Below are 57,485 nucleotides of genomic sequence, written 5' to 3'. Positions count from 1 at the left end.
GCGAGCAAAAGCTGGCAGTAAAGGGCAACACGTCGTTCAAGCAGCGCGATGACCTGGCCGGCAAGCGCATCAGCACCATCAAGGGTTCCAGCACACAGAACTTCCTGCAGAAGACTTTGCCGACCGCGCAACTGGTGAGCTACGACGACGCACCTTCGGCATTCATGGCGCTGGTCCAGAACAAGGTTGATGGCTTTGGCCTGTCCGAAACCATGCTGCGCCGCTTCATCGCGAAGGCCGGTCCCTCGGGCAACATCCAGGTTATTACTCCGGCCTTGGGGCAGGAAGCCTGGGGCCTGGGCATCAAGAAGGGCGAACCCGCCCTTGAGAAGGCTGTCAATGCCGCGCTGGAGAACATGGAAAAGTCAGGTGAAGCCCAGCAGATTTTTGACAAGTGGCTGGGTAGCAAGACGATGTATCAAATGAAGCGGGAATTCCGAGTGCAGCCTATCAACAAGGGCTAACACGAACGTTGGGGCCCAACGGCCCCAACTCCAGGAGTGCATCATGCTTTCCCATTTCAATCTTGGCCCCCTCTTCGCAGCACCCTACGGTGAACAGTTGCTCAAAGGCCTGGAGTTCACAACTTGGCTTACCGTCTGTAGCTGGATCCTGGCGCTGGTACTTGGCACGGCGCTGGTAACGATCCGCGTATCTGGAAGCCGCATCGCCGAGCGCTTCGTTGCCGGGTATGTTGCGTATCACCAGAATGTTCCGATGCTGGTCCACATCCTCCTGTGGTACTTCGGCATCCCGACCTTGCTGCCGGAAAGCATCCAGACCTGGGCTAACGCCAACAACGGCGAGCTCATCTTTGCCGGCATCGCAATTGGCATGTGCATGGCCGCTTATTTCTCGGAAGACATCCGAAGCGGGCTGCGTTCAATCCCGGTAGGTCAGCACGAGGCTTCGCGTTCGTTGGGTCTCAGTTACCTCGGTTCGATGCGGTACGTCATCCTGCCTCAGGCTTTCCGCATTGCGTTGCCGCCCTTTATCAACCACACGGTGCTGCTGTTCAAGAACACCAGTCTGGCGATGGCAGTGGGCGCAGCCGAAATGACCTATGCAGTCCGTGAAGTCGAGAACCACACGTTCCGCACCTTCGAAGCTTACCTCCTGGCAACGGCCTTCTACCTGGCGATTTCGCTGGCCCTGATGGCAATCGGTGCGCTGGTAGCACAAAGAACCCGAATTCCCGCGAGGTAAGTCATGTTCGATATTCTCCGCGATAACTGGCAACTCCTGCTGCTGGGGCAATACCCCCAAGGGCCGTTGGGCGGGCTGGCGCTGACGCTGATTCTCTCGGTGTTGGGGTTGGTCATCTCCTTCCCCATCAGCATCCTGCTCGCAGTCGCACGTGTTTCTCCGTGGAAGGTGTTCCGAGTACCCGCAACGATTGTCGTGTACATCGTGCGCGGCGTGCCGCTCGTGATGCTGATCTTCTGGAGCTACTTTCTGGTCCCGGTGCTGGTGGGCCATAGCGTCACCGGTTTTACGACATTGCTCTGCACGCTGGTCATCTACGAAGCGGCATATCTCTCCGAAGTGATCCGTGCCGGTATCGAAGCGCTCCCTACTGGCCAGACCGAAGCTGCGCGAGCGCTAGGACTGAGCTACATGCAGACGTTGCGGCAAATCATCCTGCCGCAAGCCATCTACAACATGGTGCCGAGCATCGTTAGCCAGTTTGTTTCCACCATCAAAGAGACATCGCTGGGCTATGTCATCAGTGTGCAAGAGCTGACGTTCTCGGCCAACCAGATCAATACCAACCTGCTGACGCGACCATTCGAAGTCTTCCTGATTCTCGCGTTGACCTACTTTGCCGTTTGCTTCTGTCTGACACAGTTCGCCCACTCGCTTGAACGTCGTGTTACCCGCAGGAGAAGTGGTGTGGCTGCATCCAACCGGAGCTATGAAAATGATTCAGTTCTCCAAAGTCAATAAGTGGTACGGCGACTATCACGCACTCGTGGACGTGACTGCGGAAGTCAAGCGCGGCCAGGTCGTGGTGGTGTGCGGACCTTCCGGCTCCGGTAAGTCGACGCTTATTCGCACAGTGAACCGTCTGGAGGAAATCCAGAAAGGAAGCATCGTCCTCGACAACCAGGATATCCATGCACCTTCACTGAACCTGAACAAGTTTCGCAGTCACGTTGGCTTCGTGTTCCAGCAGTTCAACCTGTTTCCGCATCTTTCCGTCGTCGATAACGTGTGCCTCGCACCGTTGAAGGTTGCGGCAAAGAGCAAGAGCGAGGCGAAGAGCAAGGCCATGTCGCTACTCGAACGCGTGGGCCTGGCGCACAAGGCAGAGGCGTACCCGCAACAGCTTTCGGGCGGTCAGCAGCAGCGCGTTGCCATCGCGCGTGCTTTGGCAATGGACCCGCCCGTCATGTTGTTCGATGAGCCGACCAGTGCCCTGGACCCCGAAATGGTCGGCGAAGTGCTCAACGTGATGAAGGGCTTGGCGAAGGACGGTATGACGATGGTCTGCGTCACGCATGAAATGAACTTCGCACGTGAAGTCGCCGATCGGGTGTGGTTCATGGACAAGGGCACGCTCCTGGAGGAGGCCGCGCCAAACGACTTCTTCGCATCGCCGCAGCATCCACGTGCCCAAGCTTTCCTGTCTGACCTTCGCTCGCACTGACCTTCGCTCGCACCGTAGACCATCATGGACCGCCCACGCAACCCCGAATCCGCCATTGTTGTCGGTGCCGGCATCATCGGACTCTCCATCGCACTGAGGCTGCGGATGGAGGGTTTCAAGGTTACCGTTATCGACAAACAAGCGCCGATGCACGGGGTTTCATTTGGCAACGCCGGGTATCTGTCGGAGGCGAACATCTTCCCTCCTGCTACGCCTGACCTGGTACGCCAGTTGCCCAAGCTGATGCTGGACAAGGACGGGCCGCTGGTTATTCAACCCACCTACGCATGCCGGCTGGTACCTTGGGCGGTCCGAGCCATGGCAACGCTAAAGCCCGAGCCATATCAGCGCGTCCTGGCGAGCATGGCATCGTTGACGAACGCCGCCATTGCCGAGCTCGACGCGCTGACAAGGGAAGCCTCGGCAGCGCATCTTGTCACTCGCCAAGGTGGTTTGGTCGTGTTCAAGACCGAAGCCGCCCTCGAAGCGAAATCCCGCACGCTGCCGGTATGGAACAGCTTTGGCCTCGCGGCCGAGCGCGTCTCCGCGGCCTGTGTGCGTGAGTTGGAACCAGCGCTTAGTCAGGACGTAGTCGGGGGCATCTATTTTCCCAACGCGGGACGCTGCAGCAACCCTCGTGGGCTGGGTGAGCACTATGCAAAGCGGCTCATCGATTCCGGATCTCGGATTCTTCGGGAAGAGGTGCGAACCGTCAACCTTTGCGCGTCGGGCAAGGCAGAGGTTGTCACGGCCGAATCGGCGTACCAGGCCGATAGAGTGGTCGTGGCCGCAGGCTACCTTTCCAAAGACCTGCTCACGCCGTTTGGGCTCAACGTGCCGTTGGCTGCCGAGCGTGGATACCACCTGATGCTGCCGAGTTCCCAAATTGCGCTGCGGCGGCCGGTCGTGTTTGGCGAGCCGTTCTTCGCTGCCACGCCCATGGATGAAGGGTTGCGCCTGGCCGGCACGGCGGAGTTCGCTTTCGCCGATTCGAAGCCAAACATGAAGCGGGCAAGCATGCTCCTGGGGTTGGCAAGACCTTATCTGCCTGGCATCAGCGGGACGGATGCGAAGCCGTGGATGGGTGTTCGCCCGACTTTTCCTGATGGGATGCCGGCGATTGGCAAAGTCCCAGGCACCGAGAGCGTCTTCTATGCCTTCGGCCACTCACACAGCGGACTGACGACTTCGGCCATTACTGCCAAATGCGTGGCGGCGATGGTGCGGGGTGCCGGCCCCCCCATCGACGTTAGCGCCTTTAGTCTCGCGCGCTTCCACTAACTAACCCGACTGCCTTCTTTCGCACCCCTCCGTGGAGAGGGATAGGCCTTCTATTCTCTGGAGTTTGCCATGACGGACATTAATCAATCGCAGCTCGACACGCTCAAGCGTCTCGGCGCTGCCACCATCCATGAAGCGCAGGGCCAGAGAGGCGCCGTTGACCCGCGGATTGCGGCGCTTGACCCCGCGATGCGCGTAGTCGGACCTGCGCTGACTGTGGACATCCGACCCAGCGACAACCTGATGATTCACTACGCGCTGACCAAGGCGAAACCCGGTGATGTTCTGGTTATCGATGCAAAAGGATTTGTCGATGCGGGTCCCTGGGGCGACATCCTGACGCTGGCCGCCAAGAAGCTTGGCCTGGCCGGCCTGGTCATCGACGGCGCGGTTCGTGACGCGAGCGCGATTGTCGAAATGAGCTTCCCCGTCTTTTGTCGCGGCCTCTGCATCAAAGGTACGAACAAACAGCAGCCAGGCAAGGTGAATGTCCCAGTGACCGTAGGTGGCGTTGTGGTACGTCCCGGCGACATCGTCATGGGCGACCGTGATGGCCTGGTGGTCGTTGCAAGGGAAGAGGTCGCTCAGGTCATCGAGGCCAGCGAGGAGCGGGAGCGCAAGGAAGAGATCATGCGCCGCCGCCTGGAAGAAGGCGCAACGATGGTGGAGCTCCTGGGGCTGCAGGAAACCCTGAACCGCCATGGTCTCGTTTGACCGCAGCGCCGATCCAAACCATTCCCAATAGAGGTAGACAAATGAGCAACAGCATCGTCAGCAGCCGCATGGGCCTGATCAAGCCATCCCCCAGCATTGCTGCCAAAGCCCTGGTAGATGACCTGCGAGCCAACGGTCACAACATCCTCGACTTCACCATTGGTGAGCCGGACCTGGCCACCCCTGCTCATATCTGCCAGGCGGCCAACGACGCCATCGCGCGAGGCGAGACGAAGTACACAAGTACGCTCGGCACCCCGGCGCTGCGGCGAGCCATTGCCAACAAGCTTCAGCGAAGCCTTGGCGTGGAATACGGCAGCGATGAGATCGTGGTGGGCTGTGGCGCCAAGCAGATCATCTTCAGCGCGCTGACGGCATCGCTCGAAGAAGGCGATGAGGTCATCATCAGCGCGCCTTACTGGGTCTCGTACCCCGACATGGTCACCATGAACGGCGGGAAGCCAGTCATCGTGACATGCGGCGCAGACGTTGGCTTCAAGCTCACCGCACAGGCCTTGGAAGCTGCCATCACGCCAAAGACGCGCTGGATCATTCTGAACAGCCCCAATAATCCGACTGGCGCGGTCTACACGGCGGAGGAACTCGACGAAATCTGTGCGGTGCTTGAACGCCATCCCGACGTTTGGGTCCTGAGCGACGAAATCTACGAGCCATATGTCTATGACGGTGGCATCGCAGTATCGCCTCTCCAACTGATGCCATCGCTAAAGCAACGCTCGTTGCTTATCAACGGCATGTCGAAGGCATACGCCATGACTGGCTGGCGCGTGGGGTACGGCGCGGGTCCGCGGGAACTGGTGAAGGCAATCGGTACCATCCTCTCGCAGAGCTCGACCTGCACAAGCTCTGTATCGCAAGCCGCGGCAGTAGTGGCGTTGGACGGTGACCAATCCTGCGTGCAAGAGATGGTCGGGATCTTCGAGAAGCGCCGCGACCGCATGGCTGCACTGCTCAACGACATTCCCGGCATCGAATGCACGCCGTCCGCAGGGGCATTCTATATCTATGCCTCAGTCAAGGGGTTGCTCGGCAAGCAGACCGATACCGGAACGATGCTCGAATCGGACCTCGATGTGGTGATGTTCTTCCTGAACAAGGCCGGAGTCGCGGTGCTGGACGGCACGGCATACGGGCTGTCTCCGTATCTCCGGTTCTCGTTCGCCACATCGCTGGAAGTCATCGAGGAAGGCTGCGCGCGATTGAAACAGGCGGTGGAATCGCTGCGTTGAGGGAAAGTACCCAGGAAGGGCTGGCAAGTTGTGCCGTCAGCTACTTCGCTGGGTGTTCTGCTTTACGCAAAATGTGGAGCACTACCTGACAATGTCCGGATTCAAAAGAACACATTTTACGTTTTATGAAAAGGTTTAAACACACTTTTTATAGATATGTAACTGGCTCATAGTTCTCCTGCACCCGCATGAAATTGCGAACCAAAGGAGACTGTCCGTGCCAATCATCAAATCTATCGAAGTCTGTGCAGCCCGCGTTCCGCTGGATAACGTAACTTCCCTTTCGAGCCGTACCGTGTATGACCGCCACTATGGACTGGTCAAGGTACGTACTGCCGATGGTCTTGAAGGCATCGGCTTCTGCTATGTGGGAAGTGCGGCGGGCGAAATCTTCCGCGTCGCTGTGGAACAACTTCTCGCGCCAGTGCTACTTGGGCGCGAGTCGCTCGCAGTTGAAGGTCTGTGGAAGGACATGTACCAGGAGGCTCTCTTGCAGGGCCGCATGGGTACCGTAATGCGGGCCATCAGCGCATTGGACATCGCGTTGTGGGACTTGAACGCCAAGAGTGTCGGACTGCCGCTCCACAAGTTCCTTGGTGCAGTCGAGACCGATACGGTTGCAGCCTACGCTAGCGGCGGATACTACGTCGAGGGCAAAACGGCCGAGATGGTTGGTGAAGAAATGGCCAGCTACGTTGCCAAGGGTTTCAAGGCCGTCAAGATGAAGACTGGTCGCTGGTCGCCGCAAGGAGAGGAATCCCGCGTACGGGCCGCGCGGGAAGCCATTGGTCCCGACGTGGAATTGATGCTGGATTGCAACAATGGCTGGACAGATACCGTCCAGGCGATGCAGTACCTTCGCCGCATTGAACAGTACGACCCGTACTTCATCGAAGAGCCCTTTAGCCCCGACGACATCGAAAGCCATGCTCGACTGGCCAAGCTGACCCGTATTCCGGTCGCCACGGCAGAGATTGGCTACGGCCGTTGGTACCACAAGCAACTGCTGGATATGGGTGGCGCCGCCATCCTGCAGACGGATGCTGCCGTGTGCGGTGGCATCACGGAGTGGAAGCGAATCGCCGCAATGGCGGCGGGCTATGGCATTCAAGTGTGCCCGCACTGGTTCCACGACGTCCATGCACCGCTGGTCGCTGCTACGCCGAATGCACGGTATGTCGAGTTCTTCTGGGATGACCAGGTGCTGAACTTCCGTCGCCTGGTCGACCGCCAGCTGGACCACAAGAAAGGACGCGTCGTTCTTCATCAGACACCGGGCCTGGGCTTCGGCTTCGATGAGAAGGAAGTCGCAAAGTACGGCAAGTGGTCCACTGTGTCGTAATTCGTAGCGCCCAGAACTACTTGCTGCGACGCATTCTCTTTCGTCCTTCGTCCAGGTGAGTTTCGGCCATCTGGACGAAAGCCTCGGCCAATTGCGCTCGAACGGACGCGCGCAACCAGCACATGCCGACGCGGCGGGAAGGGCATGGAGAGGGAAGGCGCCAACGATGTAGTGCCGGGTCAGGACTGCCTATCACTGGCCAGTCGGGTAGCACCGAAACTCCGAACCCTTCGGCGACGAGCTTGGCAATGTGTTCAATACCGTCCAACTCGAAATGGACTTTCGGTCGTACGCCATGCGCGCGCAAATAATCGTCCGCCATTCTGCCAGCAACCACATTCCGGTCATACCGAATGAACGGCTCGCGCGCCGCCGTGGCAAGCGGGTCTGTAACCTCCATGCCGCTGGGCGTCAAGAGAATCAACGGTTCTTCGCGCAATTGCCGCCATGCGCAGGTCTTTGGCAGTTCGAACGTCGGATGTACGAGGATTGCTGCGTCCAGGTCCCCCGATAGCACGCGGTCAAGTAGTCGAGCCGAGGTGCCTGGCTCGATGAACACCGGGATATTCGGATGCGCGTTCATCCATTGCCGCAACAACGGCGGCAGCAACCCCATCAATGCCGTAGGCGTAGCACCTAGTCGAAGCGGTCCCGCGGGTAACCCTGTGTCCGATGCCGCAGAAAGCAGGTCGCGAACATCGCGCAGCAAGTCTCTAGCGCGTTCAAGAATTCGTGTCCCGACGACTGTGGGCTTGACGGTACGGCCCGAGCGCGTGAGCAACTGAGCCCCGATATCCGTTTCTAGCGCACGAATCTGCTGAGCGACGGTGGTCGGCGCGAGGTCAAGCCTTCGCGCAGCCTCGGCAATGGAGCCCATGTCGACGACCGTCACGAACGTCTGAAGAAATCGCGTATCCATAACGACAGATTTTACGTGTTCTGACGACGGTTATAGCCGCTTTTTTTGAAGTCCGGTTGGAGGCACAGTGTCTCAAAGGCATTCAAGCTCATTCAAGCCACCGCACTACAAAAACCAGGAGACAAGACTTTATGGAACGCCGCCGCTTTCTCTCCATCCTTGCCGCTTCGTCCGCAGGATGCGCCTTACCAGCTTTGGCCAATAGCGGCCCTCTGCCAACGGGACCAGTACGCGTTATCGTTGGCTTCCCCGCAGGCGGTGGTACAGACGTCCTGGCACGTATCGTCGCCAACAAACTGAGTGCCCTGTGGGGAGTCTCCGTTCTAGTGGACAACAAGGTCGGTGCCGCTGGTCGAATTGCCGCAACTGAAGTAGCGAAGGCCGCGCCGGATGGCAACACCTTGCTCATGGGGCATATCAACGCACTCGGCATTGCGCCGGGCTTGTACCCCAAGCTGCCGTTCAACGCGGAGCATGACTTTGCTGCCATCGCCCTTGTTGGGCAGACTCCTCAAGTCCTGGTTTCGAATGACGCGCAGATGTCGAAGACGCTGGCAGCGGTTGTCGAGAAGTGCAAAAGGAATCCCGGGAAAATCTCGTTCGGTTCCTCCGGAGCGGGCTCGGCCCAGCATCTGGCGCTGGCACTGTTCGAAAAGACCGCGGGCATCTCGGCACTGCACGTGCCTTACAAGGGCGCCGCACCCGTGATGAATGACTTGATTGGCGCCCAGGTCGAATATGCATTCGAAGGCATGACCACTACTGCGCCGTTCATCAAGAGCGGAAAGCTGAAGGCCATCGCACAAACGGGGTTGAAGCGAGCCAAGTCGTTTCCCGACGTGCCGACGGTCGCCGAATCGGGGTATCCCGGCTTCAACGCAAGTATCTGGTTCGGCCTTGTTGGACCGGCAAAAATGCCTGCGGCGATGGTCAACAGAATGAACAGCGACGTGAACAAGGTCCTTGCGATGCCTGAAGTTATTGCGCGCCTTGACGAATTCGGCGCGGAGGACGGCGGAGGAACGCCGGAGCGGTTCGCGGCGTTCTTGCGCTCAGAGCGGACCAAATGGGCGCAACTCATCAAGGAAAAGAGTATTACGCCTGAGGCGTAGTCCATCTCGCGCTGACCTCTGCGAGATGGACTTGCTCTCTTAGTACAACACCGCAAGGGCGTTCCGGTCGAACCCGACCAGTTCTTCGTAACGCTGCTGCATTATCTTGCTTGCCCATTCGGGGTCCGAAATCAACGCGCGGCCCACCGCAACCAGGTCAAACTCGCCGCGTTCCAGGCGCTCCAACAGGTCGTCGAGCGCCGCAACGCCGGCGCTCTCACCTTTGAACGCACCGAAAAAATCACCAGACAATCCCACTGACCCGACTGTGATGGTTGGCTTCCCCGTGAGCTTCTTGGCCCAGCCTGCGAAGTTCAGGCTCGAGCCTTCAAATTCGGGTTCCCAGAAACGGCGCTGAGAGCAGTGAAAGACGTCGGCGCCGGCGTCGGCAAGCGGCGTGAGCCACTCTTCCATGCCAATGGGGTCGTTAGCGATCCGGCTGCGATAGTCCTGCTGTTTCCATTGGCTCAGACGGATGATGAGCGGCCGGTCGGGGCCGATGGCACGCCGGACCTCGCGCACGATTTCAGCGGCAAAGCGTGTGCGCTGCGCTATCGCATTTCCGCCCCAGCCATCTTGCCGCGCATTGGTACCGTCCCAGAAGAATTGGTCGATGAGATATCCATGCGCCCCATGCAATTCCACGGCGTCGAAGCCAAGCTGTCCGGCTGAGGCCGCGGCGCGACCGAAGGCGGCAATCGTATCGGCTATCGCCTCTTCAGACATCGGTGAGTAGCGCAGCTCCCCAGGTCTGGCGAGTCCGGAAGGTGAATCGACGAGTGCCGGGTCTACCTGCTCCTTCGGGTGCCGCGCCGCGCCGACATGCCAGAGTTGCGGAGCGATCGCTGCCCCGCGACTATGGACTGCTTCCACCACGCCTTTCCAGGCGGGCAATGCTGGCCCAAAGAAGTTGGGCACGTTGGGATCATTCTTGGCAGTGTCGCGCTCAACGACTGTGCCTTCAGTGATGATGAGCCCAACATCGGCTGCAGCTCGGCGCTCGTAGTATTCAGCAACAGCAGGCGTAGGGATGCCATCTGGTGAGAATGACCTCGTCATTGGCGCCATGACGATGCGATTTTTCAGCTCCAGCGAACGGAGCTTGAGGGGTTCGAAGAGTTTTGCGTGGCTCATGCTATTCCTTGATCAAGACCAGCTATGAAAGCTGGGAAACGACTTGCGGTTGCTGGAGAAACTCAATCAACAACCGCGATGTCTCGTCGGGTTTTTCCTGCTGTACCCAGTGACCTGCGTCGGGAATCAACGTCTTCTTCCACAGCTTCGGCACGTTGATTTCCAGGGTTTCGTATTCCATCTTCGCCATGCGGATGACCCCATCCAACTCGCCTGCGGCAAACAGTGTTGGTTGCTCGATCCGCGCGCCGTCGAGGAACGCCGTCAGCGACCAGTTTCTGTCGATGTTCCGGTACCAGTTGATTGGGCCAGCGAAGCCGCCGCGCGTGAACTGGTCGACAAAAACATCGAGATCCTCGGCGCTGAGCCATGTCGGGAGGGTTTCGGGAAGTGCGAGGTTGTCAACGAAGCGAGTCGACTTCTCGAAGGTAATGAATCCTTTGCGACGGTGTTCCGGATGCTGCCGGGATGCGGCACTGCCGGTGTAGAGAATGCCCAGAAGAGCGTGCCGCATATCGGCTTCGACTTCTGCTTCGACACGCCCGATTACCTGGAAATAGTCCTGGTAGAAGTGCCGTTCCTGCGTGAGTGTGTGGAATTGCGCCGCAGGTCGGATTCTCCGGCGGGGCATGTAAGGAACGCTCAGCAGTGCCAAGGCTCGAAACATGTCGGGTCGCAGAAGGCTCGCTGTCGCTGCGAGCATCGAACCCCAGTCGTGCCCAACAAGGATGGCGTGCTCTTCCCCGAGTGCATTGACCAGGCCAACCAGGTCGGCAGTCAGGGTGAGGATGTCATAAGCCTCGATCTCCAACGGCTTCTCGGTGTCTCCATAGCCTCGGAGGTCTGGTGCGACAACGCGGAACCCAGCGCTCGCCAGCGCGGGGATTTGGTGCCGCCAGGAATACCAGGACTCCGGCCATCCATGGCAAAGCAAGACAAGGGGACCTTCCCCTTGCTCAACGTAATGCATCCGAATGCCGTTGGTGAATGTGTAGCTGTGCGTCCACTCCCCAGCCATCGTGTCGTCTCCCTATCCTCATATTGACTAGACTATATGGTCTAGTGATGGCGGCTGCAAACAGGCATGCCATCAGCGGATACCCTCGAATATGAAAGCTTTTCATGGATGGTATTACCCAGGAGTTGAGAGCGAACATCCATTCGATCGATCGACTGCGAACCGCTAGACGTAACGGTCTAGTATGGCTAAGCTTGACCTCCTTATTGCTTAGAGAACTGGGAGACGAAATGCTGGGTGTCGTTGCACAAATCACCGTGAAGCCGGGAAGCGAAGCGCAGTTCGAAGAACTCGCGAATCAGATGGTCCAGGCGTCGCGCCAGGAAGAGGGATGCCTTGAGTACGGCCTCTGGCGCACAGAGACCGCAGGGCAGTACGCCTTTGTGGAACGTTATAAAGACGCGGCTGCCGTGGAGGCGCACCGGAAGTCTGACCACTTTCGTCAGATTGGTCGCGCGATGGGTGCTTTCATGGAAGTTGCGCCGACGGTCCTGCGCCTGACGGCAGTCTGAGGACTATTTTTGTGAGGCCCGCTTCGTGCGGGTTTCAGTCGCAGCCGGCCGAAGCAGCGCTGACATTACGGCCGAGATACTGTGCATCGCCTGCACGCGCCGATGCGTGAGGTCCAGGATTAGGGCACCCTGGATTGTGGCGAGGAGTGTGTCGGCAAGTTGGCTGGCCGGGAGATCGTCGCGAACAGTGCCGGCATGCTGCCCGCGTTCGATAATCTGCTCAACCGAGGTATGCCAATTGCCAAGCATGGTGCTTAGCAGTGAGCCGAATGCTTCGGAAGTGTTTGCGAGCTCAAGTGAGAGCTTGCCAATCAGGCATCCACGCTTGGCTCCAGTCCGCGTGAAGTCGCTGACCAGCTCGTCCAGGTATCCGGTCAGCATTTCATACTCATCCAGGTCCGGTGCACCGAACCACTTCTTGCGTCGCTGCTGTTGCTTCTCGGAATAGAGCTGCAGCACGGACAAGGCAAACGCTTCTTTCGAGCCGAAGTGGTGGTAGAACGAACCCTTTGGTACCCCCGCTTCGACGAGGACTGTTTCCAGGCTCGTACCGGCGAAACCATGCGCGTAGAACTGCTTGAACCCCTGTTTTAGAAGGCGCTCTTTATGGGTGGGTGCGCGCGGAGCTGGACGGTTTGACATGGCGCTCAAGGATGCGGATTCTGGCGAGGGCAGTCTAGCACAGGGGTGTCGCCAGGCGGGCTATCCGCTCGCGGAGATGGCACAGCCTGCATGCCGATCTACGCTCCTGTGTCAGATTTTTCCTTATCTGTGGGCACCTGCTCTGCGACGTAGCAACGTTCGCTATATTCGGAATCAGTCGAGTTGTATATCGAAGGATAATCCGATGCCAAAGGCATGCGACCAGGAAAGCAGGGTCTTCTCGCTGACCAGGACTGGGACCGGAAGGTACGCCGGGGAAGTTGCGGACGAAGGCAATGGGACTGCGCCATGTGCCATGGCGGCCGCCATGCTGTCGGCTGCGCTCGACCTCAGTGGACCGAACGTCTCGCCAGTATCGATAACCACGTACTTGATGGCTGACCTGTGTTCGGGTCCTTGCGAGGTAATCGTCAAATGGGTTCGTGGTAATGGGAGTCTCCAGTGCTGGCGGGCAGAGCTTCGGCAGGAGTTCGCCGTGGCATCAAGCCAGATCTTGTTGACGGGTGACTTGCCGTCGTCCTCTTACCTACCGTTTGCTTCCGACGGCGGGAACGCGGGGAGATGCGATACACAGGTGGCCGTAAGCTCGCCATACTCAGGTGTGGCGAGAGCCCTCGCCGTTTCATCTCGTGACTTGATGGGAGAAGACTGCGAGTCTTGTTCGGTGGCGATTCGCTTTCACGAAGACAGCGGGGACATCGAGAAGATATCCTCACTCGCGGTCGAATACGATGTGCCGCGTTCATGCGGTGAGGTTATGAGCTGCGATGTTCGCCTGGTCGGTCCGTCAGGACTCGCAGCGGCTGCGACCTATGCCTTCCTCCGGAGCCAGCGATGAGCAGCCTGATGGAAGGCTGCTCCGTCTGTGGGCACAACTAGTCAATCAGTCTGTGGCGCAGGGCATACTGCACCAGCTCCGCGTTTGTCGCCACGCCGATTTTCTTGAGGATCCGGGAGCGATACGTGCTGACCGTTTTGACGCTGAGGAAGAACTGCTTGCCGATCTCAGTAAGACGGACCCCTTGCACGATCAGGCGCATGATCTCGTACTCGCGGGAAGAAAGGTCCCGGTGCGGTAACTGTCCGTTCACACGGTCCAGGTTATCCATGACCCGTTCGGCCACCTGCGGCGAAAAGTAGCGCTTGCCCTGTACCACTTTTCGGATGGACGCCACGAGCTCGACAGCGTCCATGTCCTTCGTGACATAGCCGCTCGCACCCGCCTCGAAGGCCCGGACGGCATACTGTTCGGCAGGGTACATGCTCAGCACCACGATGGGCAGCAGGGGCTTCTCGCTGCGAATGGAAGGGATGAGGTCCAGCCCGCTGCGGCCGGGCATGCTGATGTCAAGCACCAGAACGTCGAATTCATGCGTACGAATTGCGGTTAGCGCATCCGGACCATTGCACGCTTCCGCGACCACTGAGAAATCGCCTTCGTCCAGGAGGAGTCGCTTGAGGCCCTCGCGAAAAATGGTGTGGTCATCGACCAGGACAATCCGAATCATGGCATCTCCGCCGGGGTGTTGTCTTCGATGGTCGGGATGCGAACGGAAACGCATACGCCACCGGCGCGGCCAGGGCCAATCTCCGCCGTACCGCGAAGGTCGCGGGCCCTCTCTCTCATTCCAAGTAGCCCAAGATGGGCGCCCTTGGCCGGGACCGATGCAATCCCGACGCCGTTGTCCACCACGTTTAGGGCGATGAAGCTGGCGTCCCACGTCAGCGTCACGTCCACGGCGGAAGCATTGGCATGGCGGGCGATGTTCGTCATGGCTTCCTGGAAGATTCGATACAGTCCGAGCTCGCGGGACTCGCTCAAGGGCAGTGGTGCGCGGTTGCAGTCAAACGTGCATGCGATGCCATAGCGGGCTTCGAACTGTTGCAAGTCCTGAGCCAACGCGTCCTGTAGCCCCAGATGGTCCAGGGCGCCGGGCCGCAGCCCTTCGGCGATGCGCCGTACCGCTTCAATGGAGTCCTGGACCAGCTCCAACAGCTGCTGTGTCGTCTCTTTCGCAGTACCCGCGCCAGTGGACAGTGGCCTCTCACCGTTCTCTTGCCGCTCCAGGCGTCGGCCAAGACGTGAGATGTCGAACTTGATCGTGGTGAGCATCCCACCCACAACGTCATGGAGTTCCTGGGCGACGGTTGAACGTTCGTGCTCCCGCACCGAATTGAGCCTCATCATTAGCTCGCGCAGCTGGGTACGTGACCTGCTTAGCGCTTCCTGCTTCTGGATACGGTCGGTGACGTCCAGGCCCACACCAACGATGGCGGGCTTTCCCCGGTACTGGACGGTATTGCCGTGGATTTCCACATAGCCACGCGACCCATCGGGGCGCTTCGTGTGCAAGACAAATGGACCAGGTCGCTCACCGCGAATGCGCTTGTGATACTGCTTCATCAGCGCATCGACCTGATGCGGCGCAGCAAGGTTCGCCACCAGTTCGCCTGTCATGCGGCTGCGGGGAACGTTGCACATTGCGGCGAACGTTTCGTTCACGTACTGCAGTCTTCCATCCTGAAGGATGTAGATGCCAGCTACGGACTGCTCGACGATTCCCTTGAAAGGAATCTCGTAGTCGTTCAAGAACTCTTCGGCCTCATCCATCTCGCTTCACCTGCTGTCTCCTGTGCATCGCATCGGCACTTGCATGGATTACAGCAGAACGCTTGCCGGGACACAACGCCATATCGGAAAACGCTGACAAGCTGCGCGGGGATTTCTGACAAGCCCCGGTAGAGCCCGCGTGCCAGACTCCATTCACCCAATTCACACAAGCATTGATGGAGACGACATGAGTGGCAACTACGTTCCGCCGCTACGCGATATGCAGTTTGTGCTGCACGAGTTGCTCGACATGGAGGGCGCGCTCGCGGGCATTTGCGCCGACAAGGCTATCGATCGGGAAACGGCCGACCAGGTACTGGACGGTGCCGGCCGGTTTTGCGCGGACGTACTGGCGCCGCTCAATCCGGTAGGCGACCAGCATGGTTGCGAATACAGCGCCGGGGATGTCAAAACGGCGCCCGGCTTCCGCGAGGCATTCAGCCGCTACGCGTCCGACGGATGGAGCGGCTTGGTGTGTGACGTCGAGGACGGTGGCCAGGGACTGCCCCAGATCATGGGTACCGCCGTCAGCGAGATGCTGGCTTCGAGCAATTCCGCGTGGTCCCTGTATCCGAAGCTCTCGGAGGGCGCATACCGGTGCATCCGGGCGAATGGTTCCGACTGGCAGAAGGATACGTTCCTCCAGCCGTTGGCGACTGGGGAGTGGACTGGGACGATGTGTCTGACCGAGCCTCATTGCGGCACTGACCTTGGTCTGCTGCGGACCCGTGCGGTACCTAACGCCGATGGTTCGTTCGCGATTACCGGAACCAAGATTTTCATCTCGTCCGGCGAGCATGACTTGGCGCCGAACATCATTCATCTGGTCCTGGCTCGCTTGCCAGATGCACCTGCTGGAGTGCGAGGTATCTCCCTGTTCATCGTTCCCAAGTTTCTGCTCGATAAAGACCGTAAGCCTGCAGCGCGGAACGGTGTCCAGTGTGGTTCTCTGGAACGAAAGATGGGTATCCATGGGAACGCCACCTGCGTGATGAATTTCGAGGCGGCCACGGGATACCTGATCGGAGAGGCGGGCAAGGGCCTGCCGGCGATGTTCGTCATGATGAATGGCGCACGGCTGGGAACCGGCACGCAGGCGCTGGGCCTGTCGGAGACGGCCTACCAGCGCGCGCTCCGCTACTCGCAAGAACGCTTGCAAAGTCGGTCCCCTGCGAGCCCGGCAGGTTCATCCGGCCCAGACCCTATCCTGTCATTGCCCGATGTACGTCGCATGCTGTTGACGCAGCGCGCGCTCGTGGAGGGCGGCCGCGCATTCGCATACTGGCTGGCGCTGCAGATCGACATCCATCACCACAGCGCCGATGCACAAGCCTCGCAGGATGCAGAAAGCCTGCTTGCGCTCCTGACGCCCGTAGCCAAGGCGTTTCTCTCCGACAACGGGGTGGATGTCACCAGTCTGGGCATGCAAGTGCATGGCGGCGCGGGGTTCATCACGGAAACCGGTGCGGAACAATTGCTGCGCGATGCCCGCATCCTCCCAATCTACGAGGGGACCAACGGCGTACAGGCGAACGACCTGGTCGGCCGAAAGGTTCTGGCAGATAACGGGGCACAGATTCGCAAGCTCCTCACGCTTGTACGCGAGACCGCAAACGCGTGTCTTGCTCGGGAAGCTGATGCGGAGAGCAAGGTCGATGACATGGGGCGCGCTATTGCGGAGCTCTGTGATGACGTTGAGGCTGCCACGCAGTTCATTCTCGACTCGGCCCGCATTGACCCGTGCCAACCCGGGGCATCGTCCGCCGCCTACCTGCGCTTGATTGGTCACCTGATGTTCGCGCACTTCTGGGCCAGAGCCGCCATGGTGGCGTCGACCAAGACCGCGAATAGCTTCTATGCGGGCAAATTGGCCGCGGCGCAGTTCTACTTCGCGAGTCTTCTTCCGGAGTCGCGCGCATTGCTGCCGAGGATTCGACTGGAATCGTCGGCAGTCATGAATCCGCTGGCCTTCGCAGCATAGGCCCGGGGATTCTTGATCATGAAATTCATTCAAGCGAAGTATGAGGGCGGTGTCCTGACCCTGTCGATGACCAGGGCCGAGAAGAAAAATGCGCTTACGCAGCAGATGTACCTGACGTTGGCGCTGGCGCTGGAAGACGCTGGTCGCGACGACAACGTACGCGTGGTAGTCCTGCGGGGAACGCCGACGGTGTTCAGTAGCGGGAACGATATTCAGGACTTCGCTGACGATGGCTCCGGACAAGAAAAGCTTGCCTCGATTCGGTTCATGAAGGCCGTCACGTCCCTGCAAAAGCCGCTGGTTGCCGCTGTCTGCGGCTATGCAGTTGGTATTGGTGCCACGGTCTTGCTCCATTGCGACTACGTGGTGGCGTCGGAGGACGCTCGTATCCGATTCCCGTTCGTCGACCTGGGACTTTGTCCCGAGTTTGGCTCGACGCTTCTGCTTCCGGCTCTGGTTGGGCAACAGAAGGCCAGCGAATGGATGCTCCTCGGCTCGTTTGTCCTCGCGGGGGAAGCACAGAAGGCGGGATTGGTGAATCGCGTGCTTCCGAACGACATGGTGTTTGAGGAAGCAGAGTCCATTGCGCGTGCGCTTGCCAAAAAGCCTCCGGCAGCCCTGGCAGCCACCCGTCAACTGCTGAAGTCCGCGTCGCGAGAACTCATCGAGGCAAGGATTCAGAAGGAACGCGACATCTTTCAGACGTTGCGGGCGACAGAAGACGCTCAAGCCATCTTCAACAGTTTTCTTTCCCGCTCGCGCTGAGCAACGCACCGTTTAGCCAGACGCTCGGTCATCCCATCTCCCCGGAGTATTTCGTCATGAGTACCGAATACCATGTCACCGACGGCGTTGCCGTCATCCTGCTCGCGAATCCGCCCGTCAATGGGCTCGGCTATTCAACCCGCGTTGGAATCGTCGATAGCCTCGACCGTGCTGTTAAAGATCCCGAGGTCAAGGGCATTGTCCTTTCGGGCTCGGGTAAGGCCTTCTCAGGCGGCGCTGATATGCGCGAGTTCAATAATCCGAAGGCGCGTCGTGACCCGGGACTGAACACCGTACTCGCCGCGATCGAGGATTGCCCGAAGCCCGTAGTGGCGGCTATCCATTCGGTCGCCATGGGCGGGGGCCTGGAACTGGCACTGGCCTGCCACTACCGCGTAGCGGTTCCCGGCGCACAGATTGCGCTGTCGGAAGTGCGTATGGGGCTGCTTCCGGGAGCGGGCGGCACGCAGCGCCTGCCGCGAATCATTGGGCTGGAACGCGCAACCAACATGATTGTCACCGGGGCTTCGGTAAAGTCGGAGGCGCTCAAGGACAGCGGACTGTTCGACCGGTTCTTCGATGGCGAACTCCTTGGCAACGCCGCGGACTTCGCGCGCGAAGTTGCAAAGCGGCCCGGTCCGTATCCCCGCGTTCGCGACCGACGCGTCGAACATCCGAACCCCGAGGCATTCCTCGAGTTTGTGCGCACCTCCATCGTGGCGAAGCAGCCGCAATACCCGGCGCCGCAGCACGCGCTCAAGGCAGTGCATGCGGCCGTGTTCCAGAAGTTCGACGATGGTCTGGCTCAGGAACGCCGGAGCTTTCTGGAGTTGATGGAAGGCAGCGTTTCCAGGTCGCTGCGTCATGCGTTCTTCGCAGAGCGCGCTGCGCAGAAAATCGACGACCTTCCGGAAGGCACGCCCCTGCGCACCATCGACAAGGTGGCTGTCCTGGGCGGCGGCACGATGGGCACCGGCATTGCCATGTGTTTCCTCAATGCGGGAATCCCGGTGAAGCTGTCGGAAACCAGTGATGAACTGGCTGCAAAAGCAGTGGGAACGATTCGCCGCACCTACGAGGCGACAGTCAGGAAGGGCAAGCTATCCCAGGATGCGGCCGATAAGCGTATGGCGTTGCTTCAGCCAGTCGTTGGCTTGAAGGAGATCGGTGATACGGACCTGGTGGTGGAGGCCGTCTTCGAAGACATGGACCTCAAGAAGTCGGTGTTCCGAGAGCTCGACGCCGTGATGAAGCAGGGCGCCATCCTGGCCAGCAACACCTCCACACTGGACCTGGATGCCATTGCCGAAGTCGTATCGCGGCCTGCAGACGTGGTCGGCTTGCATTTCTTCAGTCCGGCCAATGTGATGCGCCTGCTGGAAGTCGTTCGTGGCGCCAAGACAGCGCCGGACGTCCTTGCCACCTCAATGCAGATCGCCAAGCGCATCGGCAAGGTTGCAGTCGTATCCGGCGTGTGTGACGGCTTTATCGGCAACCGCATGATTGCGAAGTATGGCCAGCAGGCGCAACTGCTGGTGCAGCAAGGCGCCTATCCCGAAGACGTTGACCGTGCAGTCGAGTCGTTCGGGATGGCGATGGGTCCCTTCCGCATGAGCGACCTGGCCGGCAACGACATTGGCTGGGCAATTCGGAAGCGTCGCTACGCCGAGGACCCGTCCGCCCCTCGCTCCGAGGTAGCAGACCGCCTGTGTGAAGCCGGACGCTTTGGTCAGAAGACCGGCGCGGGCTGGTACGACTACCAGGCCGGTGCGCGCAAGCCCATTCCTGCCCAGGCGGTCAAGGAACTGCTGGACGCTTACTGGGCCGAGAAGGGCGTTACCCGTCGCAGGTATTCGCAGGATGAAATCGTCCAGCGACTCATCTTCGCGCTGGTGGACGAAGGCGCACGGATCCTGGATGAGGGAATTGCCGCCAGGGCGTCGGATATCGACCTGGTCTATCTCAATGGCTACGGCTTCCCCACCTGGCGTGGCGGTCCCATGTTCTACGCGGACACCGTTGGCCTCTACAGCGTGGCGCGCGCCATGGAGCAAGCAGGCCAAACGCCTGCCACGCTTATCCAGGATCTGGTAGCCGATGGCGGCAGCTTCAATTCCTGACATCCCATCAAAGCGAGTCTCATCATGAAAGAAGCAGTCATCGTTTCCGTGGCGCGTACTGGCCTGGCCAAGAGCTGGAAAGGCGCGTTCAACAGCACGCACGGAGCGTCCCTGGGTGCCCATTCCGTCAAGCATGCGGTAGAGCGCGCCGGGGTCGACCCTGACGCAGTGGAAGACGTGATCATGGGCAGCTCGTTGCTGGAAGGCACGACTGGCGGAAATATCGCGCGGCGCATTGCGCTGATGGCCGGCCTTCCTGTCCACGTGCCGGGGGTGTCCGTCAACCGCTTCTGTGCATCGGGTCTGCAGACCGTGGCAATGGCATCGCAGCGTGTCCTCACCGGCGAGGGCGATGTGATTGTGGCCGGCGGCGTGGAAAGCATCTCCTGCGTCCAACCGCATGTGAATCGGTTCATGGCCGAGGACCCCGCACTGATGGCTGTCAAGCCGGAGGCGTACTGGAACATGCTGCAAACCGCCGAACAGGTGGCCAAGCGCTACGGCATCTCACGCGACAGGCAGGACGAGTACGGCGTGCAGAGCCAGCTTCGTGCCGCAGCGGCACAACAGGCCGGCCGCTTCGATGCGGAAATCGTGCCCATGACCACTTCGATGTCGGTCCATGACCAGGCGCTGGGCGGCTTTGCAACGCGCGAGGTCACCATCGCGGCTGACGAGGGCATCCGGGCCGATACCACCATGGAAGGTGTCGCAAAGATTCGTTCGGCGCTGCCCGGTGGGGTGGTGACCGCTGGCAACGCCAGCCAGTTCTCGGATGGCTCTGCCGCAGTCGTGGTCATGGACGGACAGTACGCAGAGCGACACGGTCACACGCCGCTCGGCGCGTTCCGTGGCTTTGCTGTCGCCGGCTGTGAGCCCGATGAGATGGGCATTGGTCCCGTCTTCGCGGTACCGAAGCTGCTGAAGCGCGCAGGTCTGCGTCTCGACGATATCGGTCTGTGGGAACTGAACGAAGCCTTCGCCGTGCAGGTGCTCTATTGCGCCGAGAAGCTGGGCATTCCGCTCGACAAGCTCAACGTGGACGGCGGCGCAATTGCAGTTGGCCATCCCTATGGTGTGTCGGGTACCAGGCTGGTTGGCCACGCGCTGATCGAGGGCAAGCGCCGCGGTGTCAAGTATGTGGTCGTCACCATGTGCGTCGGCGGTGGCCAGGGCGCTGCCGGTCTGTTTGAAGTGTTGTGATGCACGGCGCAAAGCGCCGGGCAGCAATTCATTAGCGTCATCTAGGAGAAGAGACATGGGCAGCATCAAGAAAGCGTTGGACCTGACTGGCAAGACCGCACTCATTACTGGCGGCTCGAGTGGTCTTGGCCTGCAGGTTGCGGAAGCACTAGGCGAGCAAGGCGCCAAGATCCTGATTACGGGGCGCAAGGCAGATGCCCTCGAATCGGCTCAGGCTCACCTGCGTCAACTCGGCATCGAGGCTGACTGGGTGGCGGCCGACAATCAGAAGGAGTCGGACATCAACAAGCTGGTTGATGAAGCGCTGGCCCGTCTGGGCCGCGTCGATATTCTCGTCAACAACGCCGGCGCGACCTGGGGCGCCCCTGCGGCTGACCACCCCGTCGAAGCGTGGGACAAGCTCATGAATCTGAACGTGCGCAGTGTCTTTCTGCTGACCCAGCAGATTGGCAAGCGCTCGATGATTCCGAATCGCTACGGCCGAGTCATCAACCTGGCATCGATCGCAGGTCTGAAGGGGAATGGTCCGAACTCCCTTGGAACCATCGCGTACAACACCAGCAAGGGTGCGATTGTGAACTTCACCCGCGGCCTGGCCGGCGAATGGGGCCAGTTTGGCATCACCGTCAACGCGCTGGCTCCGGGCTTCTTCCCGTCGAAGATGACGCGCGGCACCATCGAGAAGCTTGGCGTCGAGAAGCTATCCGAACGCGCGCCGCTTCAACGTATCGGTGATGAGGACGACCTCAAGGGTGCGGCCCTGTTGTTCGCCAGCGATGCGGGCAAACACATTACGGGCCAGATCCTGGCCGTCGACGGCGGCCTGACCGCAGTCTGAGCTAGTACACACAAAATCTGGAGAACAGCATGAGCAACGAACAAGCGCAGGGCGATGTGAAGATGACCGTTGACGGCCATGTGGCCATCATCTCCGTCGACAACGTGGCGAAGAAGAACGCCATTACCCCGGAAATCATGGAGCAACTCTGGGACCATCTGACCGCGTTTGAAAATGACCCGAACCTGTGGGTCGCCGTGTTGGCGCCGGAAGGCGAACACACCACGGCAGGTCTGGATATGCCGAAGTTCTTTGGCCCGACGGCCACCGCTCGCCCGATTCCTAACGACAAGGTGGACCCGTTTGGTCTGCGCAAGCGCTCCACGAAGCCGATTATTTCCGTGGTGCAGGGCATCACCTACACCATCGGCATCGAGATGATGCTCGCCGGCGACATCGTGATTGCTGCAGACACGGCCCGTTTCTGCCAGATGGAGTCGCGTCGGGGTATTGCACCTCTGGGTGGCGCGCACTTCCGATACCTGACCCGTACGGGTTGGGGCAATGCGATGTACCACCTGTTCCTGTGCGACGAGTTCGACGCGAAGCGCGCCCTCGAAATCGGCTTCGTGCAGGAGGTGCATCCGTTTGGCAAGCATCGCGAGCGCGCCATCGAACTGGCGCATCTGATCTGCAAGAACGCCCCTATCGGCCTGCGGGCTGCCAAGGAAGCCGCCCTGACGTACACCGAGCAGGGCGAGAAGGCCGCAATCGAATGCATCCCACGCATTCGCGACACCGTCTTCGCGACGGAAGACTTCAAGGAAGGTCTGCGGTCGTTCGCGGAACGTCGTGCCGCGAACTTCCAGGGTCGTTGAGCGGAGTCGGTCATGAGGGAGATTGCGTCGCTTGACGCGCTGAAGGCTCTGGTCGGCCAGGATGTGGGCACCAGTGATTGGATCGACATCTCCCAGAGCGATGTCAACCAGTTCGCCCAGGCCACAGGTGATCATCAGTGGATTCACACCGACCCGGAGCGCGCCAGGAAGGAGTCTCCATTCGGTGGGCCTGTCGCACATGGCTTTCTCACCCTGTCGTTGCTCCCTGCGTTGATGGCAAAGACCATCAAGGTGAGTGGAGTGCGTATGGGTGTGAACTACGGCCTCAATCGCGTTCGCTTTACAGCGCCGGTGCCGGTGGGCGCTGCAGTTCGCCTGCATGCCAGGCTGGTTTCAGTCGATGCTCCCGATTCGTCGGTAGCGACACTGACGTGGACTGTCACGATGGAAGCCCGAGGCACTGTCAAACCTGTCTGCGTGGCGGAGACGCTAAGCCGACTGTATTTCTGACCAGGGCCGGGTGCTGCTCACCCGGTGAGATGTCTCCTGTAACCCGACCTGCGGGTAACAGTTTCTGCCCGTGCCGCGCCGCGGGCTTTTTTTTGTCCACCAACAACAAAGAGAGAAAGGAGGAGACCGGGATGGACCGATGCAGGCAGCTTACGGCAGATAAGCGCGTTCGGAGAACGTTGGAGTTGCTGGGCGAACGATGGACGCTACTTATCGTCGCAGAGGCATTGTCTGGGCATACACATTTTGATGAATTCGAAAGATCGCTTGGCGTCGCGCCCAGCACGCTTACGGTTCGATTGCGGCTGCTAGTCGAAATCGGGTTGCTTGAGCGACGCGGCGATCGTTGCAACCGGCTTACCTACCATTTGACCGAAGCCGGAGTGGCTCTGGCGCCGTGCTTTGATTTTCTAACCCAGTGGGCGAACGAGCGTTTGGATCTACCGTTGGCAGTCGAGCGCAACTGATTCCATGCGCAACGGGGTGGGCGCGCCGTGCCCACCCCGTTTCCACTTCCGTGGCGCTATCGTCGCGCTAATGGATGATTGTGATGTCGTACGGAATGGTCAATGCGCCGAGGGCCTGACGAATCGCATCCACCTCGGATTCGTGTGCAGGTGTATTCCGTAGCGATACTCGGCAACGGACGCCAGCGCTGCCTTGATCATAGGCTTCGACCTTTTCGAGCGATGCGATACCCAGCGACGCCACAATTCGGGAGTACTCCCGCTGCGTAGCGTCCACGCGTAGCGCAGCCTTGTTCACCTTGCCGAGCGGCGTCTTGGGAAGCTCGTCGACCAGGAAGTAGTGCTTTGGCACCGCCGCGCGCTCCGGGATGTTCGCTGCGCCGAACGCAAGCAACTCTGCGGCGCCAATCGTTGCGTCGGCCTTCACTACCACGTAAGCACCCGGCATTTCTCCTGCATAGGCATCGGGCACCCCGATGGCCGCTACTTCGACCACGTCGGGATGCTTGAAAAACGCTTCCTCGATCATGCGCGGGTCAATGTTGTGCCCGCCACGGATGATCAGGTCCTTGGCCCGGCCCGTGATCCACAGGTAGCCGTCTTCATCGATGTAGCCGAGGTCTCCGGTATCGAGCCACTTTCCGGACAGGAAGACCTTGCTGTTGGCGGCAGGGTCAAGGTATCCAGCAAACACTGCGGGCCCCGCGATGACGATATTTCCCGCCTCGTTTGGCGCGCACTCGCTGAAGGACCTCGTCAGGGTATCGATGCGTACGGCCTTGATCTGCTGGTATGGGAATGGAAGTCCGGCAGAGCCAGTTTTCTTGATACCAAAACGAGGGTTGGATGTCGTGACCGACGTGGATTCCGTCATGCCATAGGTTTCGAGGAGCGGGATGCCGACCTTCGTCTTGAAGCCTTCAGCCACATGTGCGGAAAGCGGGGCGGTGCCCGTGCTGGCCACGCGGAGGCTGCTGATGTCGGCGCTGCCAATCGGCAATCTCAGCAGCTGATTGATGATGGTCGGGACCAGTGCCGCGGCCGAAATGCGGAACGCTTGTACGGTGTTCCAGAAATTGGATACGGCCGTCGGATGGCGCCAGCCAATGGAAGTCATGAGCACCAGCGTGGCGCCTCTCACGAGCGTATGCAGGCAGCCGGCAAGCGCGCCACCAACGTGGAAGACCGGCAAGCCGGTACTGCGAACGTCCTCTGCCTTGGTACCGTAGACCATCCCGAAGGCCCAGGTGCTGAAGACTTCGGCGCCATGCGTTTGCGGCGCGAGCTTCGGTGTTCCAGTTGTGCCTCCTGTGTGGAAGAGCGCAGCAACATCTGTACTTAAGATCCTTCTGCCGCTTGCGAGGTGGTCATCGGGAAACTGCTCGATGACGGCCTCGTAGTCAACCACAGGTACACCGCAGAGCTCCTGAGCCTGCGGGCGTCGTCCACCAATACTGACTACAGCGCTGACGTTCGGTAGGGACGGAAGCATCTCGGTCACCTTTGGCCAAAGGTCGATATGCTCGTCCCCTCCATAGACAGCCAGCACGCGAGCACCGGCCGACCCGATCATATGGGCCAGGATGTTCGAGTCAAGCATCCAGTTGACGGGATTGATAATGCCCGCAGCCTGGCCGCCCCAGAGCAGGAACTGTGCTTCGGTTACAGCAGGCACCAGCAGAGAGACGACGTCAGTCTTGCCAATGCCGAGGGATGACAGCAGGTTGGCGGTCTGGTTAACCCGGCGCCAGAGCTGGCGATACGTTGTCGCTTTAGCGTTCTCCGGAGTATCGCAACCAGTGTGCATGTACCAGATAGCGACCTTGCCAGGATCGATCTGGCAGCCGTCGCCGAGCATCTCATATGTCGTTTCGGGTAAGCGGCGCTCGGCGAGCGGAACTTCTTCGAACGTTCGAATCTTCTCACGGGAAGAGAGGTCGGCTTCTGACCAGTAGGTGTTGGGTTGCAATTGCATGTTCGCCTCACATCTCAGGCTTGTAGCCAATGCGACTCACAAAGCTCGACCACTTCGCCTGGTCTTCCCGAACCCGCTTCGAGAACGATGCAATCTGGGTCGCGTCCGGTTCCGTGAGGCCAAACTCCTTCACCCTGCTGCGGTATTCGGGCGAATTGACTGCATGACGAGCCAACGTCTCGAGTCGTCGCGCCAGATCGGGAGGAACGCCTGCCGGAGCAAACAAGCCGAAGTTGCCGTTGAATTGCTCCATCTCGGGATAGCCGAGTTCACGGAATGTAGGAACGTCCGGCGCGAAGGGCGAACGCTCTGTGCCAGCAGTGGCGAGAGCCAGCAGCTTGCCTGACTTCACGTAGTTCATGGCCGGAAGCACGGCGTCGAACATCATCTGTACCTGGCCGCCGAGCAAATCCTGCATTGCCGGAGCCGAGCCCTTGTAGGCGACGTGCAGCATGTCGATACCAGCAAGCTGGTTCAGACGGACACCGGCGAAGTGGCCTTGCGTACCAGCGCTGAAGGAAGCAAAGGAAAGCTTTCCTGGGTTGGCCTTGGCCCACTTCACGAGCGACGCAAGGTCCTTGGCGGGAATCTTCGGGTTTGCATACATGACCTGAGGGGTTCGCGCCAGTTCCGAGATGGGCAGGAACGCATCAGGCTTGTAGGACACCTTGGTCGTATAAGGGACCAGGGATACGACACTGCCGATGGACACCATCAACGTGTAGCCGTCGGGCTTGGCGCGCGCAACGGCGTCGGCGCCAATCGCTCCCGATGCGCCTGGGCGATTCTCGACAACGAACGATTGGCCGGTAGCCGAAGAAAGGCGTTCCGCAAGCGTGCGCGCCATGCTATCAGTGGCTCCTCCGGCAGGAAGCGGCACAATCACGCGGACGGGCTTGCTGGGATAGCTCTCTGGCGCTTCAGCGTGCGCGCGAGAAGCGAGGAATGCGGTGAGGACAAGGGCGCCGCTCAGGAAGGCTGCGGCTAGTTTGATACGTCGTGACGTTAGCATGGTCTGCTGTCTCCAAAATTTGCTTCGGCGCATGCCTTTCAGCAGCGTGCGCTCGTTGGCAATGATGGAGTAGCTGGACCCGATAGCGAGGAGGCTGGGCCAAATATGGAAAATTCCTACAAGAGGTGCAGTTGCCGTGCACGAAGCGGTCGCGCGCAGCAGCGGGAGCTGTCTGCCAAGGGCAGACAGCTCCCTGGCCTTCAAGGGTCAAGCATTAGCGTGTGTGTCGGATTTCGTAGGGGATCGTTAGCGGGCGCAGTCGTTGGTCGATCTCTGCGTGGTCGGGCAGGCTTCCCGTTACGCTGATCTCAACCAGGAATCCTCTGGCGCCTCGGTCAACAGCCTTCACGGTTGCATTCGACGTCAACAGAGCATCGCCGAGCGCGGCGTCAAACATCCGCTCGATAGCATCGACCCGCAACAGATTCTTCTGAATCTTCCCCACTGCCGTCTTGGGCATCTGAGGCAGCAGGTAGCACTGCTTGGGTATAGCGGCCCGTTCAGGAACATGCGTCGCCGCATACTGCAACAACTCTTCCGTCGACGCTTGCGACCCAGGCTTCAGGACCACATAGGCGACAGGTACTTCTCCGGAATGAGCGTCCGGTGCACCAATCACAGCGGCATCCTGAATCGCGGGGTTGGCGAAGAGTATCTCTTCAACCATCTTGGGGTCGATGTTATGGCCACCTCTGATAATCAGGTCCTTTGCGCGTCCGGTTATCCAGAGCCAGTTGTCCTCGTCGAGATACCCCAGGTCGCCCGTGTCCAACCATTCGCCGTCAACCCAACTTGCAGACTGATCGGCGCCGAGGTAGCCCGGAAAGACAGCGGGGCCCTTGACGATGATGAGGCCTGCCTCTCCAGGTGCGCAATCGCGGGCCGTGCCTTTCTCCGAACCGGGCTGCACGACGCGCACGGACTGGTATGGCAGGCGAATCCCGGAGCTACCCACCTTGACCTTGTCCACCGGAGGCGTGATGCAAGTGACCGCAGCAGTCTCCGTAAGCCCGTAGCTTTCGCGGATGCGCAAGCCGGTCATGCGATAGAAGGCCTCTGCGACGTTGGTCGAAAGCGGCGCCGTCGATGACGCGACATAGTTGAGGCTGGAGATATCCGCAGCGGCGATCGGCAACGAAAGCACCTGATTGACCAACGTTGGAACAAGCGTGAGCATGCTGATGCGGAACGCTTCGACGATTTTCCAGATGTTGGGGAGTACTGATGGGTGGCGAAACCCTGCCGAGGTCATCAACACGATACTGGCGCCACGCGAGAGCGGCGCGAGGCAACTCACGATGGCACCGGCGGAGTGGAAGATGGGTACGCCAACAGCGCGAACTTCTTCGCTTCCGAACCCGGTCAGGCAACTGCTTGCCCAGACCCAGAAGACCTGATTCCGATGCAAGTGCTTCGCCAGTTTTGGCACGCCAGTTGTACCGCCAGTGTGGAACAGCGCAACGATGTCATCCGGGGAAAATATGCGGCCCGACACCAGCCGGTCGCCTGGTTGTGTTGCGCTGGCCGCAGCAAAGTCAATCACAGGCACCGAACCGATGGCGTTGCATTGCTCGCCGACGCCGCCAACACGAATCACTGCCGCCAAGGATGGCAGTTCTTTGGCGACGAGTTCGATCTTCGACCAGATGTCGGTGTTCTCATCGCCCGCATACGCGATCAGCACTCGCGTACCTGCGGCCTTGAACATGTGGATCAGGATGTCTGCCTCGAGCATCCAGTTCACTGGATTCGCAATGCCTGCAGCCTGGGCGCCCCAAAGTGCGTACAGACCTTCCGGAACCGCAGGCATGAGGACCGATGTCACATCGTCCTTTGCGATGCCGATAGCGTGGAGCAGGTTTGCGGTTTGCAGAATCCTTTGTTTCAGTTCTCCATAGGTGATGGAGGCCGATGTTTCTCCCGGTCGAGTTCCATCACTGAAGAATTGAATTGCTACTTTCGATGGCTCGATGGAACAGCCGTCCATCAGCATTTCGTGAGTGGACGCCGGAAGGCTGCGGGCTGACAAGGGAGTTTGCTCGAAACGTGTGACGTCTTCTTCCGAGCACAGAACTTCCGAGGTCCAGTAAGCGGGTTGGCGAGATGACATGTTGTAGTTCCTGTTCACGGTTCACTCGCGATCGATCTTGATTTCGCGTGCCAGACGTTCGAACCGGCCCGATTCGGCCAGGAAGTACTGGGCAGATTGATCCAGGTCCATCACGGCACCCGCCGAGTTGCCGCGCTCGCCGACCCAGTCGCGGTAGGCTGGCGTCGCCACAATTTTGTTCGCTGCCTTACCGATGATGTCGGCCGTCTCCTTCGGCACCTTCGACGAAACAAAGAGACCGGTCCACATCGAGTAGTGGAATCCTCGCAGGGCAGGTACCGTGTCGACGGAGGGAACATCAGGCATCCCGGTGTGCCGTTCGGTGGACATGATGCCAAGCACCTTGATCTTTCCCTCCTTGGCGGCCTGGATGTAGCTCGGGATGAGCGGAAGGAAAGTAAGGTCGACCTGGTCCGCCATCAGGTCCTGAATGGCGGGGGCGCCGCCTTTGTAGGGAACGTGGGTGGTACGGACGCCCACCCGCTTGGCGAAGTCGGCACCAGCAAGATGAAAAACAGAACCTACGCCGGTGCTGCCGTACGACAGGGGCTTCGCATCAGGTCGTTTTGCCTTGTCGATGAGTTCACTCAGACTGTTTGCCGGAAAATGCGGGCGCGCCATGACTGCCAACGCACCGATGGACAGTTGAGCCACCATCCTGAAATCCTCGGGCTTGTAGCGCACGCTCTGCAGCGTCACGGGTGGCAGCGACAACTCATTGGGTGAGCCGATCAGCATGGTCAACGTTGCGGGGTCTGCGTTCAGCAGACGCTGTGCTCCCAAGGAGCCGCTGGCGCCCCCGAAGTTTTCGACAATGATGGTTTTCGCCAGGCTCTTCCCAAGGTCGGGCTGGATGCGACGCGCGACGATGTCGAAGGAACTGCCCGCAGGGTAGGGCACGATGATTGTCGCAAGGTTGCGGCCAGGCAGTTGTGCCTGCGCATTGGCGCCTGAGTGTAGAAGAAGGGTCGACGTAATTACGCCGACGCACTTCAATAGTCGTAGTACGGTTTTCGAAGCCATGCTGTCTCCTCTCGTGATTGCACATAGTGGTTTGTGCATCGGCAGAGTGTGAGAGAGGACGACGGTGTCGAGATGTCAGAATTGCCTCTGAGATTTGTGAGGCTTTTCTGACTATGCGGCAGTGCTGTGGATGGAGAGAACCTCAGAATTGGTACCGAAGTCCGGCAACGAACTGCCGTCCCAGTCCCGGAATCACAGCAAGGTTGCCCCAGGAAGCCGGGTAGTAGTTCTTGTTGAAGAGGTTATGAATGTCGAAGAATACGCGTGTGCGGCGGTCAATCTGCCAGTAGGTAACAAGCTTGACCGTGGCGTACGCGGGCAGCGAGTAGGTGTCCGTGGCGTTCCCCGAGCGGGAACCGACATAGACGATACCTGTGCCTACGCCGTACCGGCCGCCAATCCACGGCATGGCGTCCTCTCGAATTGCCAGGAGACTCGCGCTAATTTTTGGGATATTGGTAATCCGGGTGCCAGGCGCGATGGTGTTGTCTTCGGTTACCTTGGCGTTCATCAGCGTAAAGCTGCCGCTGACGCGCCAATTCTGGTCGAGCTGGCCAAACGCGTCCATTTCTACACCTCGACTGGATACCTCACCGGCCGCGATGCTGAAGTTCGGGTTGGTCGGGCTCCTGGTCAGCACATTGCTCTTCGCGATATCGAAGACGGACATCGTGGCGCCCAGTCGCGCGTCGGTCGACTGCCATTTCACCCCTGCTTCGAGCGCCCGGCCATGCTGGGGATCAAACGCGTTGCCGGACTCGTCCACACCGCTGTTGGGGCGGAAGGATTTGCCATAGGACACATACAGAGACGTTTGTGCGCTGGGCAACCAGGTGAGGCCAACGCGAGGCGACACCGCCGATTGGCTCTGGCTGGTTGTCCTGGCCGTCATCAGGTTGTCGACGGACTGGTGGTAGTTGTCGAAACGCACGCCGCCGAGCAACTTCCACTGCTCGCTCAATGACACCTCGTCCTGGAGATAGACGCCGAGGTTCCGCTGGTTTTCGCGGGTCGACGTGCTCAGGGAAACTGGCGGCTTTGCCTGGCCATAGACTGGGTTATAGATGTCGATGGCGTATGTATTGGTGGCCAAGTTCGAATAGGCAATGTCCATACCCATGTACAGGCGTGACGCATCTAAACCGACCAGCATTCGGTGACCCAGACCCCAAGTCTGGAAGTTCCCCTCCACTTCACCCTGGATGGAAGTGTCCCGCGACGGCAGCGTGCGCCAGCTGTTACGGCGGGTCAGCGTCCGGCCGTCGGCAAGCACACTCCCGAACTCTGCGGCGTAGCCCTCGAAACTCGATTCCTTGTAGCTGACACCCAGGCGCGTCCGCCAGCCCGCTGTGAGCTCGCGGTCCAACGTCAGTTGATGGGTGTCGCTTGAAATGTGCAGGTTGGGGTCGTTGGGCTCCTGGAGATATCGGTCGCGCGGCAGGTCAATCTTGCCGTTGACGTTCACGATGCCCCGGTCGAGCGGCGTCTGGATGCGCATGAACTCGCCTTCATAGGTAAGCAGCGTCTGGTCGTCAATGGCCCAGGTCAGGGCAGGCGCAACAAGGTACTTGTGGTTGTCAATCAGTGAGCTACGACTGGCGCCATCCTCTGCCATGACGTTCAGCCGGTAGGCAAACTTGTCATTGAGAGGGCCCGTTGTGTCCACAGCCGCTCTGGCAAAACCTAGCGTTCCACCGCTCACCTCGGCGGTGGTTGAGCGGGTGAATCGGGGCTTCTTGGTGACGATGTTGATCGTGCCGCCGGGTTCGCTACTCCCATAAAGCGCTGCTGCCGTTCCCTTCAGGAACTCGAAGCGCTCGACCGTGGCCGTGTCTCGCATCGGGTTGTAGCCGCGAGATCCAGGAAATCCGTTCACGAGGTACCCGACGTCTGAGCTATTGAATCCTCGGATTGCATAGTTATCCCACGTCCCGCCAAAGTCGTTGAGGCGAGCGACACCACTGACGTAATCCACGGTGTCCGCCAATCGTGTGGCACCCAAATCGTTGATGAGCTCCGATGTCACGACGCGTACGGCCTGCGGAATCTCACGCAAAGGTGTCTCGGTGCGCGTTGCACCAGCTACCTCTTTGGCGACATATCCAGCAGACGACGTGGCCGACACCTTGACCTCGGGAAGATCGGCAGCAGCAGCGGTGGGTGTTTCGGCGTGAGACAGGTGGGTTGCCAGGGGAAGGAGCGCAAGGCTGGCGCGGAAAGCGTAGACCGAGAAATGTCTGGTTGCCTTGGGAAGGAAGGATTGCAAAACGTAGGACTGCATAACGGCGACTGCACTGTATGAAAAACGGCGCAGTGTGTCGGTATCCAGACATGCAGTCCATCCGGCAGATGTCCTCGCTGCCTGTCTGAGCCATGTCTGAAGGTCCGGACATATGTCCTGCCTTGGGAACTCCAGAAGCGTATTTCTTGATGAATCAAGGCTTTGAGCGGGGTGCGCGACTCGGAACGAAATATCTCGATCGAGTGCTTTGGGCGGGTTAACCCTCATTTCGCAAATATGTTCGAACATATTTAATGGTGAATATGTTCGAACATATCAAGACTCTTGTCTGATCGCCTGAGGTAGCCACATGACCCGAAACCACATCCCCGCCGCCAGCACCGTTGTCGATTCCGCGCTGTTTCGTGATGCCTTTGGCACGCAGAAGATGCGCCAGATCTTTTCCGATGGGGCGCTGGTTCAGCGTTACATCGATGTCGAAGTAGCCCTGGCGCGCGCCGAAGCCAAGGTCGGTGTGATCCCGGCCGATGCGGCCGAAGTCATTGCGCGTGAGTCGACCATCGAGCGGATCGACTTCGACCACATGCGCGAGGAAACCGATATCGTCGGCTATCCGATCCTGCCGCTGGTGCACCAGCTGGTGAAGATGTGCGGGGAGGCTGGTCGCTACGTGCATTGGGGCGCCACCACGCAGGACATCATGGATACCGCCGTGGCGCTGCAGGTGCGCGATGCGCTGGACAGCATCGATGCCGACATCCGCGAGCTGCGCGGCATCCTGGTCGACCTGAGCGACAAGCACCGCGATACGCCGATGGCTGGTCGTACCCACTTGCAACAAGCACTGCCGGTGACGTTCGGCTACAAGACCGCCATCTGGCTGGCGATGTTCGATCGCCATCAGCAGCGCATCGCTGAACTGCGGCCGCGCGTGGCCGTGGTCGAGTTTGCCGGTGCTGCCGGCACGCTGGCATCGCTCGATGACAAGGGTTTTGAAGTTCAGCGTGCGCTGGCCGAAGAACTGGGGCTGGGCGTACCGGCCACCACGTGGCACGTGGCGCGCGACGGGTTTGCCGAGGCCGTGAACCTGCTGGCACTTGTGACCGGTTCGCTTGGCAAGATCGCACTCGACATCATGATCATGGCGTCGACTGAGTTTGCCGAAGTCTACGAGCCGTTCGTAAAGGGCCGCGGCGCGAGCAGCACGATGCCGCAGAAGCGCAATCCGATTTCGAGCGAGTTGATGCTGGCTGCCTCGAAAGCCGTGCGCCAGCACGCCGGGCTGATGGTCGATGCGATGGTGCAGGACTTTGAACGTGCTACCGGCCCATGGCATGCCGAGTGGATTGCCATTCCTGAAAGTTTCATCCTGACCTCCGGAGCGTTGCACCAGGCCAAGTTCGCACTGGGCGGGCTGATCGTCGACACCGATCGCATGAAGCACAACCTCGGTATCTCGAGGGGCCTGATCGTGGCCGAGGCCGTGATGATGCGCATGGCGCCGCATATCGGCCGTCAGCAGGCTCATGACGTGGTGTACGACGCGTGCCGCACGGTCAATGAAACGGGGGGCACGCTGGCCGATGCGCTGAATGCACTGCCCGAAGTCACGCGGCACTTTGACCGTGCCGCCATCGACCATATGGTCGATCCGGCCAACTACCTGGGCCTTGCGCCACAGATGGTTGACCGTGCCATCGCACTGTCGAAGGAAGTAGCCTGAGGCCGCAGGCCCGGGTGGAGGAAGACACCATGCAGCAAACAACCACACAGATTCCCGCCGCGCCGCCGGCACCGAAGCACCTGCCCTGGTATCGCAAGCTTGGCATGCAGGTACTGGTCGCGCTGATTCTTGGCATTGCGGTCGGGTTTGCGTTCCCGCAGTTCGCCGCCAAGCTGAAATTGCTCGGCGACATGTTCCTGTCACTGATCAAGGCCGGCGTGGCGCCGCTGGTCTTCCTGACCATCGTGCATGGCATTGCCTCGGCTGGCGATGTCAAGAGCGCCGGACGCGTGGGCTGGCGTTCGATCGTCTACTTCGAGGTGATCTCGACCATTGCCTTGGTCGTGGGCATGTTCGCTGGGAACCTGCTCCAGATTGGCAAGGGCATGAGCCATGTCACGGCCAGTACCGCCGCGCCGGTGGTCAAGGCTGCGGCGCCGCAGGGCTTCCTTGAATTCATGATGCATATCGTGCCGGACAACTTCGTCGGCGCGTTTGCCAAGGGCGAGTTGCTACAGGTGGTGGTGCTGGCCGTGATGGTGGGCATCGGCATCCTGGCCATTCCGGAAACGCGGCGCGAGAAGGTGAATGCCGGCCTCGACATGATCTCCGAGGTCCTGTTCTCGTTTATCAACCTTGTCATGAAACTGGCGCCGATCGGTACGTTCGGTGCGGTGGCCTACTCGGTGGGCAGCAATGGCTCGGCGGTGCTGATCGCTTTGGCGCAACTGGTGCTGAGCTTCTATGCGGTGGTGATCCTGTTCATTGCCGTGGTGCTGGGCCTTATCGCGAGGCTGTCGGGCTTCAGCTTGTGGCGCTTCCTGCGGTACATCAAGGACGAAATCCTGATCGTGCTGGGTACTGCGTCGTCGGAAAGCGCATTGCCGCGCCTGCTGGTCAAGCTGCAACGACTGGGCTGCGCCAAGCAGACCGTCGGCCTGGTACTGCCGACCGGCTACGCCTTCAATCTCGACGGTACGTCGATCTTCATGGCGATGGGCGTGATGTTCATCTCCCATGCCTACGGGGTACCGCTGTCGCTGGATCATCAACTGGGCATCCTGGTTCTGATGTTGCTGACATCGAAGGGTGCGGCGACCGTGTCTGGTGGTTCGTTCGTGGTGTTTGCCGCCACGGTGACCTCCACCGGCATGCTGCCGGTGGAAGGGCTGGCGGTCATCTTCGGTGTGTACCGCTTCCTGTCGATGGCGATCTCCACCTGCAACACCATTGGCAATAGCGTGGCCACCGTGGTGGTGGCGAAATGGTCGGGCACCTTCGATGCGGAAACGGCTCGCCGGCATCTTTATCCGGAGTTGTACCCCGGCGTGGCACTGGACGACGAGCGGGCTGATAACCCTGCGGTGCAGGCATCGGGCGACATGAAGGTGTCGGCAATTTGAGGCGCTGGCCCTCACCCCCGGCCCCTCTCCCGCTCGCGGGAGAGGGGAGCAAGACATAAAAAGATCTGAACGGAGACAACATGAAACCCATCATCGCCGCGGCATTGACCGCACTGCTGGCCACTACCGCCAATGCGCAGACCTGGCCCGCCAAACCGATCACCTGGATCGTCCCGTTCGCAGCCGGCGGCCCCACCGATGCGTTGGCGCGCCACATTGCCGAGCGTGTTTCGCGCGAGGTCGGTCAATCGATCATCATTGACAACTCGCCCGGTGCGGGCGGGACGGTAGGTGCAACCAAGGCGGCGCGCGCGCCGGCAGACGGCTACACGATGCTGGTGGGCCATATGGGTTACATGGGCGCGGCGCCGGCGCTATACAAGAAGCTGTCCTACGACCCGGTGAAAGACTTCGCACCTGTGTTTCGGTTTCCCGATACGCCGATGGTGCTGATGGTGCGCAAGGATCATCCGGCCAAGGATGTGCGCGAGTTTGTCGACTACGGTCGCAAGAATCCTGGCAAGCTGTTTATCAGCAATGCAGGCATGGGCTCTACCTCGCATCTGGTGGCGGCGTTGTTCGCATCGTCGGCGGGCATGAAGGTGTCGCTGGTGCCGTACAAGGGTGCGGGTCCGGCGCTGATCGACGTGATCGGCGGACAGGTTGATGGAATGTTCGACCAGACCAATACGGCGCTGCCGCAGATCACGGAATCGAAGGTGCGGCCGCTGGCCGTGACGTCGTCGGCGCGGGTCGCGCAACTCAAGGACGTTCCGACGCTTGCGGAAACCGTGCTGCCCGGATTCGAGGCCGCAACCTGGTACGGCATCTACGCGCCCAAAGGTACGCCGCAACCTGTTATCGACAAGATGCAACAGGCCTATCTGAAGGTGATGACCGACCAGGCATTTACATCGCGGCTGTCGGCGCAAGCCGTCCAGATGCTGCCACCTGAGCAGTACACCGCCAGTGCGCTGGGCAAGCACACGGCGTCGGAGGTGGCGCGCTGGAAGGTGGTGGCGGCCAAGGCCAATATCTCGCTGGACTGAATGTCATGAGTGAAACCCGCGTGGAGCATGATGCGTTCGGTCCGGTCGAGATCCCGGCCGATCGCTACTGGGGCGCGCAGACGCAGCGCGCGCTGGCGGTGTTTGATGTTGGCGACGAGCGCTTTCCGGAAGCATTGATCCACGCGTTCGGGCTGCACAAGATGGCGGCGGCGCAGGCCAATCTGCGTTGCGGTGTGCTGGCACCGGCATTGGCCGAGGCAATCGTGGCTGCCGCTGCCGAGGTGCGCAGCGGCGCCTACGATCGGCATTTTCCGCTGACGATCTGGCAGACCGGATCAGGCACGCAGACCAACATGAATGCCAACGAGGTCATTGCGAACCGTGCCAATGAGCGGCTGGGCCAGCCATTGGGAGGCAAGCGGCCCGTGCATCCAAACGATCACGTCAACGCGTCGCAATCGTCGAACGACAGCTTCCCGTCGGTGATGCATATCACGGCCGTGCTGGAGCTCGAAGACCGGTTGTTGCCCGCGTTGGCGCAACTGCGTGACAGCCTGCATGAGCGAGCCACCGCCTTTGCCGACACTCTGAAGCTTGCGCGCACGCACCTGATGGATGCGGTGCCAATGCGCCTGGGCATGGCGTTCGACGGTTTCACGATGCAGCTCGATAATGCCATGGCACGTGTGCAGGCGGTGATGCCGCGCCTGCTGGTGTTGCCACAGGGCGGCACGGCGGCTGGAACCGGACTGAACGCACCGGCCGGCTTTGCCGAAGCGTTCTGCGAGGAAGTGAGCCGACTGAGCGGTGTCGCGTTTCGACCAAGTCCGTGCAAGGTTGAAGGCATGGCCGCGCACGATGCGCTGCTCGAACTGTCGGGCGTGCTGAACGTGATCGCGGTGTCGTTTATCAAGATCGCCAACGACCTGCGCTGGATGAGTTCCGGCCCGAACTGCGGCATTGGTGAACTGACCATGCCCGAAGATGGATTGACGTCGTCGATCATGCCCGGCAAGCGCAATCCGACCATTGCCGAAGTCATGGTGCAGGCTGGCATGCAGGTAGCCGGCAACCATGTGACCGTAACCATGGCCGGCGCATCGGGCAACTTCGAACTGAACGTGGCCAAGCCGGTGCTGATCCAGAATGTGTTGCAGTCGATCCGCCTGCTGGCGGACAGCGCGCGTGTGGTGGCGCAGCGCGTAGTGCCCGGACTCGAACCCGATCGCGAGCGGCTGGCGCGCAATCTGGAGAGTCCGCTGCTGGCGGCAACCGCGCTGAATCCGGTGCTTGGTTACGACAAGGCGGCGGCCATCACCCGGCATGCACGGGAGCAAGGCCTTTCGCCGCGCGCGGCGGCTGTGGAATTGGGCCTGCTGAGCGAACCGGAGTACGACCGTCTGGTCGACCTTGAGCGCATGGCGCGTGGCGGCCTCGGTGGATAGCCTAGCGTTTGCGCATCACCAGGTACAGACCTGCGGCCGCAATGGCCATGCCCGGCCACGCCAGTAGCGGAATAGATTCGCCAAGCACCATGAATGCGATGACCGCGGTGGCCGGCGGCACGAGGAAGAATAGCGCCGACACGCGCGAGGCTTCGCCGTGGCGGATCATCGCCAGCAGCAATGAGATCGCCACCAGCGAATTGCCGATCACCAGGTAGGCCAGCGACCCGAACAGCCCCGGCGTCCATTGCACGTGCATCGGTTCCAGCAGGAAGGCCAGCGGTGCGGTGACCAGTAGCGCCACCGCGTACTGCACGGTGTTGGCCAGTACCGGATGGACCGGCGTTCCGAAGCGCTTCTCGTACAACGTGCCGCTGGTCATCGCCAGTAATGCGAGCACCGCAAAGGCCAGCGCCAGCCATGAGCCGACTTCGATAGACGACTTCGCGGTGATCACGATCACTGCGCCGGCCACGCCGAGCGCCAGACCCAGCCAACGGATGGGGTCGACACGTTCCCCCGCAATTGCCGGTGCCAGCAGGCCGATCAGGATTGGTTGCTGCGACGTGACCAGCGCCACTGCGCCAGCGGACATGCCGAGCTTCAAGCTCAGGTATGTGAACGAAAAATAGCCGGCCTGAATCAGCAGACCGATCATTGCCAGATGCAACCATGGCGCAATGCCGTGCGGCAATGGTGGCCGCAGCCACAGGCATGGTCCGATCAGCAACAGCACCACGCAGGCATAGCGCAAGGCCAGGAAGGTCAGCGGGTCGGCGTACTGCAGGCCGAGCTTGAGAAACACAAAGCCGCACGACCACAACAGCAGGAATAGCGCAGGCGCGATGCGTAGCCAGAGTGGTGTGGCCGAAGGCTGCAGCGTGCTTTCAGACATGGGTTGAGGCCGGGATGCCGGCCATGCCGGGAACAGCCGAACGATAACACCTGTGTGCTAGATTAGCCTCGGCATGGACTGGACCATATGAGGTGACGGGCGTGATGCGATTGCGATGGATTCACTGATCACTGCCGCGGCGCAGCGGCTCGCGGCGGGCGACCCGCTCGGCGCGCTGAACCGGATCGCTTTGCGCGACGATGCGCCCGCGCTGGCATTGCGTGGGATTGCCATGGCACAGCTTGGCGATTTCACGCGTGCGCGGGCGCTGGTGCGCAGTGCGGCGCGGGCGTTTGGTCCGAAGGAAAGCATTGCGCGCGCCCGATGCGCCGTGGCAGAGGCCGAGATCGCGCTGGTTTCACGTGACCTCGGGTGGCCCGCCAAGGCGCTCGATGCAGCGCGGCGCGTGCTCGACGCCCATGGCGACCCGGTCAATGCTGCCCATGCGCGATATCTTGCGGCGCGCCATCATCTGCTGCTTGGCCAGCTCGACGCTGCCGAGCAGGCCATTGCCGGTCTCGATCCAGTGCAGTTGCCACCTGCATTGTGCGCCGCACACGAGTTGGTAGTGGCCGGCATCGCCATACGCCGCGTGCGGAGCGCGGCTGCGCATGCCGCATTGACGCGTGCTGAGCGCGCGGCGCGTGAGGCCGGTATCGCAGCGCTGATCGCCGAGGTCCAGCAGGCGATGGGCGTGCTGACGTCACCGGTGGCGCGTCTGGTGGTACGTGGTGACGAGCGGCCGGTGCAGCTCGATGAAGTGGAAGCGCTGTTTGCGTCGAATGCGTTGATCGTCGACGCGTGCCGCATGGCGATACGCAGGCGAGATGATATGGTGATGCTGGCTCGCCGCCCGGTGCTGTTCACGCTGGTGCGTGCCTTGGCGCAAGCATGGCCGGGCGATGTCTCGCGCGAGGTCCTGATTGCCAGCGCCTTCCGCACCAGGCACCCTGACGAATCCCACCGCGCACGCCTGCGCGTGGAGATCGGGCGCTTGCGCGCAGCGCTTGGCGAGCTCGCTGCCATCCACGCCACACCGCAAGGCTTCGCCATGACACCGCGCGAGGCCACCGACATTCTGGTCATCACGCACCCGGTGGAGCAGGCGCACGCGGCAGTGCTGGCCTGCCTGGCCGACGGGGAGTCGTGGTCGAGTTCGGCGCTGGCCCTCGCGCTTGGGGCCAGCCAGCGTACCGTGCAGCGTGCACTCGACGCCCTGGCCGCGGCGGGCAAGGTCCAGCCGGTGGGCCAGGGGCGCGCACGGCGCTGGATGACTCCGCCCATGACCGGTTTCGCGACGCCCTTGTTACTCCCGGCCACGCTACCCAGCGCGTAGCATGGTTTCCACATCCACCGTATCGAGAGGAAACCATCATGAAGCGATCCGCTGCAAACATTGTTCAGGAATACGGCCCGTTCCCGGGCGTCGACCATGTGCATGGACTGACCTGGGATGGACACCAGGTATGGTTCGCGGTCGGTGACAAGCTGCTTGCGCTGGACCCGGCCAGTGGCAAGACCTCGCGTGAGATCAGCGTGTCGGCGCATGCGGGTACGGCCTTCGATGGCCGGTATCTGTTCCAGATTGCCGAGCGCCAGATCCAGAAGATCGATCCACAGACCGGTGCGGTAGTTGCCACCATTCCCGCGCCGGGCGACGGCAACGACTCGGGCATGGCATGGGCCGAGGGCTCGCTATGGGTCGGCCAGTATCGCGATCGCAAGATCCATGAGATCGACCCAGAGACCGGTGCAATCCGGCGCACCATCGAATCCAACCGCTTCGTTACCGGCGTGACCTGGGTGGACGGCCAGTTGTGGCACGGCACATGGGAAGCTGACCAGAGTGAACTGCGGCATATCGATGCCGACACCGGCAAGGTGCTCGAATCGATCGAGATGCCGGCGGGCGTGGGCGTTTCGGGCCTGGAATCGGATGGTGCCGATCGGTTCTACTGCGGTGGCGGCGATAGTGGCAAGGTCAGGGCGGTCAAGCGTCCGGCATAGGGCGCAAAGGACATAGCGTCCCGGCAGACATGCGGTCAGGGGCTTTCGTGAAGAGACTGGACGACGGGTTATCATCGACGCCAGTTCCAGTCTTTTCGCCCAGTACGATGTTCCAGCTTTCCGACGATCTTTCCCAAGCCACCAAGCCCGATCAATACGCCGCCCTGGTGGAAATGGCGCGCGGCCTGCTAGCCGACGAGCGCGACCTGACGGCCAATGCCGCAAATTTCTCGGCACTTGTCTATCACTCGTTGACCGACCTGAACTGGGCCGGTTTCTATTTCTTCGATGGCACGGAGCTGGTGGTTGGCCCGTTCCAGGGCAAGCCGGCGTGCGTGCGTATCGCCATTGGCCGTGGCGTCTGCGGCACTGCGGCGCAGACGCGTGCCACGCAGCTGGTGCGTGATGTCCACGCCTTCCCTGGGCATATCGCCTGCGATGCCGCCTCGCGCTCAGAGATCGTGGTGCCGCTGGTGGCGTCCGACGGCACACTGATCGGCGTGTGGGATGTCGACAGCCCGCGCGAAGCACGCTTCGACATGGACGATCAGGCCGGCATGGAGGCGCTGTGCGCAGTGTTTGTCGAACTGGCGTGGGGCCGTCGTCTGCGGTGATCCGGACTAGGTCTGGATGAAATCGCGCGGCATTGGCGCGGCACTCAGCGGCGCTTCGCCGATCATTTCCAGCACGGTGGATTCGATCATGTACGACATAGTCGTCAGCGCGAGATCGTTGGGTTCCTCGCCGAACGGTTCCTCGATCTCGGCGCTCAGCGCTTCCAGCGCGAAGAATGTGTAGGCGATAAAGCAGACGATGACCGGTGTCATCAAGCCGATGGAATCGAGCAGACCAAACGGCAGCAACGCACAGTACATATAGATGCATCGGTGAATGATCACCGAATACGTGAACGGGATCGGCGTGCCGGCCAGCCGCTCGCAGCCACCCAGCGCGGTACTGAGCTGGCTCAGCGAGGTTTCCATCGGCAATGCCAGCGATGGTGGCAGCGTGCCTTGCCTGAGCCGGTCACCGACCCACTCGCCAGCCATCAGCAGGGCCATGGCGGGTTTGAACCTGGCGGCCTTCAGGCGTGCCGCATCGGCATCGTCGAGGAACGGGGCCACGTCGGGCCAAGCATCGGTGCCACGCAACTGATGGCGCAGCGCGTGCACGAATGCACAAAGCCGATAGGCCAACTGGCGCGCATCGCGCGGGTCAGTCACCAGCGTCAGCGCCTGGCGCGTTAGCGAGCGGGTTTCGTTGAGTACGCTGCCCCACAATGTGCGGCCTTCCCAAAACCGGGCATAACTGGTGCTGTTGCGAAAACCGAGGAAGATGGCCAGCGTAAGGCCGATCAGCGAGAACGGCACGAAGTTCAGCGACACCTTCCATTCGCCAATCCGACCGTGAAAGAACGTGATCAGCGCGGCAAACAGCGTGATCGTGACCAACTGCGGGGCGATCCTGGGCAGGACCGATCCGCGCAGCACAAACAGCATCCGGAACCAGTGAAGTTGCGGGCGGGTAATCATCGGCGGGCTGACATCTGGCGCAAAGACGCCATGTTCGCACGCCGTTGGTCCGGCGTCAGCGGTCGTTTCGAATCGGGCCGTACTCGGCCGGTATCCACGAGTAGCCAACCTGGTCGCGTCGCACATGGCCCAGGCCCGGGAATGGCAGGTGCGCCCCGCCTACCCACAGCTTGCCTTTGGCTGCATCGTCCAGCACGCGCTTGCGGGTAATGACGGCCTGATGGCTGTCCACGTCGAACTCGATGGCGATGTTCGGACGACGGAACTGCGTGGCGTGGCTATGGACGATATCACCCCATAGCAGCAGGTTTTCCTTGCCCGACGCAAACAGGTAGCCAGTGTGTCCCGGGGTATGGCCACGCGTTGGCACGGCGCGTACGCCGGGAATCGGTTCAGCGCCGGCGGCAGCATTGAAGGTACGGAAGCGGTTGGCTGCCTGGTACGGCGCCACGGCATCGCGCGCCATCGCAAACAGGGCCTTGGCGGCCTCGGGCGCAGCGGCTGCGGCCGATTCGCTGAGCCAGTAGTCGGCGTCGGCCTTGTCAGCGTAGACCGTGGCGTTCGGGAATACCGGCTTGCCGTCGGCGGTCAGGCCACAGGCGTGGTCGCCGTGCAAGTGGGTCAGCAATACCGTATCGACTTGTTCGGGCGTGTAGCCGGACGCGCGCAGATTGCCAAGGATGCCGCCGAGCGTGGGCCCGAAGCATGCTGCCGCGCCAGTGTCCACCAGCACGAGGTGGGTGCCGGTGTTGACCAGATAAGCGTTGACTGCGGTCTGCATGCCAGGTGTGGAGGCCACGAACATGCGCGCCAGCAGGCTTTGCACTTCGCGTGCGCTGGTGTACTTGAGAATCTTCGGATCGAGATCGATGTAGCCGTCGTACAACGCGGTGACTTCCAGCTGCCCCACCATCATGCGGTAGAAGCCCGGCACCTGGGTCTTCTGCTGGGCCGGCGGGGCGGCATGAGCGGTGCTGGCCGCAAACGGCAGCGCGGCGGCCAGCACTGCCGCCAGGAGCGTGGCGGACAGGCGGCTGCGGGTTGGACGGCGCAATTCCATCTTGATTCTCCCTGTGATCGATAGCGACAGATGTTCGCGATACGGCACACTACGCGTATCGACGTGGTGAGGCAAGTCACGCATTAGTAGTAGTTGCTCCCCTCTCCCGCGCGCGGGAGAGGGGAGCAAACCACGGGGAGAACGACATTCTCTCTACACGCGACGATTGTAAAAAGCACTCACTTGGCGAAAGCTCACCACGGATTTACTAGGGCTGCAGCAGTGGCATCGATTTTGCCTGCAGGGGTAAAGTCCGCTCCTGCACGCCGTGTGGAAGCGGGACCATTCGAACGATGACGAAGGAGTCCCCATGTCTGACAAGCAACCGTTCCTGACGGACATCAAGACGCTGCGTGAGCGTGCCCGCAAGCACATCGACGACGGCGCTGTGACGGCCGGCTACGACGCCGAGCGCGGTACCGTGATCAAGCTGCTGAACGATGCGCTGGCCACGGAGATCGTCTGCGTCTTGCGCTATCGCCGCCACTACTTCATGGCCAAGGGTCCGAACTCCAAGGGTGTGGCCGAGGAGTTTCTCGCACACTCGAACGAGGAACAGGGACACGCCGACCAGATCGCCGAGCGTATCGTGCAGCTTGGTGGTGAACCGGACCTGTCTCCCAATAGCCTGACCACGCGCAGCCATGCCGAGTATGTGGAAGGCAGTTCGCTGAGCGACATGATCAAGGAGAACCTGGTGGCGGAGCGCATTGCCATCGATACGTATCGCGAGATCGTGCAATATATCGGCGCCAAGGATCCCACCTCGCGCCGCTTGTTGGAAGGCATTTTGGCCGTGGAAGAAGAGCACGCCGACGAGATGCTTGACCTGCTGTCCGCGAATGCGGGCGACAAGGAAAAGCGGCACTGAGGCGCCACTGATTCGGGGGAGTAAAAAAAGCGAGGCAGATGTCTGCCTCGCTGCTGCTCAGTTCACGGGCTGTGGTTCCGGGAACTTGTACTTGCCGCTGAGTACATCACGCTGCGGCTGGTACATCCGCACCGTGTAGTTCCAGCCGTCGACAATCGGCAGGCAATTGGGCACGCCCGCATCGCAGCCACCGAACTGCATGGTGATGCTGCCGTCGGCATCCTTCTTCGCAGTCAGGTTGTTCAGCGTATAGGCAGCGGCGGCATTCTTCTCGAAGTAACCCTTGGCGTTGTAGACGCTGACGGACCAGAAGCCATTGACCGGTACCTTGCCGACGTGGAGCCGATAGACGGTCTTGCCGTCGTTCTTCTCGGGTGTCACGTTCAGGTACATCGCATCCTTGTCAGGATTACCTCCCCATCCGGCGGCGGTGCCAACCAGATGGCGGATCGGATCGACCTCACCCTTCTTGCCGAAGGCGCCCTTGAAGTCGGGCATGGTGGATGCCAGCACCAGGATGGCATCGCGGACCTTCTTCTGGCTGGCCGGATCCCAGTTCGGCAATGCCAGGGTACCCGGGGCCTTCTGGCTGACCTGAACGGCGTCCTGTAGCGCGTGGACCTGTTTGATGTCGTCAGCACTGGCCGGATCGACGAGCGTGCGGATTCCCACCACCACATAGCGTGTGCCAACGTTCTCGCGCGACAGCACATGCTTGCCGGCGCCGTAATACACCGCCGGCACGTAGTGGTCTTCATTGATGACCTGCATCGACATGAAGCGCTTGCCGGGATTCGGCATGGTGATGGTCACGGGCCCGGCATCGAGGTCGAACACGCCGGACGAATATAGCGTATCCCGATTCAGACGGATCACTGTCTGATTGTCGATCGAAGCTGGTTCGCGCCGATGCGACAGCTTGCCCACGCCGCCCTGTTTCGCCAAACCGGCGATGTACATGTCCGATTCCGCGCGCACGAAGTTGTCGAGCGTGACTGGAACGGTGGCGCCTTCGGCGGCCGGCTTCTCCTGGGCCTGCGCCACACCGCTGCCGGCGAGGGTCAGGCCAACGATGGCATTGACGATCAGTTGCTTGTTCACTGGCTCACCTTTTCCTGAATATTGGAAATGATCTTGGCAATGGGCAAAGTATTGCCCGGCGAGTATGACGCAAGCTGGTGCGTTCGGGCGCATCGAACGAAAGCACTAAGATCGCAAATCGAACTTGTTTAATCCACGTCAGATTCGCCCGGCCGCCGCGCTGCGCAGGGTGTCCAGCAACGCGGCGATGACGCGGTCTTCGGTCTCGTCCACGCGCGCCACGAATGAAATCTGGCGCGAGGGCGGTGTATCGCCGAGGGTCATCACTCGTACCGGGAACGCGTCGAGCAGGTAGGCATCAGGCTGCGGCAACACGGAAACGCCGAGGCCGCGCGACACCATGGCCACGATGGCCGGGATCGACAGTAGCTCCATGCGCGAACGCACTTCGGGTGCCACGCGTTTCACGAAGTCCGCAGCCGCCGCACCGGCAATGGTCGACATGTCGAACCGCACCCACTCATAGGTTTTGAACAATGACTTGATACCGCGGTTGCCCGGTTCACGCGGGGCGATCAGCACGCACGGCTCGCGAAACAGTGGCGTCCAGCGGACGCGCGTAGTTGCGCCGGTCTCTGGCTGCGCCACCACGGCGGCGTCGATGGTGCCGGAGCGTAGCGCGTCGATCAGTGCCGTCGAGCGGCCCCGTTCGAGTCGCACGTCAAGATTCGGATATCGCTCGCGTACCAGCGCCATGAACGGTGGCAGCAGCGTGACCTGCATGGGTTCGATGATGCCCAGCCGGACCTTGCCTTCGACCACGGGTGCCGAGCGCCGGCGCAGTGCTTCGAGTGTGCGGATCGTGTCATCGAGCGTGGCGCTGACGTCGTGTGCGAACGCGGTCGGCCTGACCTGCAGCGCCGAGCGGTCGAACAGCGGCTGGCCGAAATAGATCTCCAACTGCTTCATCTGCAGGCTGACCGCACTGGGCGACAGATTCATCTCCGCCGCCGCGCCGGCAAAGCTGCCGCTGCGCATGACCGCCGCCAGGGTCTGGAAGAACTCGATCTTCATGAGTTTTCCTCACCGATAGATTTAAAAACGTCACTTTATCTCAATCGATGGCGCGACTACGATGTTTATCAGACGGCACCAACCCATAGGTGCCGCATTGCACAACATCTGGAGACAACGACGTGACGCTGCATCGTTCTTGCCTGCGCACCCTCGCCGCAGGCCTTTCCACGCTTTCGGCGGTAGCCGTGACCCTGGTCGGCGCCACGCCTGCCGTCCACGCCGCGGAAGTGGCAGTTCCCAAGACCATCCGCATGGTGGTGCCGTTTCCGCCGAGTGGCAGCAATGATGTGTTTGCGCGCCTGGTCAGCGAGAAGCTGTCGAAGAAACTCAATGTCACCGCCATCGTCGACAACAAGCCTGGTGCTGGCGGGGCGATTGGCGCAGAGTTCGTGGCGCGTTCGGCGCCGGACGGTGCCACGCTGCTGGTGACATCGTCCACGCTGACCGCCAATGCCGCGGTGCAGCCGAAGACCAGCTACGACGTCAACAAGAGCTTCGCGCCGGTGGCGATGCTGGCCAGCGGCCCGATGGTGCTGGCGGTATCGGACAAGTCGCCGTACAAGACCGTTGGCGACCTGGTGGCCGCCGCGAAGAAAGAGAAGGGCGCCATCAACTACGGATCGGCCGGCATTGGCTCGATCAACCAGATGGCCAGCGAACTGCTGGCCGGCGATAGCGGCATCGAGTTCACGCATGTGCCATACAAGGGCATCTCCAACGCACTGACCGACCTGATCGCGGGACAGGTGCAGTTCGTGATTGCCAGCTTTCCGTCGGTGGCCGGACAGGTGAAGGGCGGCAAGGTGCGCGCGCTGGGCGTGACCTCGCCCGCGCGCTCGCGTTTCGCGCCGCAATGGCCGTCGGTAGCGGAAACGGTGCCGAACTTTTCGGCCGAGCTCTGGTGGGGCGTGTTCGCGCCGGCGGGTACTCCGCAGGCACTGGTCGACAAGCTCAACACAGAGATTCGCGACATTATCGCCAGCCCTGAAATGCGCGAGATCTTCGCGCGTGAAGGTGCCGAACCCTCATCGATGACCGCCGCCCAGTTTGCCGAGCATATCCGACGCGACAGCGCGCGCTGGAAGCAGGTGGCCAAAGCCCGCAACATTACTGCCGAGTAAGCCTTCCCATGTTCAAGCAGCAAGCCCTGGCGCCCGACGCCACCGGACCGCTCGACGGCATCCGCATTCTCGACCTGTCACGCCTGGTGGCGGGCAATACGTTGACGATGGCCCTGGCCGACCTGGGTGCCGACGTGCTCAAGGTGGAGCCAGCCAGCGGCGACACCCTGCGCGACTGGAAGGTCAAGGACATCTCTACGGCCTGGAAGGCGTACTGCCGCAACAAGCGCAGCCTGTGCCTGAACTTCCGCGCCGAGGGTGCGATCGACGTGATCCTCGATCTGGTGACCCACGCCGACGTTTTTGTCGAAAGCTTCAAGCCAGGCACGCTCGAGGCCATGGGCCTGGGCCCCGAGGTGTTGCAGGCGCGCAATCCGAAGCTCGTGATCGTGCGCGTGTCGGGCTGGGGCCAGGATGGTCCCTATTCACATCGGCCCGGCTTTGGCACGCTCGTGGAAGGCATGTCGGGCTTTGCATCGATGAACGGCTTTGCCGATCGTGAACCGGTGCTGCCGCCGATCTACCTGGGCGACATGACAGCGGGGCTCTATGGCGCCATTGGCGTACTGAGCGCGGTGCGCAATGTGGAAGTCCGTGGCGGTGTCGGCCAGGTCATCGACCTGCCATTGCTCGATCCGATCTTTGCCATTCTTGGCGCGCAGGCGGCCAACTACCGGCTCACCGGCAAGGTGAAGCCGCGCACCGGCAGCCGCTCGACCAATAGCGCGCCGCGCAACGCCTACCAGACTTCCGACGGCAAATGGGTCTGCCTGTCAGCTTCGACGCAGGCAATGACCGAGCGCCTGTTCCGCGCCATCGGCCGGCCCGAACTGATTGCCGATGCACGCTTTGCGACCAATGCCGAACGCGTGAAGCACGCGACGTTGCTCGACGGCATCATCGGCGAGTTTCTTGGCACGATGACGCAGCCTGACTGCGTGGCCTTCTTCGACAAGGCCGGGGTCACCATCGGGCCGATCTATGACATTGCCGATATCGAGCAGGATCCACACTTCCAGGCGCGCGATATCGTGGTGGAGCTTCCCGACGCCGAGATGGGACAGATCCCGGTCCACAATATTTCGCCACGGCTCGGCGGCACCCCCGGCTCGTTCCGGCGCGCGGCGCCAACGCTGGGCGAGCATTCGGCCGAAGCGCTGCGCGATGCGGGCTTCAGTGACGCGCGCATTGCCGAACTGAAGGCTGCCGGCGTGGTCATCGATGCCGATGTGGACGGAGTTGCATGATGGCCGCGAATCCGCGCTGGACCCAACGTCCCGCTGGCGCCAACTGGGGTGACTTTGGCCCCGATGACCAGCTTGGCCGGCTCAACCTGATCGGCCCCACGCAGGTACTGGCCGCGGTACGCGAAGTGCGCGCAGGGCTGACGTTCTCGCTCAGCCTGCCGCTGGATGTGCCACGTGCCGGGGTGCTGAACCCGCGCCGGCGTCCGCCTGTGCTGCATCCGTCCGAGAAGGATGGCCAGCGCGTGTTCAATCGCCCGATGGGCGGCGACATACCGGGTGCCACCGATGTGATCAGCGACGACCACGTCATGCTGTCACCGCAATACTCGACGCAATGGGATGCGCTGGGCCACGTGAACTGCCTGTTCGATGCCAATGGCGACGGCACTGCGGAGACGGTGGGCTATAACGGCTTCTCGGTAGGGTCTGGCAGCGCACCCGACGGCACCTTCATTGGCGCCGATGCGCTGTCGATTGCGCCAATGGCCGCACGCGGCATCCAGGGGCGCGGCACGCTGGTCGACCTGCAACATCACTTCGGCACCGCGCGCCATGCGGTGGGCTATGACGATCTGATGCGCGTGATCGAATCCGACCATGTGGACGTGCAGCGCGGCGATATCCTCTGCGTGCACACTGGCCTGGCCGATATGGCGCTACAGATGTCCGCCACCGACGACCACAGTGTGCTGCGCAACGCGTGTGCCGTGCTCGACGGTACCGATGCACGGCTGCTGCAATGGATCGACGACGCAGGTATCGCGGCGATTGCCGCCGACAACCATGCGGTGGAAGAGCGTCGCCATGGCCTGCCGCCGGGCACCACGGGACCGCTGCTGCCGCTGCACGAGCTCTGCCTGGTCAAGCTGGGCATTCCACTTGGCGAGATGTGGCACCTGACGCCGCTGGCCGCGTGGTTGCGTCAGGCGGGTCGCGCATCGTTCCTGCTGACCGCGCCACCGATGCATCTGCCACGCGCGGTGGGTTCGCCGACCAACCCGATCGCCACCGTCTGACCATCGAATTCAAATAGAAACTGGAGACCTGTTCATGCTTTCGACCTGCCGCAACCTGTTGGTTGCCGTGGCCGCCTGTGCGCCGCTGCTGGCCACCGCCGGATACCCTGATCGCCCGATCCGCATGATCGTGCCGTATTCCGCCGGTGGCGGCGCCGACAACACCGCACGCGTGATTGCGCAGCGCATGAGCGCATCGATGGGCCAACAGGTCGTGATCGACAACCGTCCCGGTGCTGCCGGCGTGATAGGCGAGGAAGCGGTTGCCAAGGCCACGCCCGATGGCTACACGGTGCTCTACGATGCATCGGCTTTTGCGGTGAATCCGAGCCTGCGCAAGATGTCGTTCGACCCGCTCAAGGATCTGGTGCCAATCTCGCTGGTGGCTACCGCCGCCAATATCCTGGTGGTGCCGCCCAACGCGCCGTACAAGAACATCAAGGATTTCATTGCCTATGCCAAGGCCAATCCGGGCAAGCTCACGTTTGCGTCGGCCGGCGCGGGTAGCGGCTCGCATCTGGCCGGTGAACTGCTCAATGCCAAGGCCGGTATCGACCTGCTGCACGTGCCGTACAAGGGCGGTGCGCCGGCACTGACCGATGTCATGGGTAACCAGGTGTCGGCCTACTTCGGCAACGTGGCGTCCACGTTGAACTATGCCAAGGGCGGCAAGCTCAAGGCGCTGGCCGTGACATCGCTCAAGCGCAACCCGGGTTTGCCGGACGTACCGACGTTGGCGGAGAGCGGCCTGCCCGATTTCGAAGTGCTCGAATGGAATGGGGTCTGGGTGCCGCGCGGCACGCCACCCGATGTCGTGGCGCGCTTGGCCAAGGAAGTGCAGGGTGCCGTGGCTGACCCGCACGTACAGGACAAATTGCGCCAGATGGGACTCGAACCGGTCGGCAACTCGCCGCAGCAGTTCGGCAAGTTCGTGCAGTCCGAGGCATCGCGCTGGGGTGCGCTGGTCAAGGCGCGCAACATCCGCGCCGAGTAAATATGAGGGCGATCATGCGTAGCAAACTGTTCGTGCCGGGATCGCGCCCGGAGCTGTTCGACAAGGCGCTGGCCAGTGCGGCCGATGCACTGTCGTTCGACCTCGAAGACGCCGTGGCGGAGCCGCGCAAGGCCGAAGCGCGTGCCGCGCTGCAAGCCTTGCTGGAATCGGGCCGAACCGCGGCATCGGGCAAGACCATTATCGTGCGCGTGAACGCACCCGATACCGTGCACTTCGAAGCCGATATTGCCGCTGTGGTGCGCGCGGGCTTGCACCTGATCAATGTGCCGAAGGTGGAAGCGGTGGAGCAGGTGCACGCTGCCGCGCAAGCGGTGGCGCGCGCCGAAGCCGCCAATGGGATGGATGGCGTGACCGGGCAGGTAAAGCTGCTGCTTAATATCGAATCGCCGCGCGGACTGCGCAAGGCCTACGAAGTGGCTGCCGCCGATGCGCGCGTGGCGGGCCTGCAACTCGGCTATGCGGACCTGTTCGAGCCGGCCGGGATTCATCGGCGCGAGACGCTGGCCGTGGCACAGACCATGTACCAGATGCGCATGGCCGCCGCCGAAGCCGGCGTGTTTGCCTACGATGCCGCGTTTGCCGATGTCAAGGATGCCGACGGCTATCGTGCCGAAGCCGAACTGGCGCGTCGCCTGGGCTATCTTGGCAAGAGCTGTATCCATCCAAGCCAGATTGCGCTGGCCAATGAGGTATTCCGTCCTTCCGAGGCCGAGATCGCGGCGGCGCAACGCATTGTCGCGGCCGCCGACCAGGCCGATGCGGCAGGGGTTGGCGCTTACCTGGTGGACGGCAAGATGGTGGACCGCCCGTTCGTGGAACGCGCCCGCGCGGTGCTGGCGCAGGCGCGGGCGATGGGCCTGGCAGACTGACGCAGCCTAGCGCGCCGCGGTGCCGGGCTTGCAGTCCTTGATATACCCGGTGACGCGGCCCTGGCTCAGCATCGGCCGCCACTCTCCGGCACTGCGGATCTCGACGTCGGTACCCTGGCGCGCTGCGCGCAGATTGACCAGGTACGAGTAGCCGGCATCGGCGCGGTGGCCGAACCCGACTCGTACGTCGACCTTGCCGGGCTCCGGGTAGGCCTGCACATTGGCATCGTCGCCGAGCTTTTGTTTCAGGCACAGTACAAGGTCGCCCACGCTGGCGTCCGAATGGAATTGCTTCCCGTCCTGCGACTCGAGGTATTCCATGTTCGAGCCGCTGGCACATGCTGCCAGCAATGGCATGGCGATGGCGGCGATCAGTACTGGACGAATCCCGATCATTCAAGCTCCTGATGGTGGTGCGGTGATTTTGACCTGCGATGCTGCCACGAGCCAGCACGCAGGTCAAAATTCATCGCGGCCATCATCGCGGCCACCATCGTCGCCCCTTCAGCCAAACGTAAAGGCATAGGCCAGCGCGCCCGGGTCCAGGAAGCGGATCTCGAACGTGTGGTCGCCCACCTCGCCCGCCTGCCGCACCAACTGGTAGAGCCGCGTCTGGGTAATGGCGCCGTTGCCGTTCGCGTCGATGTCCGCGCCGTGGCTGGCACCGGGCGCCTTGCCGTCGATCTTCACCAGAAAACGTACGGCACGGCCGTCGGCGGCGGGGCCGAGCACCAGATGCAGGTCGCGCGCATGGAAGCGATAGGTCACGCTGCCGTCGGCGCGGTCGAGCGTGGCCCGTTCGGGGCCGACCGTCCACTGGCCGGACAGTCCCCACTGGTTCAGGCGCAGATTGCCGCCCACGGTATAGCCGTGCGAGACATCCTGCCGGACGCCGCCCGGCGAAGCAAAGTTCGACGCCTGCTCATAGCCGACATAGGTTTCGCCCGAGCGCACGTCCTTGAGATCGGGTGCCGCTTGCGCGCCCGGCGCGTCGGGAATCACCAGCTCGCGCGAAGCCGATGGCTTGCCGGCTTCGGCCAGCAGGGACTGGATTACGCGCTCCGAGTTGGCATAGTCGCCTTCGCCAAACTGGTGATGACGGATATTGCCGCGTGCATCGACAAAGTAAGCCGCTGGCCAGTAGTTGTTGTTGAAGGCGCGCCAGATACGGTAGTCGCTATCCACGGCCACCGGGAAGCCGATCTTGAAATCGGCAATGGCACGGCGCACGTTCTCCGGATTCTTCTCGAATGCAAACTCGGGCGTATGCACGCCGATCACCGTCAGGCCCTGATCCTTGTACTTGTCGGCCCACGCGCGCAGGTACGGCAATGAGCGGATGCAGTTGATGCATGAGTAGGTCCAGAAATAGACCAGCGTGACCTTGCCCTGCAACTGGTCGCGCGACAACGGCGCGTTGTTGCCTGTGTTGAACCATTTCACCGCGCCATCGAGTGGGGGCATCTGGCCTTCCACGGGCAGGCGGATACCCAGGCCGGCACTGGTGTCGTTGGCGGCCAGCAATACGCCGGCACCCGGGGCGGGCATATCGTTGACGGCCTGGCGGGTGGCAGCATTGGGGTGGAACCGCTCGAGCAACCCCTGTTCCAGCCGCGCCGGCGCGCCAATCGACCAGCGTGCCAGCAGTCCGGTATCGGCGCCGATGGCAATTGCCGCCACGCCACCCAGTACGCCCACGCCCAGACCCCGGCGCAGCCATTCGCCGGTACCCATCGATCGCTTCATGGCTGCGAACAGGCGTCCGCCGATGCCCAACGCCGCGGCCAGCGAGGTGGCCGCGCCGGCCGCATAGGCCAGCAACAGCAACGAGCTCTGCACGCTGGCGCCTTGCAGCGCAGCCGTGGTCAGCACGATGCCAAGGATCGGACCGGCGCAGGGCGCCCAGAGCATGCCCGTGGCTACCCCAAGCAGCAGCGAGGCCCAAGGCGACGATGCCTTGGACGAATCGCCGCCGGCCAGCCGGTTGCCCAGAGCCACCACCGGCCGCGCCAGGGCTGCGGCCAGCCTGGGGACCAGCAGCGATACGCCGAAGACCGCCAGCAGGGCCAGCGCTGCATAGCGACCGTATTCATTCGCCCGCACGGCCCAGGCGCCGCCTACCGACGCCAGCGTGGCCACCGCGGCAAAGGTCAGCGCCATGCCGGCCAGCATTGGCAGCCGGCCGCGCATGAACGGCTGGCCGCTGCCGCTCAGCACAAACGGCAACACCGGCAGGATGCACGGGCTCAGGATGGTCAGGGCACCGCCCAGGTAGGCAAGGATCAGCAGGGTCATGATCGGGGCTCTTTCAGGAAAGCTTCGGGCCAGCAATCTGGCATGCCCCAATCAGACACCCGTGATCTACCGTTAATGTGTCGCCAACGGCCGAAGTTGTACCGCTTTGTGGGGCCGGCGGTGCCAGATACATTGCGATACACGCGAAGTTGGCGACGCCCATACAATCTCGCCAACAGGACGAATCGTCCACATTCTTACAATGCCAATTTGCCAGGGTGACTCTGATGGAATCGCACGTCGACCATGTACTGATTGTTGATGACGACCGGGAAATCCGCGAACTGGTCTCGACCTACCTGACCAAGAACGGCCTGCGCGTGACCATGGCGCCCGATGGCCGGCATATGCGGCAGTTCCTGGAAGCCAACACGGTGGACCTGATCGTGCTGGACATCATGATGCCCGGCGACGACGGACTGGTGCTGTGCCGCGAACTGCGTGCCAGCAAGCACAAGGCCACGCCGATCCTGATGCTGACCGCGCGCGACGACGAGACCGACCGCATCGTCGGCCTGGAAATGGGTGCCGACGATTACCTGACCAAGCCGTTTGCCGCGCGCGAACTGCTGGCCCGCATCAAGGCCGTGCTGCGCCGCACCCGGATGTTGCCACCCAACCTGCAGATCTCCGAGGCGGGCCAGATGCTGGCGTTCGGCGAATGGCAACTCGATACCACGGCGCGCCATCTGATCGACCGTGACGGCACCATCGTGGCGCTGAGCGGGGCCGAATATCGGTTGCTGCGCGTGTTTGTCGACCACCCGCAGCGCGTGCTCAATCGTGACCAGCTATTGAACCTGACGCAGGGACGCGAGGCAGACATGTTCGAACGTTCGGTCGATCTGCTGGTGAGCCGGTTGCGCCAACGGCTCAACGACGACGCGCGCGAACCGGGCTATATCAAGACCGTGCGCAGCGAAGGCTATGTGTTCGCGATGCCGGTCGAGATCAAGGAGGCGCGTCAGTGAACACTCACCGCTGGCGCTGGCCGCGCACTCTGGGGTCGCGCCTGTTCCTGATCCTGCTGGCGGGCCTGATCATCGCGCATCTCACGTCATTTGCGGTGCTGTTCTCCGAGCGCTATCTGTCGGCGCGGCAGGTGATGCTGGGCACGCTGGAAACCGACGTGGCCACGTCGGTGGCGATCCTGGACCGCATTCCTGCGGCGGAGCGCCCGCAATGGTTGCCACGGGTGAACCGCGGCAACTATCAGTACATCCTCGGGCCGGGTTTGCCCGGCGTGCCCGAAATGACCCAACGCGGCAAGGACATCGCGGAACGCATCATGGAAGCCACCGGGACCCACTACCCGGTCACGGTGGTGTCGATTCCCGGCGATGGCAAGCAGTTGCAGGCGCACCTGACGCTCAGTGACGGCAACCCGCTGACCATCGACGTGCATCCGCGCATGACGCCGATTGCCGACTGGTTGCCGTATGTGCTGGTACTGCAACTGGCGTTGTTGCTCTTCTGCTGCTGGTTTGCAGTGCGCCTGGCGATCCGTCCGCTGGTGGCGCTGGCCAAGGCCGCCGATTCGCTCAATCCCAACGCGAAATCGCCGCCACTCGACGAAGACGGCCCTACCGAGCTGGCACGCGCGGCGCGGGCCTTCAATGCCATGGGCGACCGGATCGCGCATTTCGTTGAGGAGCGCGTGCAGATCCTGGCTGCGATCTCGCACGACCTGCAGACGCCGATCACGCGCATGAAGCTGCGCGCCGAGATGGCCGAGGACTCCGAAGAAAAGCGCAAGATGGTGAACGACCTTGCAGAGATCCAGACGCTGGTGCAGGAAGGACTGGCCTACGCGCGCACCACCAGTGGCGAAGGCGAGAAGGCTTCGCGCATCGACCTTGGATCGTTCGTGGAAAGCCTGGTGTATGACTACCAGGACACCGGCAAGGCCGTGACAATCCTGCAGAACGCGGGCGGTGCCATCGTGACCCGTCCGCACGCGCTGCGACGCATCCTGACCAATCTGGTCGACAACGCCATCAAGTTTGGCGGGGCCGCCGAACTCATCGTGCGCCGCGAGCACGACACCGTGACGATCGAAGTGCTCGATCGTGGTACCGGTATCCCGGAAGACAAGCTCGAAGCGGTCTTGCAGCCTTTTGTGAGGCTGGAAGGCTCACGTAGCCGCGAGACCGGCGGCAGCGGCCTGGGCCTTGCCATCGCCCACCAGCTGGCGCTGGCAATCGGCGGCTCGCTGAAGCTGCGCAACCGCGAAGGCGGCGGCCTGGCCGCGGAAATCCGCCTGGGCTAACTGCACTGTAGGTTGTCTCCCCTCGCCCGCAACGCGGGAGAGGGGTGTATGGACCGGGGACATAGGTGACAGGTGTGCGAGGACATGGTTGACACTTCCGAGCAGATTTTTGCTCGGGAGAACAACCCATGTCATGGAGCACGCGAGACACCATGAGCCTTCGCCTCGAGTTCATTGCCTTGGCATCGCAGCCGGGATGCAATCGTCGGGAGTTGTGCCGACGCTTTTCGATCAGTCCGCAAACAGCGTATAAGTGGCTGGCCCGGCACCAGGCAGAAGGGGTTGCCGGGCTTGCGGATCGACCTCGACGACCGCTTAATAGCCCTGAGCGCACCTCAGAGGATCTCGAAGCACTGGTTGTGGCGCTACGGCGTGAACACCCCGCCTGGGGCGGGCGCAAGATCAGCCGCAGACTGTCCGATCTCGGCCATGTTGGTGCGCCTGCCCCCAGCACGGTGACCTCAATCCTGCATCGGCATGGCCTGATCGATCCGGAGGCCAGCGCCAAAGCCACGCCCTGGAAGCGATTCGAGCACGCGAGTCCCAATGAACTGCTTCAGATGGACTTCAAGGGGCAAGTGCCCAATGAGCATGGCGTCTGCTATCCACTGACGCTGATTGACGACTACTCACGCTTCAACCTGTGTCTGGCCGCCTGCGACGATCAGCGCAGACAGACCGTGCAACAGCAGCTCATTGCCGTATTTCGCCATTTCGGGCTGCCACAGCGGATCACCATGGATAACGGCTCGCCCTGGGGCTGTACGGATGACACCGGGCTGGGCTTTACTCGGCTGACAGTCTGGCTGATGCAGCTTGGCATCCGAGTGAGTCACTCGCGCCCCTATCATCCGCAGACACAAGGCAAGGATGAGCGCTTTCACCGCACTCTCAAGGCCGAAGTTCTGCAGCACCGGTGCTTCAGGGACAACGCCGAGGCGCAACAAGTCTTTGATCGATACCGGCACGTCTACAACCACGAGCGCCCCCATCAAGCCCTGGACATGAACGTGCCAGCGCAGCGCTATTGCATGAGTAGCGTCGCCTATCCGGAAAGGCTGGCAGCGGTGGAATATCTGCCCGGGGATCGTTGCTACAAGGTCGATAGCAGCGCCAGAATCATGGTGGGTAGTCGGCGCATCAAGATAGGCAAAGCCTTCATCGGTCAGCCGATAGCGTTGCGCGCGACCGACAATGACGGCGTATTTGCCATCTGGTTCAGTCGCTTCGAAATCGGCCAGATCGACTTACGCACCGGAATGGCAAATCGGACAAAAACACAAACTAAGCACCAGACTCCCGGCGCCTAGAATGTGTCAACCATGTCCTCGCACATGTGTCCACCATGTCCCCGGTCC

The 57,485-nt window shown here is 61.4% G+C and carries 52 protein-coding genes (1 of these 52 running past the window's edge); 34 read left to right on the top strand and 18 right to left on the bottom strand.

The annotated features are described in order from the left end of the window. From ACO550_RS26975 to ACO550_RS26940, 8 genes are all read left to right on the top strand, one after another. Positions 1–464 carry the 3' portion of a transporter substrate-binding domain-containing protein gene (locus ACO550_RS26975; RefSeq protein WP_315595365.1) on the top strand. The gene continues 367 nt to the left of window position 1, outside the view, so the window shows 464 of its 831 coding nt (coding positions 368–831); the start codon falls outside the window, past its left edge; its stop codon occupies positions 462–464. Positions 465–507: 43 nt separating this feature from the next. Further along, a complete protein-coding gene (locus ACO550_RS26970) occupies positions 508–1,206 on the top strand; it encodes an amino acid ABC transporter permease (protein WP_315595366.1) in 699 nt (232 codons plus the stop codon). Between the two features lie 3 nt (positions 1,207–1,209). Beyond that, positions 1,210–1,947: an ABC transporter permease subunit gene (locus ACO550_RS26965; protein ID WP_315595367.1), complete on the top strand. Its 738-nt coding sequence runs from the start codon at positions 1,210–1,212 to the stop codon at positions 1,945–1,947. Next, complete coding sequence (locus ACO550_RS26960) at positions 1,922–2,650, top strand: ATP-binding cassette domain-containing protein (RefSeq protein WP_315595412.1); 729 nt, start codon at positions 1,922–1,924, stop codon at positions 2,648–2,650. The genes ACO550_RS26965 and ACO550_RS26960 overlap by 26 nt, the downstream gene beginning before the upstream one ends. A 24-nt stretch (positions 2,651–2,674) precedes the next feature. After that, on the top strand, positions 2,675–3,931 hold the full coding sequence (locus tag ACO550_RS26955; protein ID WP_315595368.1) for an FAD-dependent oxidoreductase: 1,257 nt from the start codon (positions 2,675–2,677) through the stop codon (positions 3,929–3,931). Positions 3,932–4,000: 69 nt separating this feature from the next. Continuing rightward, entirely contained in the window at positions 4,001–4,645 is a 645-nt protein-coding gene (locus ACO550_RS26950) for a 4-carboxy-4-hydroxy-2-oxoadipate aldolase/oxaloacetate decarboxylase (protein ID WP_315595369.1), read from the top strand. A gap of 41 nt (positions 4,646–4,686) precedes the next feature. Continuing rightward, positions 4,687–5,895 (top strand): aminotransferase class I/II-fold pyridoxal phosphate-dependent enzyme, encoded by a 1,209-nt coding sequence (locus ACO550_RS26945; protein WP_315595370.1) that lies wholly within the window; start codon positions 4,687–4,689, stop codon positions 5,893–5,895. A gap of 217 nt (positions 5,896–6,112) precedes the next feature. Further along, positions 6,113–7,237, top strand: a complete 1,125-nt coding sequence (locus ACO550_RS26940) for an enolase C-terminal domain-like protein (RefSeq protein ID WP_315595371.1) — start codon at positions 6,113–6,115, stop codon at positions 7,235–7,237. Positions 7,238–7,253: 16 nt separating this feature from the next. On the opposite strand, the gene ACO550_RS26935 is transcribed toward ACO550_RS26940, so the two are convergent. Beyond that, positions 7,254–8,156, bottom strand: coding sequence for a LysR substrate-binding domain-containing protein (locus ACO550_RS26935; RefSeq protein ID WP_315595372.1), 903 nt, complete (start codon positions 8,154–8,156; stop codon positions 7,254–7,256). 131 nt (positions 8,157–8,287) lie between these two features. On the opposite strand from ACO550_RS26935, the gene ACO550_RS26930 reads away from it, so the two are divergent. After that, positions 8,288–9,268 carry a tripartite tricarboxylate transporter substrate-binding protein gene (locus ACO550_RS26930; protein WP_315595373.1) on the top strand — a complete coding sequence of 327 codons (981 nt, stop codon included), beginning with the start codon at positions 8,288–8,290 and terminating at the stop codon, positions 9,266–9,268. A 39-nt stretch (positions 9,269–9,307) separates the two neighbouring features. Here ACO550_RS26930 and ACO550_RS26925 read toward each other — a convergent pair whose 3' ends face one another. After that, on the bottom strand, positions 9,308–10,402 hold the full coding sequence (locus ACO550_RS26925) for an oxidoreductase (RefSeq protein ID WP_315595374.1): 1,095 nt from the start codon (positions 10,400–10,402) through the stop codon (positions 9,308–9,310). A 22-nt stretch (positions 10,403–10,424) separates the two neighbouring features. Then, positions 10,425–11,372: an alpha/beta fold hydrolase gene (locus ACO550_RS26920; protein ID WP_485995027.1), complete on the bottom strand. Its 948-nt coding sequence runs from the start codon at positions 11,370–11,372 to the stop codon at positions 10,425–10,427. A gap of 278 nt (positions 11,373–11,650) precedes the next feature. On the opposite strand from ACO550_RS26920, the gene ACO550_RS26915 reads away from it, so the two are divergent. Further along, entirely contained in the window at positions 11,651–11,932 is a 282-nt protein-coding gene (locus tag ACO550_RS26915) for an antibiotic biosynthesis monooxygenase (protein WP_315595376.1), read from the top strand. A 3-nt stretch (positions 11,933–11,935) separates the two neighbouring features. On the opposite strand, the gene ACO550_RS26910 is transcribed toward ACO550_RS26915, so the two are convergent. The 3 genes from ACO550_RS26910 to ACO550_RS26900 form a co-directional block, all read right to left on the bottom strand. Beyond that, positions 11,936–12,574, bottom strand: a complete 639-nt coding sequence (locus ACO550_RS26910; protein ID WP_315595377.1) for a TetR family transcriptional regulator C-terminal domain-containing protein — start codon at positions 12,572–12,574, stop codon at positions 11,936–11,938. A gap of 896 nt (positions 12,575–13,470) precedes the next feature. Beyond that, positions 13,471–14,103 (bottom strand): response regulator, encoded by a 633-nt coding sequence (locus ACO550_RS26905; protein ID WP_315595378.1) that lies wholly within the window; start codon positions 14,101–14,103, stop codon positions 13,471–13,473. After that, positions 14,100–15,206, bottom strand: a complete 1,107-nt coding sequence (locus ACO550_RS26900) for a PAS domain S-box protein (protein WP_315595379.1) — start codon at positions 15,204–15,206, stop codon at positions 14,100–14,102. Before ACO550_RS26900 ends, ACO550_RS26905 begins: the two co-directional genes overlap by 4 nt. Positions 15,207–15,393: 187 nt before the next feature. On the opposite strand from ACO550_RS26900, the gene ACO550_RS26895 reads away from it, so the two are divergent. From ACO550_RS26895 to ACO550_RS26860, 8 genes are read left to right on the top strand one after another with little or no spacing between them, the layout of a single operon-like run. Next, positions 15,394–17,187: an acyl-CoA dehydrogenase gene (locus tag ACO550_RS26895; protein ID WP_315595380.1), complete on the top strand. Its 1,794-nt coding sequence runs from the start codon at positions 15,394–15,396 to the stop codon at positions 17,185–17,187. Between the two features lie 18 nt (positions 17,188–17,205). Next, positions 17,206–17,952, top strand: coding sequence for an enoyl-CoA hydratase-related protein (locus ACO550_RS26890; protein WP_315595381.1), 747 nt, complete (start codon positions 17,206–17,208; stop codon positions 17,950–17,952). 56 nt (positions 17,953–18,008) lie between these two features. Beyond that, positions 18,009–20,072 carry a 3-hydroxyacyl-CoA dehydrogenase NAD-binding domain-containing protein gene (locus ACO550_RS26885; RefSeq protein ID WP_315595382.1) on the top strand — a complete coding sequence of 688 codons (2,064 nt, stop codon included), beginning with the start codon at positions 18,009–18,011 and terminating at the stop codon, positions 20,070–20,072. A 24-nt stretch (positions 20,073–20,096) separates the two neighbouring features. Continuing rightward, positions 20,097–21,275, top strand: coding sequence for an acetyl-CoA C-acyltransferase (locus ACO550_RS26880; RefSeq protein ID WP_315595383.1), 1,179 nt, complete (start codon positions 20,097–20,099; stop codon positions 21,273–21,275). A gap of 55 nt (positions 21,276–21,330) precedes the next feature. After that, positions 21,331–22,113 (top strand): SDR family oxidoreductase, encoded by a 783-nt coding sequence (locus ACO550_RS26875; RefSeq protein ID WP_315595384.1) that lies wholly within the window; start codon positions 21,331–21,333, stop codon positions 22,111–22,113. 29 nt (positions 22,114–22,142) lie between these two features. Beyond that, positions 22,143–22,931, top strand: a complete 789-nt coding sequence (locus ACO550_RS26870; protein WP_315595385.1) for a crotonase/enoyl-CoA hydratase family protein — start codon at positions 22,143–22,145, stop codon at positions 22,929–22,931. Positions 22,932–22,943: 12 nt separating this feature from the next. Then, positions 22,944–23,402, top strand: a complete 459-nt coding sequence (locus tag ACO550_RS26865) for a MaoC/PaaZ C-terminal domain-containing protein (protein ID WP_315595386.1) — start codon at positions 22,944–22,946, stop codon at positions 23,400–23,402. Positions 23,403–23,431: 29 nt separating this feature from the next. Continuing rightward, on the top strand, positions 23,432–23,869 hold the full coding sequence (locus ACO550_RS26860; protein WP_485995024.1) for a winged helix-turn-helix transcriptional regulator: 438 nt from the start codon (positions 23,432–23,434) through the stop codon (positions 23,867–23,869). Between the two features lie 67 nt (positions 23,870–23,936). Here ACO550_RS26860 and ACO550_RS26855 read toward each other — a convergent pair whose 3' ends face one another. The 5 genes from ACO550_RS26855 to ACO550_RS26835 form a co-directional block, all read right to left on the bottom strand. Beyond that, positions 23,937–25,844 (bottom strand): acyl-CoA synthetase, encoded by a 1,908-nt coding sequence (locus ACO550_RS26855; protein WP_315595387.1) that lies wholly within the window; start codon positions 25,842–25,844, stop codon positions 23,937–23,939. Positions 25,845–25,851: 7 nt separating this feature from the next. After that, positions 25,852–27,060, bottom strand: coding sequence for a tripartite tricarboxylate transporter substrate binding protein (locus ACO550_RS26850; RefSeq protein ID WP_315595388.1), 1,209 nt, complete (start codon positions 27,058–27,060; stop codon positions 25,852–25,854). A gap of 10 nt (positions 27,061–27,070) precedes the next feature. Further along, complete coding sequence (locus tag ACO550_RS26845) at positions 27,071–28,966, bottom strand: acyl-CoA synthetase (protein WP_315595389.1); 1,896 nt, start codon at positions 28,964–28,966, stop codon at positions 27,071–27,073. A gap of 21 nt (positions 28,967–28,987) precedes the next feature. Further along, entirely contained in the window at positions 28,988–29,989 is a 1,002-nt protein-coding gene (locus tag ACO550_RS26840) for a tripartite tricarboxylate transporter substrate binding protein (protein WP_315595390.1), read from the bottom strand. A gap of 142 nt (positions 29,990–30,131) precedes the next feature. Continuing rightward, positions 30,132–32,270 (bottom strand): TonB-dependent siderophore receptor, encoded by a 2,139-nt coding sequence (locus ACO550_RS26835; RefSeq protein WP_315595391.1) that lies wholly within the window; start codon positions 32,268–32,270, stop codon positions 30,132–30,134. Between the two features lie 310 nt (positions 32,271–32,580). Between ACO550_RS26835 and pcaB the strand changes: the two genes are divergently transcribed. The 4 genes from pcaB (at position 32,581) to ACO550_RS26815 (ending at position 37,812) form a co-directional block, all read left to right on the top strand. Next, positions 32,581–33,954, top strand: a complete 1,374-nt coding sequence (pcaB, locus tag ACO550_RS26830) for a 3-carboxy-cis,cis-muconate cycloisomerase (protein WP_315595392.1) — start codon at positions 32,581–32,583, stop codon at positions 33,952–33,954. Positions 33,955–33,983: 29 nt separating this feature from the next. Further along, positions 33,984–35,357: a cation:dicarboxylate symporter family transporter gene (locus tag ACO550_RS26825; protein WP_315595393.1), complete on the top strand. Its 1,374-nt coding sequence runs from the start codon at positions 33,984–33,986 to the stop codon at positions 35,355–35,357. Between the two features lie 80 nt (positions 35,358–35,437). Then, the gene (locus ACO550_RS26820) at positions 35,438–36,406 is read left to right on the top strand and encodes a tripartite tricarboxylate transporter substrate-binding protein (protein ID WP_315595394.1); all 969 of its coding nucleotides are present in this window, start codon (positions 35,438–35,440) and stop codon (positions 36,404–36,406) included. 5 nt (positions 36,407–36,411) lie between these two features. Beyond that, positions 36,412–37,812: a lyase family protein gene (locus ACO550_RS26815; protein WP_315595395.1), complete on the top strand. Its 1,401-nt coding sequence runs from the start codon at positions 36,412–36,414 to the stop codon at positions 37,810–37,812. A gap of 1 nt (position 37,813) precedes the next feature. Here ACO550_RS26815 and ACO550_RS26810 read toward each other — a convergent pair whose 3' ends face one another. Next, positions 37,814–38,707, bottom strand: a complete 894-nt coding sequence (locus ACO550_RS26810) for an EamA family transporter (protein WP_315595396.1) — start codon at positions 38,705–38,707, stop codon at positions 37,814–37,816. A gap of 115 nt (positions 38,708–38,822) precedes the next feature. Here ACO550_RS26810 and ACO550_RS26805 point away from each other — a divergent pair, with 115 nt between their 5' ends. From ACO550_RS26805 to ACO550_RS26795, 3 genes are all read left to right on the top strand, one after another. Beyond that, positions 38,823–40,043: a helix-turn-helix domain-containing protein gene (locus ACO550_RS26805; RefSeq protein WP_315595397.1), complete on the top strand. Its 1,221-nt coding sequence runs from the start codon at positions 38,823–38,825 to the stop codon at positions 40,041–40,043. 38 nt (positions 40,044–40,081) lie between these two features. Then, the gene (locus ACO550_RS26800; protein WP_315595398.1) at positions 40,082–40,714 is read left to right on the top strand and encodes a Vgb family protein; all 633 of its coding nucleotides are present in this window, start codon (positions 40,082–40,084) and stop codon (positions 40,712–40,714) included. Positions 40,715–40,821: 107 nt separating this feature from the next. Then, positions 40,822–41,328 carry a GAF domain-containing protein gene (locus ACO550_RS26795; RefSeq protein WP_315595399.1) on the top strand — a complete coding sequence of 169 codons (507 nt, stop codon included), beginning with the start codon at positions 40,822–40,824 and terminating at the stop codon, positions 41,326–41,328. A gap of 6 nt (positions 41,329–41,334) precedes the next feature. On the opposite strand, the gene ACO550_RS26790 is transcribed toward ACO550_RS26795, so the two are convergent. Together ACO550_RS26790 and ACO550_RS26785 are read right to left on the bottom strand one after the other, a co-directional pair. Further along, positions 41,335–42,246, bottom strand: coding sequence for a bestrophin family protein (locus ACO550_RS26790; protein ID WP_315595400.1), 912 nt, complete (start codon positions 42,244–42,246; stop codon positions 41,335–41,337). Positions 42,247–42,301: 55 nt separating this feature from the next. Continuing rightward, a complete protein-coding gene (locus tag ACO550_RS26785) occupies positions 42,302–43,306 on the bottom strand; it encodes an MBL fold metallo-hydrolase (RefSeq protein ID WP_315595401.1) in 1,005 nt (334 codons plus the stop codon). Between the two features lie 310 nt (positions 43,307–43,616). Here ACO550_RS26785 and ACO550_RS26780 point away from each other — a divergent pair, with 310 nt between their 5' ends. After that, positions 43,617–44,177, top strand: a complete 561-nt coding sequence (locus ACO550_RS26780) for a ferritin-like domain-containing protein (RefSeq protein ID WP_315595402.1) — start codon at positions 43,617–43,619, stop codon at positions 44,175–44,177. A 57-nt stretch (positions 44,178–44,234) separates the two neighbouring features. On the opposite strand, the gene ACO550_RS26775 is transcribed toward ACO550_RS26780, so the two are convergent. Together ACO550_RS26775 and ACO550_RS26770 are read right to left on the bottom strand one after the other, a co-directional pair. Then, the gene (locus tag ACO550_RS26775) at positions 44,235–45,278 is read right to left on the bottom strand and encodes a DUF1254 domain-containing protein (protein WP_485995023.1); all 1,044 of its coding nucleotides are present in this window, start codon (positions 45,276–45,278) and stop codon (positions 44,235–44,237) included. 138 nt (positions 45,279–45,416) lie between these two features. Further along, positions 45,417–46,292, bottom strand: a complete 876-nt coding sequence (locus ACO550_RS26770; protein WP_315595403.1) for a LysR family transcriptional regulator — start codon at positions 46,290–46,292, stop codon at positions 45,417–45,419. Between the two features lie 122 nt (positions 46,293–46,414). Here ACO550_RS26770 and ACO550_RS26765 point away from each other — a divergent pair, with 122 nt between their 5' ends. The 5 genes from ACO550_RS26765 to ACO550_RS26745 are packed head-to-tail and all read left to right on the top strand — an operon-like array spanning position 46,415 to position 51,563. Next, positions 46,415–47,416 carry a tripartite tricarboxylate transporter substrate-binding protein gene (locus ACO550_RS26765; RefSeq protein ID WP_315595404.1) on the top strand — a complete coding sequence of 334 codons (1,002 nt, stop codon included), beginning with the start codon at positions 46,415–46,417 and terminating at the stop codon, positions 47,414–47,416. An 8-nt stretch (positions 47,417–47,424) separates the two neighbouring features. Next, positions 47,425–48,663 (top strand): CoA transferase, encoded by a 1,239-nt coding sequence (locus ACO550_RS26760; protein WP_315595405.1) that lies wholly within the window; start codon positions 47,425–47,427, stop codon positions 48,661–48,663. Next, a complete protein-coding gene (locus ACO550_RS26755) occupies positions 48,663–49,679 on the top strand; it encodes a cyclase family protein (protein ID WP_315595414.1) in 1,017 nt (338 codons plus the stop codon). Before ACO550_RS26760 ends, ACO550_RS26755 begins: the two co-directional genes overlap by 1 nt. A gap of 34 nt (positions 49,680–49,713) precedes the next feature. Then, on the top strand, positions 49,714–50,673 hold the full coding sequence (locus ACO550_RS26750) for a tripartite tricarboxylate transporter substrate-binding protein (protein WP_315595406.1): 960 nt from the start codon (positions 49,714–49,716) through the stop codon (positions 50,671–50,673). A 14-nt stretch (positions 50,674–50,687) separates the two neighbouring features. Then, positions 50,688–51,563 carry a CoA ester lyase gene (locus ACO550_RS26745; protein WP_315595407.1) on the top strand — a complete coding sequence of 292 codons (876 nt, stop codon included), beginning with the start codon at positions 50,688–50,690 and terminating at the stop codon, positions 51,561–51,563. A 6-nt stretch (positions 51,564–51,569) separates the two neighbouring features. Here ACO550_RS26745 and ACO550_RS26740 read toward each other — a convergent pair whose 3' ends face one another. Continuing rightward, positions 51,570–51,959: a hypothetical protein gene (locus ACO550_RS26740; protein WP_315595408.1), complete on the bottom strand. Its 390-nt coding sequence runs from the start codon at positions 51,957–51,959 to the stop codon at positions 51,570–51,572. Between the two features lie 108 nt (positions 51,960–52,067). Continuing rightward, on the bottom strand, positions 52,068–53,858 hold the full coding sequence (locus ACO550_RS26735; RefSeq protein ID WP_315595409.1) for a redoxin domain-containing protein: 1,791 nt from the start codon (positions 53,856–53,858) through the stop codon (positions 52,068–52,070). Between the two features lie 227 nt (positions 53,859–54,085). Between ACO550_RS26735 and ACO550_RS26730 the strand changes: the two genes are divergently transcribed. From ACO550_RS26730 to ACO550_RS26720, 3 genes are all read left to right on the top strand, one after another. Next, the gene (locus tag ACO550_RS26730) at positions 54,086–54,829 is read left to right on the top strand and encodes a response regulator (RefSeq protein ID WP_315595410.1); all 744 of its coding nucleotides are present in this window, start codon (positions 54,086–54,088) and stop codon (positions 54,827–54,829) included. Then, positions 54,826–56,127, top strand: coding sequence for an ATP-binding protein (locus ACO550_RS26725; protein ID WP_315595411.1), 1,302 nt, complete (start codon positions 54,826–54,828; stop codon positions 56,125–56,127). Before ACO550_RS26730 ends, ACO550_RS26725 begins: the two co-directional genes overlap by 4 nt. A 128-nt stretch (positions 56,128–56,255) precedes the next feature. Next, a complete protein-coding gene (locus ACO550_RS26720; RefSeq protein ID WP_485995022.1) occupies positions 56,256–57,437 on the top strand; it encodes an IS481 family transposase in 1,182 nt (393 codons plus the stop codon). The last annotated feature ends 48 nt before the right edge of the window (positions 57,438–57,485 follow it).

Source organism: Cupriavidus sp., assembly GCF_057315035.1.
Note: the sequence above shows the minus strand (reverse complement) of the source record. Positions and strands in the feature narration are given on the sequence as shown.

Excerpts from the sequence above, each read along its gene's own strand:
- ACO550_RS26740 (WP_315595408.1), bottom strand. The coding sequence starts at position 51,959 with ATGATCGGGATTCGTCCAGTACTGATCGCCGCCATCGCCATGCCATTG.
- ACO550_RS26820 (WP_315595394.1), top strand. The coding sequence starts at position 35,438 with ATGAAACCCATCATCGCCGCGGCATTGACCGCACTGCTGGCCACTACC.
- ACO550_RS26875 (WP_315595384.1), top strand. The coding sequence starts at position 21,331 with ATGGGCAGCATCAAGAAAGCGTTGGACCTGACTGGCAAGACCGCACTC.
- ACO550_RS26950 (WP_315595369.1), top strand. The coding sequence starts at position 4,001 with ATGACGGACATTAATCAATCGCAGCTCGACACGCTCAAGCGTCTCGGC.
- ACO550_RS26750 (WP_315595406.1), top strand. The coding sequence starts at position 49,714 with ATGCTTTCGACCTGCCGCAACCTGTTGGTTGCCGTGGCCGCCTGTGCG.
- ACO550_RS26730 (WP_315595410.1), top strand. The coding sequence starts at position 54,086 with ATGGAATCGCACGTCGACCATGTACTGATTGTTGATGACGACCGGGAA.
- ACO550_RS26800 (WP_315595398.1), top strand. The coding sequence starts at position 40,082 with ATGAAGCGATCCGCTGCAAACATTGTTCAGGAATACGGCCCGTTCCCG.
- ACO550_RS26870 (WP_315595385.1), top strand. The coding sequence starts at position 22,143 with ATGAGCAACGAACAAGCGCAGGGCGATGTGAAGATGACCGTTGACGGC.
- ACO550_RS26755 (WP_315595414.1), top strand. The coding sequence starts at position 48,663 with ATGGCCGCGAATCCGCGCTGGACCCAACGTCCCGCTGGCGCCAACTGG.
- ACO550_RS26745 (WP_315595407.1), top strand. The coding sequence starts at position 50,688 with ATGCGTAGCAAACTGTTCGTGCCGGGATCGCGCCCGGAGCTGTTCGAC.
- ACO550_RS26780 (WP_315595402.1), top strand. The coding sequence starts at position 43,617 with ATGTCTGACAAGCAACCGTTCCTGACGGACATCAAGACGCTGCGTGAG.
- ACO550_RS26805 (WP_315595397.1), top strand. The coding sequence starts at position 38,823 with ATGGATTCACTGATCACTGCCGCGGCGCAGCGGCTCGCGGCGGGCGAC.
- ACO550_RS26920 (WP_485995027.1), bottom strand. The coding sequence starts at position 11,372 with ATGCATTACGTTGAGCAAGGGGAAGGTCCCCTTGTCTTGCTTTGCCAT.
- ACO550_RS26965 (WP_315595367.1), top strand. The coding sequence starts at position 1,210 with ATGTTCGATATTCTCCGCGATAACTGGCAACTCCTGCTGCTGGGGCAA.
- ACO550_RS26905 (WP_315595378.1), bottom strand. The coding sequence starts at position 14,103 with ATGATTCGGATTGTCCTGGTCGATGACCACACCATTTTTCGCGAGGGC.
- ACO550_RS26735 (WP_315595409.1), bottom strand. The coding sequence starts at position 53,858 with ATGACCCTGCTGATCCTTGCCTACCTGGGCGGTGCCCTGACCATCCTG.
- ACO550_RS26960 (WP_315595412.1), top strand. The coding sequence starts at position 1,922 with ATGATTCAGTTCTCCAAAGTCAATAAGTGGTACGGCGACTATCACGCA.
- ACO550_RS26825 (WP_315595393.1), top strand. The coding sequence starts at position 33,984 with ATGCAGCAAACAACCACACAGATTCCCGCCGCGCCGCCGGCACCGAAG.
- ACO550_RS26770 (WP_315595403.1), bottom strand. The coding sequence starts at position 46,292 with ATGAAGATCGAGTTCTTCCAGACCCTGGCGGCGGTCATGCGCAGCGGC.
- ACO550_RS26890 (WP_315595381.1), top strand. The coding sequence starts at position 17,206 with ATGAAATTCATTCAAGCGAAGTATGAGGGCGGTGTCCTGACCCTGTCG.
- ACO550_RS26835 (WP_315595391.1), bottom strand. The coding sequence starts at position 32,270 with ATGCAGTCCTACGTTTTGCAATCCTTCCTTCCCAAGGCAACCAGACAT.
- ACO550_RS26815 (WP_315595395.1), top strand. The coding sequence starts at position 36,412 with ATGAGTGAAACCCGCGTGGAGCATGATGCGTTCGGTCCGGTCGAGATC.
- ACO550_RS26720 (WP_485995022.1), top strand. The coding sequence starts at position 56,256 with ATGTCATGGAGCACGCGAGACACCATGAGCCTTCGCCTCGAGTTCATT.
- ACO550_RS26785 (WP_315595401.1), bottom strand. The coding sequence starts at position 43,306 with ATGGAATTGCGCCGTCCAACCCGCAGCCGCCTGTCCGCCACGCTCCTG.
- ACO550_RS26840 (WP_315595390.1), bottom strand. The coding sequence starts at position 29,989 with ATGGCTTCGAAAACCGTACTACGACTATTGAAGTGCGTCGGCGTAATT.
- ACO550_RS26895 (WP_315595380.1), top strand. The coding sequence starts at position 15,394 with ATGAGTGGCAACTACGTTCCGCCGCTACGCGATATGCAGTTTGTGCTG.
- ACO550_RS26935 (WP_315595372.1), bottom strand. The coding sequence starts at position 8,156 with ATGGATACGCGATTTCTTCAGACGTTCGTGACGGTCGTCGACATGGGC.
- ACO550_RS26790 (WP_315595400.1), bottom strand. The coding sequence starts at position 42,246 with ATGATTACCCGCCCGCAACTTCACTGGTTCCGGATGCTGTTTGTGCTG.
- ACO550_RS26900 (WP_315595379.1), bottom strand. The coding sequence starts at position 15,206 with ATGGATGAGGCCGAAGAGTTCTTGAACGACTACGAGATTCCTTTCAAG.
- pcaB (WP_315595392.1), top strand. The coding sequence starts at position 32,581 with ATGACCCGAAACCACATCCCCGCCGCCAGCACCGTTGTCGATTCCGCG.
- ACO550_RS26810 (WP_315595396.1), bottom strand. The coding sequence starts at position 38,707 with ATGTCTGAAAGCACGCTGCAGCCTTCGGCCACACCACTCTGGCTACGC.
- ACO550_RS26795 (WP_315595399.1), top strand. The coding sequence starts at position 40,822 with ATGTTCCAGCTTTCCGACGATCTTTCCCAAGCCACCAAGCCCGATCAA.
- ACO550_RS26880 (WP_315595383.1), top strand. The coding sequence starts at position 20,097 with ATGAAAGAAGCAGTCATCGTTTCCGTGGCGCGTACTGGCCTGGCCAAG.
- ACO550_RS26930 (WP_315595373.1), top strand. The coding sequence starts at position 8,288 with ATGGAACGCCGCCGCTTTCTCTCCATCCTTGCCGCTTCGTCCGCAGGA.
- ACO550_RS26855 (WP_315595387.1), bottom strand. The coding sequence starts at position 25,844 with ATGCAATTGCAACCCAACACCTACTGGTCAGAAGCCGACCTCTCTTCC.
- ACO550_RS26925 (WP_315595374.1), bottom strand. The coding sequence starts at position 10,402 with ATGAGCCACGCAAAACTCTTCGAACCCCTCAAGCTCCGTTCGCTGGAG.
- ACO550_RS26760 (WP_315595405.1), top strand. The coding sequence starts at position 47,425 with ATGTTCAAGCAGCAAGCCCTGGCGCCCGACGCCACCGGACCGCTCGAC.
- ACO550_RS26885 (WP_315595382.1), top strand. The coding sequence starts at position 18,009 with ATGAGTACCGAATACCATGTCACCGACGGCGTTGCCGTCATCCTGCTC.
- ACO550_RS26915 (WP_315595376.1), top strand. The coding sequence starts at position 11,651 with ATGCTGGGTGTCGTTGCACAAATCACCGTGAAGCCGGGAAGCGAAGCG.
- ACO550_RS26845 (WP_315595389.1), bottom strand. The coding sequence starts at position 28,966 with ATGTCATCTCGCCAACCCGCTTACTGGACCTCGGAAGTTCTGTGCTCG.
- ACO550_RS26970 (WP_315595366.1), top strand. The coding sequence starts at position 508 with ATGCTTTCCCATTTCAATCTTGGCCCCCTCTTCGCAGCACCCTACGGT.
- ACO550_RS26945 (WP_315595370.1), top strand. The coding sequence starts at position 4,687 with ATGAGCAACAGCATCGTCAGCAGCCGCATGGGCCTGATCAAGCCATCC.
- ACO550_RS26865 (WP_315595386.1), top strand. The coding sequence starts at position 22,944 with ATGAGGGAGATTGCGTCGCTTGACGCGCTGAAGGCTCTGGTCGGCCAG.
- ACO550_RS26955 (WP_315595368.1), top strand. The coding sequence starts at position 2,675 with ATGGACCGCCCACGCAACCCCGAATCCGCCATTGTTGTCGGTGCCGGC.
- ACO550_RS26910 (WP_315595377.1), bottom strand. The coding sequence starts at position 12,574 with ATGTCAAACCGTCCAGCTCCGCGCGCACCCACCCATAAAGAGCGCCTT.
- ACO550_RS26860 (WP_485995024.1), top strand. The coding sequence starts at position 23,432 with ATGTCTCCTGTAACCCGACCTGCGGGTAACAGTTTCTGCCCGTGCCGC.